We start from the raw sequence: 57,411 nt of genomic DNA, 5'->3' as shown, positions 1-57,411 counted from the left end.
GGCTCCGGGCATGGTGCAGGAATTGCAGGCAGTTCAGCCATCATGCCTCCTCCGCCGCCGCGGACAGCAATTCGCAAGCCCGAGCGGTGAGCCGCCGCGCACTTTCTGCATTGTCGCAGATGCAAAGAACCGCATCACCGGAGCCATCTTCCGCACGCACAAAAACACGGGCCTCGCCCGGGGTCAGAAGCAAGATCTCTTTGCCAGGCGGGCAGACGCCGGGATTGGCAGATGCAGCATCCAGCAGAAGGAAACCGCGGCAGGCCTGCTGGCAGAGTTCATCGAGATATTCCTGGGGGTGGCTGGCCGCGCTGCTGCTGCGCAGCACAATGCTGGCCTGCAGATCACCGAAAGCTGCCAGGCGGCAGCCGGCGTCACTGAGGCGCAAGGCATCAAGCTGGCTGGACAGTGTCATGCGGCGATCACTCCCCGGCAGGCTGGACAACGGGACGGCTCCGCCCCGGCCGCCCGCTGCGTTTACCCGTTGTCACCCGGCGCGGCAGCACTTGCGGGCCTGCCTGCCCGCGAGATGCCGCCTCTTGAGGCTTGTCCTGCTCTGCGCGTATGCGCTTGCCGTCGAAATCCAAAACCTCGCCGGTCAGCGGCGTGCTCTGCCGGGATGGCGACGGCGGGTCCGCCTTTTCTTGCAGCGCGGCGGCTGTCCCGCCGGACTGCCCCCAGTTCAAAAGCATGTCGACCAGATACTCGATAAAGCTGTCCGCGCCGCTGGATTTCCAGGCTTCCCGGTCTTCGCCTGCTGACAGCGCCTGGCTGAGCGACAGCGGGAAGATAGCGGCAAAGGCTTCTCCCGCTTCCTTTTTCACACGGCGCAGGACACGTTCCTGGTCGCGGGCATTCCTGAGCTTATCGAAATGTGTGACCAAAAGAGTGCCCGGACCGCTGAGACTGGGGGAGATTTCCTCCCACACGGCGGCTTCGGATTGACGCCAGGCCTGGGTGGCATGGGTGCACCAAATCACGCTGTCCACCTCCGGCAGCAGGGACTGCCAGACGCCGGCGGGCATGTTGGGATCGGAGATGCCGGGCATATCGATAAGATCGCATAGCTCCAGAGCTTCTGCCGGGAGGGTCAGCCGGATCAAAGCGGTGGTTTCCATCGCCACATTGGCAAGATCGCTGACCGGAACCGGGGTTTCGCTGCCATCTGCGCCGGTGATGCAGGCGCCCTCCGGCCCATGCGAAATCCAGACCGGCGGCAGCCGGGTGGCGGTGACACGGGTGGGTAGCGGCTGGCGCCCCACCAGAAGATTTGTCAGCGTGCTTTTACCAGCGCTGAATTCCCCCATCAGTGCCAGACGGGGTTTGCGCTGCGGCTCCGCAGCCGGTGAGACGGGCATAAGCATGGCGGTTTCCTGGGTCATTCGGCAAAGCTCCTGAGCGTATCGAGGGCGGCATCGGCCTGGGCCTGGCCACTGCCGTCAGCGAACAGAGCCTGTATGCCGCTGCGGTTGTGGCCTGCGATTTCCATAAGAATATCGCGCTGGTCGTCGAAGAAGGCCTGCAGCCGGGCCAGAACGGCCGTGCTGGCATCTGCGGTCTGGACGAATTTGAGCTGGGCCATGAAATCTTCTGTCTCGCCTTCGATCAGGCTGCGGAAGCGGTTTGCAAACGCCTTGTAACCGCGCGTGCGGCGCCACCAGGCGGCCCACCAGCTGTCGTTGAAGTCCAACGCAATGGACTGGGCCAAGGCTACGGGGGAGGCAGGCTGCGGCACTTCGGGAACCGAAAGCTGAATGCCCTCAACCGCCTGTCCGAAACCATCGAAAAGCAGCTCCGCCACGTCCTGCACCGCGGCCTCGTAACGTTTTTGCGCGGCGGTCTGCAGACGGCTGGCCATCACCGAATAGGCAGACCGCAACAGCATACGCAGCCCCGCGGGATCGTATTCCCAGTGGCCGTCTTCACCCCATTTTTCCAGATGCTCGATCAATGCATGGGTCGCGCGGCCCGTGAATGTGTCATGCGCCCGGTCGGCGCGGTCACGGAAGGCCTCCAGAACTTGCCCGACCTCTGCTTCCAATGCATCCGTATGGCGCTGGCACAGGGTCTCGAAAGCAGCGCGGGTGTCATCGAAATTGACCTGGGCACCATCCCCAGTCCCCTGCACCAGGATCGCATTTGCAGCCTGCTGGCCAGTGGCCGCAGTGACCGCCGAGCTGGCGACACGGGTGAGCAGCGGTGCGCCCAGATCACCGGCAATGCGTTCGCTGATCACCCGGTTCAGAGCGGGGATGCCCGACAGCTCCCAAACCATGTTCTGGGCCGAGGCCTGAGCCTGGGATGCATTGACCGAAGCCTCCGCCCATTTTAGGAGTGCAGCCGAACTGGCCTGGTCCATTTGCTCAAGCCCGCCCGTTAGAACTTTGTTTGCCCAGTAGGCGCTGCCAAAGATGAGCGCCGCCTCCTGAGGCCCGTGATGGGTTTCCAGCGTCTGGCGGATGCTGGCTTCGATCTCTGGTATCTGCGCGGCGGGATCCGTCAGCTCGTCAATGCGGTTGACGAATATCACAACCTCGCGCGACTTGAGATTAGAGATCATCCGGATCAGCCCCATGTCGACCGAAGTCAGCGCCTGGCCCGCTGACAGAACCACCACGCAAAGGCGGCTGTCGCGGATCGCCTGGATGGTGATCTGCTCGCGCATCATGAAAGTGTCGTTGACGCCCGGCGTGTCGCGCAGGCACAGGCGGTGCGGCACGGTCTGGCAATTCAAATACAGGTCGGCGGCGCGGGTGATATCGGCGAAGCGGCCCTGCTCGTCCGTTCCGCCCGGCGGAGCATCGTCAAAGTCGTCACCCAGGCAAATGTAACGTTCGATCAGGTTCTTGTCGAAATAGCCGTAGTCATGTTTCTGCCCCATCAAAAGCTCGAACTTGCGGCCCAGCCGCTGCCGGGAACGTTCGCGCATCTCCTCAATTTGGGCGCGGATCTTCTGCAGCTCACTACCGGCGCCGGCGCGTCCCGCCATTTCACCGATGCGGCCGCCCTTGGTGGTCAGCCGGTCCCATTCTGCCTCAGTCATAAACTGGAAGCTTGCCTTGTTTCCGGTGCGGTTTTCACCCGGCTCCAGATGCAGCGAGGTGACAACAGAGGTCCAAGGATTGACATCGGAGGGCAAAAGGTCAGCCCAGCCCGCCATCGCATTGACCAGCGAGGTTTTGCCGGATTTCACCTGCCCCAGCAGGGTGACGCTGGGCTCAAATGCATCAAGCTCGCCCTGCAACCGGGCAAGGTTGCGCTGGACCCGCTCGCCAGAAACTTCCGAAAGAGTCCCCAGTGCAGTCTCCAGCCGCCGAACTTTCCGGGCAAAGTCAGACAGCGGCTCCATCCCGGCGCTCAAATTTGTTGGGCGCGCTGTGGCACGGATGTCGGTGGCACTCTCGATTTGGGTTTCCATATTCATGGCGGAGCCTGCTGTGTTCTGCTTTGACGTTTGTTCTGTTCTGCGCGGCGGAAAAGCTCAGGGGCCGCGGGCGATGCCGTCCGGATCAGCCGGGGGATCGCTGGTAAGCTCCTTTTTCAACTGCAGCAGGAGGGTCACCGCGTCGACTGCAGCATCTTCGCCCTGTTCCAGCTGGCACAGCATCAGCAATTCCTCTCCGTCTTCTGCGGCCTCGCGTGCGGCGGCCACTGCATCGCTGGCGGGCATGGCATCGAGCGACGTTGACAAGGCCCGGATCATCTCCATGCATTGGGCCAGCACCGGGCCTGCCTCAGGTCCGCCTGCAGCCTCGGCCTGGGCCAGCATGTCCTCGGCCCCGCTTTGCAGCTGATCAAGCGCCGCAGCCAGGCTGGCAGCAGAGGGATTGGGCGGCGCGGCGGGTGCAACCTGCGGCGGCTGCGAACCCGCTTCGGAAATACCGCAGCCAAACTGGCGGATCAGAAGTTCGGCCTGATCGACGTCCGATGCGCGGCCCAGTTCGATCTGGCGCCTCACGTCATCTGCCAGCTGTTTACCGCCGCTGGAGCGCCAAAGCTCTTCTGCCGGGGCAGCGGCAGACTGGGCTGTCAGCCCTTGGATCGCAGCCACCGGGTAAACACCCAGAAATTCCTCTGCAGCAACGGGCTCCAAAGTCTCGATCAATGCGCCTAGGGTCCCGCGCATGAATAATCGGTCGGCCATGGTGAGGACCAGAAAACTGTGATCCTTGGTGGTATCGGGAACCTCCGCCCAAAGCGACTGCTCGGTGCCGGTGAACTCTTCGGTGCACCACAGGAAGATGTCCGCTGCCGCAGACGCCTGCCGCAGCAGTTGCTGCTGGCGGGGCTGCGGGCCGGCCAGCGGCAGCTCGCGGTAACTGTGCCAGCGCAGGCGCGCGTCTGGCAGCGTCTGGCGCACCCGCAGGCACCCTTCGGGAACATCGAGCTCGGCAAGCACACCCGGCTGCGGCCGGCACGCGCCGGAAGCGGTCTCAAAGGTCACGCATTCCTGGCTGCCGTGGCAGATATCAATCAGCAGGCCGCCGCCGTTGCGCCCGAGTACCACCCGGCCCAGCAGCATGTCGATCAGGGCGGATTTACCGGTTCCGGGAGCACCGGTTACGGCAACCTGCACGGGCTGGCGCAGCCGCTGCAGCAGCTGGCTGCCCCAGCCGGAAAACTCCGGTGGCAGCTGGCCGGTGCTCAGCGTCTGCTCAAGCTGGCCTGCCAGCGGATTTATGTCTCTCTGAGGAAGGCTCAAACCGATGCATCCGTTTTGCTGCGGCGCCCGTCCGGCGTGGAACGCCAGGTCGCGGATGCCAGGAGGGTGATGACACGGCGCCCCGTGCGCGGGCGGGCCGGTGCGGGCGCCTGTTCAGTGGGCCGCGGCTGCGGTGATGCAGTTTCGCCCGCCTGGTCCGGCGCAGGAAATGCCGCCTGCGGATCGAAGGGTTTGATTACGCAGATAGCGGCGTTGTCCTGCTCAGGGGCGTTCAGCACCTGCAGCTGCTGCATCAGCGCGGCGCCGATACGGGCGCTGGAGCTGAAGCATTCCTCGGACAGAATACCGGCAATTTCCTCTTCCTCCAGGAATTGCAGCCCGTCACTGGCTGCCAGCACGATATCGCCATCCTGAAGCCGCACCGGCGTGCTGCGGCAGTCGATGCGGGGGATATCCGCGCCAGTCAGAACCGAGGTGACACAGTGGCGGTCCGGGTGGCTGGCGGCCTCGGCCGGGTCCATACGGCCCTGGGCCACCAGCCTGTCGATTTCGGCTGCCATTGAATGGTCCGCATTAAGCCGGATCAGCGCGCCGTCGCGAAACAGGTAGAGCGGTGAATCGCCCACTGAAATCCAATACAGCCGGTCGCTGAACAGCACCGGGGCCAGCAAGGTAGCCCCCATACCGTGGGCCTGGGGCTGGCGGCTGGCGTATTCGCTCAGGCAGGCATTGGCGCCATTGGCCGCCTGCTGCAGCACCGCGGTAATATCCTGTTCCAGCGCGTGCGGATCATCGGCGCGCAGCTTCAGTTCACTGAACACCTCCGTGACTACGATCTTGGCAGCAACGTCGCCTGCAGCATGGCCGCCCATGCCATCCGCCAGCACTGCAAACCCGGTGCCAGTGCCGGTCAGAAAATCGGCCGCCACCGCATCCTCCTGACGCTCGCGTCGGCCCTTGCTGATGGCCGTCGCGGTATCAAATTCGAACTCAGCGGTACACAGCATGAGAGCCATCACCGTGCTGCGGCTGATCCCAGCCGAAATCGGCGCCGCACAGCGGCACGAAGCGCAGCGTTGTTTCACCGATGCGGATCAGATCGCCCGCCGCCAAGGTTTCCGTGCTGAGCACCGGGCGGTCATTGCGGCGCACCAGGTTCGCTTTGCCGCCGTGACCGATGTAGAAGGCTTTCTGTTCCGGATCATAGGCAATGGCAGCATGGTTGTCGCGGGAGATGCTATTGTCACCGAAGTCCAGCCGCACGGTCTGGCCTTCGCCGCGGCCAATGACGGTAACGCCGCTGAACAGCGTGAATGCAGCGCCGCGGCCCGGCCCCTTAACGATGGCAAGCCAGCCCACCGGGAACTGGGTATAGCCGGGCGCGCCGGCCTCTGCACTGCGGGTGAACGGATCGCTGCCGGCTGCCTGCGCAGGGCTAAAGCCCAGCAGGCGGGTCTTGACCCGGCCGGCACGGCTGGCGCCGCGGCCCATCGAAGGGGCCGGCACGTCGATCGGCGCAGCAGGTGCTGATTGAGGGCCGGGATCAGCGCGGGAAACACAGTGCCGGGTCTCGTCCATTGGCGGCAGAGCCGCGTCTGGCTCGTCCTCGGGTTCAAATGCCATCTCAGGGTCCGCCTGGACCTGCGGTTCTGGCCGTGGCGTGTAGCTGGATGCAGAGTCCGCTGGATCTGTTAAAGCTGCGGTGGGAAGCACAACTTCTGAAGCGGATTCCAGACCGGGCCGCGCGGCTGCATTGCGTTTGAAAATCCGGTAGCTTTCTGCAGCGTCCGCGCCGCCGCTGCTGTCTTGCGCGCCGCTGAAACCTTGCTCCTCCTCATCCGCACCGGACCAGTCTTCTACCAAACCCGCAGACCCCGTTTCGGGATTACCAGCAGGCAATTCCAACGCACCGGCGGGCGGCGCATCATCTTCCGCCTGGGCTTCAAGGGAGTGCTCCTGCTCGCGGGCAAAGAAGGCAGCAATCGCGTCTTCCTCCGGCGCGGCGCTTTCTGTCCAGATGTTGCCGGTGTCCTGAATTTCAGCCTCTGCAGTGCCGCCGTCATCGCTCCGGAGATCCTCAGGTTGAGCGCTTGCTCTTGCCGCTGGGCCATGGGCGTTTGGGCCACTGCCGCCGGCAGGCTCCGGGTCCGTCTCCAGCAAAAAGCCGCGATCAAGGCTCAATGGTGCCCGGTCCGTGTCCGCCCGGCTCTCAGCCCCAGGGGGGCGGGCAGGAAAACTGTCCTGAGCCGGCGGCTCGACCGGCGCTGCAGACAGCGGGTCAATGCCATCCAGGCGGACGCGCTCCCGCTTTTCACCGATGATATCCTTGATGAATTTCATGCCCATTCCCTTCAGTTCTTAGCCGTGAGCGGAGCGCTGCGCTGGCGCCCGAAAATCTTACGCAACCGGCTGGCGATACCCGGCTTTTTCCGGCGCAGCTCCCTGATCGGTTCAGCCAGGGGCGGCGCAGAGATTGGCAGCGGAGCGGCCGGTTGTTCCGCGGCGGGGGTATTCTTCTTGCGCCGCGACAGCGCGTCCTCTTCTTCCAGCCAGGTCTCAAGATCGCTGACTGGTTCGCCAAAAATGTTGACCAGTTGGCACTGCGGTTTGACCTGAGGCGGCTCTGCAAAAGCCTCCGCCTGCCGGGCCGAGCGCGGAAGCCCTGGCGTCAGGCTGCCGTTTGTCGCAGCGACGAGATCGGCAATGACTGCGTCCAGCCCGCAGGCCTCCGCTGGCTCGACCGGCTGACGCTTGACTGCTTCAGCGGGCAGCGGCACGTCATCGCACTCCGCCAGCATGTCTTGCCATTCCTGTGCAGATTGAAACCGCTCTGCAGGCAGTACCGACATTGCGTGGTCGACTGTTGCAAGCAACGCAGGATCCAATTTCCACGGGCCGCCCAACAGAGGGCAGCAGGGGTCGGGATCACCTGCCATGACGGCCGTCATGCGCTGCTGACTGCCGGGCGGCGTCCGGCCGGTGATCAGATAATAAAAGGTGGCACCTAGGGCATAGATGTCGCAGGCCGGACGCTGTGGCAATTCCGGCCGGTACAGTTCCTGTGCAGAGTAGCCGTCCTTGACAGCCAGCAGCACCGGCAAAGCCGTATCATCGCTGGGTGTGCTGCCGCAGGCGGCTCCGAAGTCGATCAAAGTTAGGACGCCGTCCTTGCCAAGCAAGAGATTGTCCGGTGAAATATCGCGGTGCAGTATCCCCTGCTTGTGAAGGCAGCGCAGCGCCTCCAATGCCTGATCGAGCACCCGCCGCAGAACCGGACCGGTCAATCGGCCGGGCTGCTCTTCCCGCACGGTCAGCAAGTCCAGGCCGTCAACAAATTCCATCGCGATATAGGCCGTCTGGTTCTCCTTGAAGACCTGATGCACCTCTACAATGGAAGTGTGCCTGGCACGGGCCAGCAGGTGGGCCTCGCGCAGGAAGGTGCGCAGCACATTGCGGCAGGACTTGGCATGTTCCGGCGCGCTAGGCTCAACGCTGGTGCCGCTGCGACGGCAGATGCCTGCGGGAAAACACTCCTTGATCACCACCCGGCGTTCGAGGCTGTCGCGGGCCAGATACGTGATCCCGAAGCCGCCGCTGATCAGCGGCCGCTCAATCTGGTACTGTCCCTGAAGCAGCTTGAAGCCGCAGGGCAGTTCGCAGGTGTCGGCCTGATCGGCGGCTAGTGTGTCGTGAGGCACTGCGTCATTTCCCCATGGCAGCTGGAACCCCAACCGGCAGCATCCGGATGGACCTCAACGCTGGAACCGGAATGCGGAGTGTTTGCGGCAGCTTTCAGGCAATTAAGGCAATCGCGCCGCAATTCCGCCGCAATCGCCCGCAAGGGCCAGCAATCATTGGGTTAAGCCAGGCCTAACTACTTGCCTTGAAGTTAGTTAAACTGCGGCGCTAGTTGGAAAATCCCCTCTAATCGGTGCAGTTCCGCGGACGTTGAGCAGATCGCTCCCCCTGCCATCCGGGACCGGCATGAACAGTAAGTGAGTCCCCCGCTTCAGCATCCAGTATTTGCTCCGTATCCGGCACAGGGTTAGGGTCGGGCATGGCCCCTCTTTCTTCTGTCCGGTTGCGCCTGCTGGTCATGGCCCTGCTGCCGCTGATCGTGCTGATGCCTTTTTTGCTGCTCCTCGGCATGACACGCTGGAGCGCGGACTATGACGCGCTGCTGATCGCCAATGTGGAAAGCGACCTGCGCATTGCCGAGCAATACCTCGAAGAGCTGATGACCGGGACCAAACGCGATCTGTCCGGCATTTCAGGCTCAGTGGAATTCAAAGAGGTGCTGCAAGGCACCACGGCTGAGCGGGAGGAGTATTTCACACTGAAACAGGGGCATCTCGGCCTGGATTTCCTGTATTTCCTGCCGCAAAGCGATGCCGGCAACGCTGCCGGGCAGTGGCCGGTGATCAAGGCAGCAATGAACGGAACCGGCGGCACCGCAATTGACATCATGGCCCCCAAGGATCTGAACACGCTATCGCCAGGCCTGGCGCTGCGGGCCAGGTTCGATCTGATCGAAACCGCCGCAGCCGTGCCAACCAGCCGCACGGTCGAGGACCGGGGCATGGTCGTTCACAGCGCCAGTCCGGTCCTGGCTGACGGGCACAGCGGGGTGCTGGTCGGAGGGATCTTGCTGAACCGCAATCTGCAGTTCATCGACACGATAAACACACTGGTCTATCTGAACGCCGTAACCGGCGGCGAGCGCCAGGGCACCGCGACCCTGTTCCTGGAAGATGTGCGCGTCTCTACAAATGTGCGCCTGTTCGAAGACGTGCGCGCCCTTGGCACCCGGGTTTCAGCAGCGGTACGCAACCGGGTTCTGGGCCAAGGGGAAACCTGGCTGGACCGCGCCTTTGTCGTCAATGATTGGTATATTTCGGGGTATCTGCCATTGACCGACAGTTTCGGCAAACGGGTCGGCATGCTTTACGTCGGCTTTCTGGAAGCTCCCTTCAACGCGGCCAAGCGTGCCGCCTACCTGTGGATGATTGCAGCCTTTGCGGGGGTTCTGCTGCTGTCGGGCCCGCTGTTCCTCTGGCTCGCCAAGGGTATTTTTGCCCCGCTGGAACGCATGAACAAAACCATGCGGCTGGTCGAACAGGGCGATCTCTCGGCCCGCAACGGCGATACAGGTGCAAAAGGGGAAATCGGCGCGGTCGCAGCACATCTGGACAGCCTGCTGAACCAGGTTCAGGACCGCGACCAGAAGCTGCGGGCCTATGCTGACGGGCTGAACCAGATGGTTGACCAGCGCACTGCCGAACTGCGCAAGGCCAATGCCAAGCTGGAAGAGACCTTCAAACAGCTGGTGATGTCGGAAAAGCTCGCGTCCATCGGCGAAATCACTGCCGGCGTTGCCCATGAAATCAACAATCCTGTGGCTGTAATCCAAGGCAATGTAGACGTGATCCGGGAAACACTTGGCCCGGATGCCGAACATGTGCGAACCGAGCTCGCGCTGATTGACCAGCAAGTGATGCGGATTGATGCGATTGTCGGCAAACTGCTGCAATTCGCCCGGCCCAGTGAGTTCTCCGGCTATGACGAAACGCTGCTGCTGGGCCCGCTGGTCGAAGACAGCCTGGTGCTGGTGGATCACCTCCTGTCCAAACGCGCCATTAGGCTGGTTAAGGAATTCGCTGAAGTTGCCCCCGTGCGCATTGACCCCGGCGAAATGCAGCAGGTGGTGATCAACCTGATTGTCAACGCAACCCAGGCCATGGGGGACAGCGGCACCCTGACTTTGCGTCTTACCCCTGGCAGCAACGAGGGGCGCGCAGGAGTTTGCTTGGCGGTCCGTGACAGCGGACCGGGGATCCCGGCTGACAAGCTGTCTTCTGTTTTTGACCCGTTTTTCACCACCAAACAGGCCGAGGGCACCGGGCTAGGCCTGTCGATCAGCCAAACCCTGGTTCAACGGGCCGGGGGGCTGATTTTGGCCCGCAATCCCGAGGTCGGCGGTGCCGAATTCACCGTATGGCTGCCAGAGGCTGAAGGCTGATCCGTCACATTCCCCAAGATGCGCATTTTCGGTCGATGGTCTTGCGGGAAACGCCCAGGCGCCGGGCCGCTTCGGCACGGTTGCCATCGCATCGGTCCAGGACGTGCAGGATGTGGCGCTGCATCACCAGCTCCAGGCTTTCCATTGCTTCGGCCCCTGTCACCCGTCCGCTGCCTGCGAACTCCTCAGGAAATTCGCCAAGGATCAGCGACCGTTCGATCAGGTTGCGCAGTTCGCGCACATTGCCGGGCCAGTCGTACCGGCGCAGGTTCAAAAGCGTTTCTTCATCCAGCATCAGAGCAGGCATTCCCAATGCCCGGGACAGATGCGTCATGAAAAAGGCGGCCAATTCGACGATATCCTCCGATCGCTCGCTCAGGGGCGGCATGGTGATATTCACCACGTTGATCCGATGAAAGAGGTCCGCGCGAAACCGCCCCTCTGCCACAGCCTGGAACAAATCTGCATTGGTGGCGAAACAGAAGCGCAGATTCAGCGGAATGTCCCGCTCCGCCCCGACCGGGCGGATGCGCTGATCCTCCAGCACCCGCAACAGCGCTGCCTGCAGCGGCTCGGGCATTTGCGCCACCTCATCCAGAAACAGCGTGCCGCCGTCAGCCAGCAAAAACAGGCCCGCCCGGCGCTGCTCCTCCGCCTCGACGATGCCGAACAGTTCGTGTGTGATCCGCTCTGGCGCAATTGCGGCACAGTTTACCGCCACAAATGGTTTCTCCGCACGGTCCGAAAGCTGGTGCAGCGTTCGCGCGGCGATCTCCTTGCCGGTGCCGCTGGGACCAGTGAATAGCACAGGCGTCGGCATTGGCGCCAGCTTGTGCAGCATCGCCCTGACCTCAGCCAGCGCTGCAGACTGGCCCAACAAGGTGCCGGGCCCGCCCTCGGAAAACAGCTCGTGGCGCAACAGAGTATTGTCGCGGCGCAGGTTCTTACGGTCCAAAGTACGAGAGACTGCGTTCAAGATCTGATTGGCGCGGAACGGCTTCAGCACGAAATCGCTGACCCCCGCGCGCAGAGCCTGAATTGCGGTTTCCAAATCAGCATAGGCCGTGATTAGGATGGTATCCGCAAACAGCCCTTTCCGGCGCTGTTCCGCCACCCATTCCAGGCCCGTCTTGCCCGGCATGATGTTGTCCAGTATCACCAAGTCGAAATGCGCCTTGTCCAGCTGCTCCGACCCTTCGGCCGGGGAACCCGCCTGCACCACCCGCTTGCAGCGCGGCGCCAGGATCTTGGTCAGGAAGTTGCGCATTCCCGGCTCATCGTCGACCACTAGGATCGAAGCCCCTGCCAGGCTGCTGCCATAGTCGTCCGCCACCTGTCCCCCGCTCAGTTCAGCCGCACCGCAGCACCAGATTGCCGTTCTGCTGCAGAGAAACCAGAACTCTTCAGAACAAGGCTTGCTGCAATGGAAATAACAATCATTGCCGCGAATCCGGCCAGCATCGCTTTCATTGGCTTTCTCCTCCGGTCGCCTGTTTCAAAAAATCAATCAAGTCGGCCCGGTCGCCTGCGCCTGCGATCACCTGCATCGGCATCTTGGACCCCGGTATGAAGCGATCCGGCCCCTCAGCAAACAGCGCATCTATGGTATTATCATTCCAGACAATTTCCGATCCGTCCAGCGTGGGCGAGTAGCTGTAGCCCGGCAATGTTCCTGCCTTGCGGCCAAAAACCCGGTGCAGGCTTGGTCCAGCCTTGCGCGTGGGGTCTGCGGTCAGCGCGTGGCAGATAGAGCATTTCCGCATGAACTGACGTTCGCCGTTCGGCATTGCTGACACATCACGCAGAAAGCCTCGCTGCTGCCCCATTGCCGGTTCGAACGTGTCCAGCAGGTCCACCGGCCAGCCAAATGCAACATCATCCAGACCGCCCGCCCAGACCATGCGGCCGTCTGCCGAGAACGCCAAGGCCCAGACCGGCCCCTGCCTTGTGGCATGAAAGTCGCGGGTGATGCGCCACTCTTCCGTGTCCAGCACCATGATGTACCCCTGCCCGTCCCCGACCGCCAGCTGCCGTGTGCCAGCATGATATGCCAGCGCCAGAATGGGCCGCCGGTCGAGGGTGAAATCGGCAATCAGAGAGCCGGTCTCCGGATCAATCACGCGGGTGCTGCCATCCACAGCGCCATAGGCCAGCCAGCCAGCCCCGGCCACAATGCAGTTGATCCCGAAACCGTGCCTGACCAATGGCAACCGCGCCTGGTCAGGCTGGCTCAGATCATAGCGCAGCAAGCCGCCGGAGGTGGTCGCCGCAAACAGTGCCGATCCGGCAAAGGCCAGATCGTTCACACCGGCCCCCGGGCTGGCCAGGCGCAGCGGTTCTGCGCCATCCAGCGGCCACAGGATGACAGAGCCGTCCCAGCTGCCTGTCGCAACCCGGCGGCCACCCGGTTCTGCTGCAACGGTCGCCACCTTGCCCTGATGCCGGCCCAGCAATTGAGGACCTTCCGAACGCCATAAGTAGACACTGAAATCATCGCCGCCGGTAACCAGCCCGGCAGGTGTGAACGCCAATGCGGTCACAGCTGCACCATGTTCCTCAAGCCAGCGCGGCACACGGTCGTGCCACAGGGCAGCAGAGTTGTCAAAACTCGCCGTTGCAACCTGCCCTGAACCCGACACGGCAATAGCCATGACTGGTCCCCCATGCCCTTTGAGCGTGGTAAACTCCTGCGCCGCCGCAGGCAGCGGCAGCGCCGCCAGAAGCAATGCCGCGGCCCAGCGCCTCATTCGGCCGGCGCCGCCTCCGAAGGCGCTGCTTTCTGTTTTGCCAGCTCCTCCTTGAGCCAGATGGCGTGGTGCTGATGTGCCCAGGCTTCATCCACCTCACCCGTGCCCATGGCGTCAAAGGCGCCCTCCATTCCGATTGAGCCGATGTAGATATGGGCAAGAATGATCGCCATCAGGACAAAACCAACAATGGCGTGCCAAACCTGGGCAAGCTGCATTTCCTGATGCGGTGCCAGTACCTCCGGCAGCGGATCCAGCCCGATCAGGCCCGGCGCGCCAATGCCGTTCAGCACGGCAAATGTCTTAGCAAAAAGCGGCAATTCGAAGGGGAACAGCAATGACAGGCCGGACACCGCGATCGAGCCACCCAGCAGGATCACTGCCCAGAAGATTACCTTTTGCCCGGCGTTGAATTTCCTGGCTGGCGGGTGCGCATTGCCGATGATGCCGCCAAACTGGCGCAGCCAGACAAGATCCGTGCGGTTCGGGAGGTTATGCGCGACCCACATCACAAAGACCATCACCAGCCCCAAGATGAAGGCCCAGGCCACGTTGTTGTGCAGCCATTTCGAAGCCATCAGAAGCGAGGCATTCAGATCTTTTCCAAGATAGGGCGCCACAAAAACCCGGCCGAACAGAACCAGCAGACCGGTTAGGGCCAGCACGATGAACGAACCTGCAAGCAGCCAATGGGCAAAGCGCTCAATCGCCTTGAACCGGGTCACGGTGCGCCCGGACGGTGCCGCGTCCAGAGCAATCCGTCCGCGCAGCAGATAAAATAGTGCGAGCGCACCACACACGCCCAGCAACAGCCAGCCGCCATACTGGCGCAGCGGCCCGTCCCGGAAAGTCAGCCAGGCCATACCGCCATCCTGAACCAGGACTGCTGCTGGCGCTCCGCCCGCAGACACCGTGACATCCGCAGAATTGAACCGCAAAGCCCGCCACAATTCCGGATCCGACGCCCCGCCCAAAGTGCCAAGCTGCGCCGCAAGTGCGGCCGCCGACCCCGGATCGCCAGTGTCTTCGCGACGGAAGGAGTCGTCTACCTTTTCCCCGCGCTGACGGGCCAGAATGTCCTCCAGCGTTTGCGCCCCGCCGGTCGCTGAACGGTCCGGGGCCTCTGCCCGGGATACGTCAGGCAGGCTGCCCAGCAACAACAGCGATAAGACAAGTACGAGTGCCATGCGCAGCATGTACCACCCTCCTTGAGTTCATTTCTCCAAGGAAAGGACAGGCCAGCCCGATTGCGGACCGCCCCATCCATGCCAATCCGGGGAGGGGCAGAGCGCCCTCCCAGGCAGGTTCAGCCGCCCTTCTGGTCGTAGGCGGTGCCCCAGCCCCAGGCACCGGAACCGAAACCGCGCGCTACTACGCGCTCGCGGTAGATCGCTGAGACCACATCGCCGTCACCCGCTAACAGGGCCTTGGTCGAGCACATCTCAGCACAAATCGGCAGTTTGCCTTCGGCAATCCGGTTGCGGCCGTATTTGGAGAACTCCGCATTGGAGTGCGTCTCCTCCGGTCCGCCGGCGCAGAAGGTGCATTTGTCCATCTTGCCGCGCGACCCGAAATTGCCCGCCTGCGGGTACTGCGGCGCTCCGAACGGACACGCATAGAAGCAATAACCGCAGCCAATACACAGATCCTTTGAGTGCAGGACGACGCCTTCTTCGTTTTGATAGAAGCAATCGACCGGACAAACCGCCATGCAGGGAGCATCTGAACAATGCATGCAGGCAACCGAAATGGACCGTTCGCCCGGCTTGCCGTCATTGATCGTCACCACCCGGCGGCGGTTGATGCCCCAAGGCACTTCATGCTCGTTCTTACATGCGGTGACACAGGCGTTGCATTCAATGCAGCGTTCGGCGTCACACAGGAACTTAGCTCTCGCCATTTTCTGATCTCCTTATGCTGCCGAGATTTTGCAGAGAGTACATTTCGACTCCTGCATCTGGGTGACAGAGTCATAGCCATAGGTCTGTGCCGTATTTGAGCTTTCGCCCAGCACATAAGGGTCGGCCCCGTCGGGATATTTGTCCCTGAGGTCCGCCCCCTGGAAATGACCGCCGAAGTGGAACGGCATGAAGGCAACGCCCTCGCCGACCCGTTCGGTCACCATTGCCATCACCTTAACCTTGCCGCCCTCAGGGCCTTCGACCCAGACCTGCGCCCCGTCGCGCACCCCAAGGTTATTGGCATCTCTCGGGTGGATCTCCACGAACATGTCCTGCTGCAGCTCAGCCAGCCAGGGGTTCGACCGGCTTTCCTCACCGCCGCCCTCGTATTCGACCAGGCGCCCCGACGTCAGGATCATCGGGTAATCCTTGCTGAAGTCGTTCTTCTGGATCGAAGCATACATGGTCGGCAGACGGTAGGCATGCCGGTCCTCGTAGGTCGGATAGTCCTCCACCAGATCGCGCCGGTTGGTATAGAGCGGCTCGCGATGCAGCGGAATCGGGTCCGGGAAGGTCCAGACCACAGTGCGGGCCTTGGCGTTGCCGAAGGGGGCGCATTCATGCTTGATCGCCACCCGCTGGATACCGCCGGACAGGTCGGTCTTCCAGTTGGTCTTCGGACCGGCAACAGCGTCAATCGCGCCGCGCTCTTCTTCCGTCAGGTCGCTGTCCCAGCCTAGGTCCATCAGCATCTGCATGGTGAATTCCGGGTAGCCATCCTGGATGTCGGAATTTGCCGAATAGACACCATCGGCCAGCAGGCTCTCCCCGTCGCGCTCCACCCCGAACCGGGCCCGGAAGGTCAGGCCGCCCTCGCTGACGGGTTTGGACATGTCATAGAGGTTCGGCGTGCCCGGATGGTTCATCTCCGGTGTTCCCCAGCTGGGCCAGGGCAGACCGTAGTAATCGCCATCCGCCGGTCCGCCCACCGCCTGCAGCGTGGTGCGGTCGAAAGTGTGCTGATTGGCCATATGCATCTTCAGCCTTTCCGGGCTTTGACCGGTATAGCCAATGGTCCACATACCGCGGTTAATCTCGCGCAGCGTGTCTTCGACATCCGGGGTCACCCCGTCTTCTTCCAGTTTGATATTGCGGAAGAAGCGGTCATGCCAGCCGAACTTCTTGGCAAACAGGCCAATGATCTCATGGTCGGTTTTGCATTCGAACAGCGGATCAACCACCTTCTCGCGCCATTGCAGCGACCGGTTCGAGGCCGTGACAGAGCCGCGGGTTTCGAACTGCGTCGCGGCAGGCAGCAGATAGACCCCGTCGGTGCGGTCATGCAGCACGGCGGAGACGGTCGGATAGGGATCAACCACGACCAGCATATCCAGCTTCTCCATCGCCGTCTTCATTTCCGGCCCGCGGGTCTGCGAGTTCGGTGCGTGCCCCCACAGAACCATGGCGCGCACCTTGTCCGGGTTGTCCATATTCGCCGGGTCTTCCAGCACACCGTCAATCCAGCGGCTGACCGGGATGCCGCTCAGGTTCTGCAGCGCTTTCTCGGTGCCATCGGCGCCGGTGGTGGTCGCAAACTGCCCCGCCAGCCATTCCGGGTCCTCGCCCCAGACCCGTGCCCAATGCGCCCAGGCGCCCTTGGACAGGCCATAATAGCCTGGCAGGGTGTGGGACAGCACGCCCAGATCCGTGGCCCCCTGCACATTGTCATGGCCGCGGAAGATATTGGTGCCGCCGCCGGATGTGCCCATGTTGCCCAGTGCCAGCTGCAGCACGCAGTAAGCCCGGGTGTTGTTGTTGCCGTTGGTGTGCTGGGTTCCGCCCATGCACCAGATCACCGTGCCGGGACGGTTATTGGCCATGGTCCGCGCAACGCGCTTCAGCTGGCTGCCCGGTGTGCCGGTCACACGTTCGACCTCTTCCGGGGTCCATTTAGCGACCTCTTCGCGGATCTGATCCATCCCCCAGACACGGGTGCGGATGAATTCCTTGTCTTCCCAGCCGTTTTCAAAGATGTGCCACAGTATACCCCAGATCAGCGCTACATCAGTGCCGGGCCGGAAGCGCACATATTCATCAGCATGGGCGGCCGTGCGGGTAAAGCGCGGGTCGCAGACGATCAGCGGCGCATTGTTCTGCTCTTTCGCGCGCAGCACATGCAGCAGCGACACGGGATGCGCCTCTGCCGGGTTGCCGCCAATGATGAAGATGGCCTTGGAGTTGTGGATGTCGTTGTAGGAATTCGTCATCGCGCCATAGCCCCAGGTGTTGGCAACACCTGCAACCGTGGTCGAATGGCAAATCCGCGCCTGGTGATCCACGTTGTTCGTGCCCCAGTAGGCGGCAAACTTGCGGAACAGATAAGCCTGTTCGTTGCTGTGCTTGGCCGATCCCAGCCAATAGACACTGTCAGGCCCGCTTTCCTCGCGGATCTTCATCATGCCGCCGCCGATTTCGTCGATCGCCTGCTCCCAGCTGATGCGTTTCCACTCACCGCCCTCTTTCTTCATCGGGTACTTCAGCCGGCGCTCGCCATGAGCGTGCTCGCGCACTGAAGCCCCCTTGGCGCAATGGGCGCCGAGGTTGAAAGGGCTGTCCCAGCCGGGCTCCTGTCCGACCCAGACACCATCAGACACCTCGGCAACAACCGTGCAGCCGACGGAACAATGGGTGCAAACAGATTTTTTCAGCTCCACCGTTCCGGTTGCCGCTGTGGCCGCACTGGCCTGCTGCACTGTACCGCCGGTGGCCGCGATTGCGGTGAGCCCGCCAATCGCCAGACCCGACCCGCGCAGGAATGCGCGGCGGTCAACCGAAGCATTTGCGGCTTCAGACAGGATACTTGTCCGCTGGGGGCGTCGCGCAACCCCGTTGGTCTTTTTCCTAAGCATGTTTTTCTCTCCCTTGCCTGCGGGAACCCCGCTTGCTTGGTAACTGCGGAATGTGCCTTTGGCGGTCGGGCGTCACGCAACCAGTTGCCACAAGGCGGAATAGCGTGTCCGGGTCAGAACCGGGCGGTCTCGAGGTAAGCGCGGGTATGCGCGGTGTCCTGCATCTTTTCGGACGTCAGGTCCGGCTCTGCCGCTTCTGCTTCCTTGCCGCCGGCTGCAACGGCCACCGCCGTTGCGGGTGCTGCAGTGCCGGCCAGTTTCAGAAACTCCCGGCGCGATGCCTTGGTTTCCTTGCTCATCCTTTCCTCCTCCTTGCTGCTTCTGTTCCGTTCCAACGGTTGCCCGCCAATTGTCCGCGCGGCGCATGCCGCCGCTGCGGCTTCAGGCCCCGCTCAGGCGGAAACCTTCGGTCTCGATCTCCATGAACACCCGGCCGACAGCGCCGACCCCAGCATAAAGAACCGAATTCTTGGCCGCCTCGAGGTCTGCAAAAAAGTGCGGTGCCCAAGGTGCGATGTGCCGGTTGAAGAAGATCTTTTGCTCTTCAAGCGGAACAGGCAGCCCAAACCGCCCCGCGATCTGCGCCGCCATCATTTCCATCAAGCTGGCAATGTTGTCTTCAGGCTCAAACACGTTCTCTGCCCGTGCCAACCCGCGTGCCGTCATATCCTGACGCAGCACCGCCAGCGGTTTTTCGTTCAGAAAACCAGTCAGGTAGTAGGAGGCATAGGGCAGCAGTTCCCCCCGTCCCAGCCCGATGAAAAGCTTATTGAATTCGCCTTCTGCTGCCTTCGGCTTGGTTAGCCGAGCCAGTTTCGCCAGCGTCGCAATCGCCTGCCCCAGCTCGGTTTCGTCGCCGCTGAGGCCGGCAGTCTGATCCAGCAGCATCTGGTTCGGCGGCCCGGATAGCATCAGGCCGAGATAGTTGTACAAATCTGCCCTCAGGCGGTCTTCTTCGGCAATTCTGGCGTCCACTGCTGCGCTCATCCTGTCCTCTGATCGTCAAAGGTGAAAATCATCCGCCGCGGCCCAGGGCCGACGCCACAAACCGCGTCCTGCTCTACCGGTTGCATGTCTGCCGGCTGCTCAGCGGCCTGACAAAGGGGGGCACCGGCCGCAACGTCCTCTGGTTCACCCAGTTCCGGACCGGCGGCTGCAGCCTCAGCTTTCTCTTCCGCAGGTGCTGCCGGTTCCGCTGCTGCGCCGGGCTGTTCAGCTTCCGCCTGACGCTGCAGTTCCTCGACATGGGCAAACATGCCCTTGCCGACCTGATAAGCGCTCTGCATGTTTTCGAGAATTGTAGCTGCGTCGGTGAAATCCTCACCATAGTCGACCAGCCCGTCCAGATTGGCGAGCACCGGATTGACCCGCCACAAGTGCCGCAGAGCGCGGTTTTTCAGCCGGGCCGGCACCGCCTCAGCTAGGAACTGACGGAAGTCTTCTCCCGAGTTCAGCGTCTCCGGTTCCGGCAGGCCAAGCTCCTCAAGCAGCTCCGCATCGCTCTTGTCCGCCTGCCGTGCCTCCCGCTCTGCTGCCGCCTCCAAAGCGCGAAGCCGTTCCCCGGCCCGGGTTTCAGCAGCAACGGCAGCACGCCGGCGGGACCAGGCATCCATCATTGCAGCCTCCGCTTCAGCAGCGAGGGCGAGCGGTAGACGTCGGCTATCTGAACAATGCGGGGATCGCCGATCCCATCTTCCGCCAGATCAACCCGTTTCCTGTCGCGGCGGCGCTTTACAAAGGCTTCTTCCTGATAGAACTCTTCGACAAATTCCCGCACCCAGGCCAAAAGCGCCGGCGGCATCGGAACCTTCTCGACAATCTCCTCGCCGCTGTCGGTGTAATCCTGTGCCTCATAGGGCGAAGCAGTGACCAGCAGCATGTCCAGAGGCGCATCCCCAGCCTGCTGCCGCATCACAACATAGACACTCGGCAACCGCGCGTTCAGCCCGTGGTGATAGGCCTCTGCCTCAGCCCCGTGCAGTTCCAGCGTCAGTGTCGCGGCATGATACTCCACCGCGTCATTCTCACGGCGCATTTCATGCCAGTGGGCCGGAGCCGCCCCGGGCAGAACCGCAATCGCGCGCCAGCACCATGGCACCCAGCGGGTTACGCCTCGGGTTTTGCGCAGTACGATGCCAAGCGGCATAGTCCGGTACATCTTCGGATTGTGAATCAACCGGTTTTCCTCCCCAATTTCCAGACTGCGCCACCTCCCTGCCACCGGCAAAGCGCGGAATTGCGTGCCTTCGCATTCCGGGCTGTTTCCGGTCAATTTGGGCAGCCCCCCATAAGCCCGTTCACCGCGCCGGACGTTTTGTCCATATCGACAAAAAGACTCAGGAAAAATGAGCGGCCCAGGACACCCGAATCACACACCCCAAACTTGGCCTGATTCGGAGCCGCTGCGCCGCGTCCCGCCTCACAAAACCGGTTGTGGCAGATTTCGAATCGCGTCTAAATCGAGAGAGACATCAGGGAAAACGAGGCCGCAAAACACCTAGACGGCCCACGGGGAAAACATGGTCAAATCACTGATAACATGTGATTGTTTAGGCACTCAACAAGTTGACGCACAGGGCTTGGCGGACGCGACCGGGCTATCAGTTCCAACGCCCTGCACCGCACTTTGCACCCGCCAGATTGACCGTGCTACGGCAGCTTTGGACTCAGGCGATGCAATTATTTGCTGCACTCAGGAAAGCCGGATTTTCGAGGCTCTTGCCGCAGAGCTGAACGCCCCTCCTCCGGTGCTTCTGGACCTGCGTGACCGCGCCGGATGGAGTGCGGACAAGGCCTCGAAACTGCCCAAAATGTCCGCCCTCGCCGCTGAGGCCCTACTGCCTGCCGCTGCCCCCAGAACACGCGATGTCACCTCAGACGGCCTGTGCCTGATTCTGGGCCCTGCAGAGGCAGCACTGCAAGCGGCCGAACAGTTGCAGCAAACGCTTGGCGTCACCGTCCTGCTGGACAGCGCCCCGGACTTGCCTCCGTCGCGCGGCTTTGACGTGGTGCTGGGCCGTCTGTCGCGGGCCTCTGGCGCCTTGGGTCAATTCCAAGTCCGCATTGACGCCTTGCAAGTGATGGAGCCCGGAGGCCGCGGTGCCTGGAGCTGGAGCGCGGCCCAGGACGGCGGCCAGTCGGACTGTGACATCATCCTGGACTTGCGCGGCGGGGCGCCGCTGTTCTCCGCACCGGAAAAGCGCGAGGGCTACTTGCGCGCCGACCCTGCACACCCGCCGACTGTCGCTGCCGCTGTGCTGGCCGCCTCGCAGATGGTTGGCACCTTTGAAAAACCGCTCTACGTGCGGGCGGAACCTCTGCTGTGCGCCCACAGCAGGGCAGAACAGAAAGGCTGCACGCGCTGCCTGGACCTCTGTCCAACTGGCGCCATCACCCCGGCCGGCGATCACGTGTCCATAGATCCAATGATCTGCGCCGGCTGCGGTGCCTGTTCTGCAGTCTGCCCGTCCGCTGCCATCAGCTATGACGCACCGCCAGTGGATCTGACGATGCTTCGGGTTCAGACCCTGGCCAAGGCCTTTCTTGACGCCGGCGGCGTGGCACCCCGGTTGCTGATCAGCGATGCCCGCGGAGCAGAGTTGATCCGCCTTTCCGCCCGGTTCGGCCGCGGCCTGCCTGCAGATGTGATTCCGATGGAACTGCCGGCCCTCAACCTGTTCGGACATGCCGAGATGCTGGCTGCGCTGGCAGGTGGCTTTGCCCGCGTCTGCCTGCTGCAAGGCCCCGGGACTGATCCGCACGCGCTGCAAGAGCAGGCGGCGCTGGCCCAGGCGCTCAGCAGCAGCGAAGCCGTGAAGATACTGGACCTTTCTGACCCGGACGCTTTGGAAGCCGCCCTTTATGACAACGCGCCGCCCCCCTCATGCGCCGCACCGGTCCGCCCGCTTGGCACCCGCCGCCAAATCACCCGGCAAGCCGCCAGGGCCCTGAACCCGGATGCCCGCGTGCTGCCCTTGCCCAAGGGAGCTCCATATGGTGCGGTCGCGGTTGAAACCGGCAACTGCACGCTTTGTCTTTCGTGCGTTTCGCTGTGCCCGTCCGGCGCGCTCAGCGATAACCCGGATGCACCGCAGCTGCGGTTCCAAGAGGACGCCTGCCTGCAATGCGGTCTTTGTTCGCGAATTTGCCCGGAGAACGCGATAACACTCGTGCCACAGCTGGACCTCACCCCCGCGGCGCTTTCGCAAAAGGTCCTGAATGAGGAGGAGCCGTTTGCCTGTGTCGTATGCGGGGCTCTATTCGGGGTGAAATCCACCATTGAACGCATTACCGACAGACTTTCAGCCCACAGTATGTACCAGGATCCCGGTGCGCTGCGGATGATTCAGATGTGCGACGATTGCCGGGTGAATGCGCAATTCCACAGCGAAAACAACCCCTTCGGCGGAGGAGAACGCCCGCGCCCCCGCACCACCGAAGACTACCTTAGCAAACGCCGTGATCATTGATGCTGCAGCGGCGCCCCCAGATCTGCCGGTGTCAGCGCAGCGGCATAAGCAAGCAGTGCCTCCACTTCTGCCAAAGTCAGACTGACAGGGTGGACAGGCGGTGGACGGTCTTGCGGAAAGGGGGCGGTAACATCTTTGATTTCCGTAAAGGCCGGATGCGGGTTGAGCGCATAAAAGGCGGAAAACCGTTCCTCCCAGTCGCTGAGGCTGCGCAGCACTTGAAAGCTGGGGGTGGATCCGATGCCGGCAATCCCGGCCCCTTCTGCTACCACATGGCAGCGGCCGCATTGTGCCTCTGCCACTTGCCGCCCCAGCACAGCATCGCCTTCCACGCCAGCCGGTTCCGGCTGTCTGGCCGCTTGCAGCGGTGCTGTGAACACAGCCCACCCCTTTGGCGCGAAGCCCAGAACCGTCCGCCGGCCGACCTCGGAACGCAGCCACGCAGCCAGTTTGCCGGCTCCAGCATGTACAGGGCGCCGCAGCTGCAAGTGCCAAACCGCACCAGCCCCCTCGAACAACGCCTCCCCCTCCGGCCCCAGAGCCAGGTCGGCGTCTGCAAGGTCCGTCAGCTTCACCTTGACCTGAGTTTTCAGCGAAAACCGCGGCAGGATATGGCGCAACAGGCCGCTCTCCGCCAGCGCCGCAGGCGCGTGCAGCCGCACCAGCCGCCCCTCGTCGGCGAAAACAGGATGGGGCAGCAGCCAGAATATGACAACCAGATATCCCGCACGCATAATAGGATCAGCCTAGGCGCGGCCCTGCAGGCCCGTCAACGGCAGGAAGGAAACAAAAGATGAGCAGAGAGGCCGTTCTTACGGTTTTAAAAACCATTGCCGATCCGGTGCAGGGCGGTGATATCGTTACCAGCGGCGCCATGAGGGCGCTGAACGTTGACGGCTCCACCGTACGTTTCGTGCTGGAAATCGCCCCCGAGCATGCCTCTCAGTTTGAGGCCGTGCGCAGCGAGGCAGAAGCGCGGCTGCAAGAGCTGGAGGGCATCGGCAAGGTGTCCATTGTGCTGACCGGCCATTCCTCCAAGGCACCGCCTGACTTGAAACCCAAAGCCGCGGTGCAACCACAAGGACCGCAGGCCATTCCTGGCGTCCAGCGCATCCTCGCCGTCGCGTCCGGTAAAGGCGGAGTTGGCAAATCCACCGTCTCTGCCAACCTCGCCTGCGCGCTGGCAACCCGCGGCCGCCGCACCGGTCTGCTGGATGCGGATGTTTATGGCCCCTCACAGCCGCGTATGCTGGGTGTCTCAGGACGGCCGTCCTCTCCCGATGGCAAGACAATCCTGCCGCTGCGCAATCACGGTGTCACGATGATGTCCATCGGCCTCATGACCAATGAGGACCAGGCCGTTGTCTGGCGCGGCCCGATGCTGATGGGCGCGCTGCAGCAAATGATGATGCAGGTACAATGGGGCGCATTGGACGTCCTGATAGTGGACCTGCCGCCCGGAACAGGCGACGTGCAGATGACCCTGGCGCAAAAAGCCCGTGTCGACGGGGCGATCGTCGTATCCACCCCGCAGGACATTGCTCTGCTGGACGCACGCAAGGGGATAGACATGTTCCGGCAGCTCCACGTCCCAATCGCCGGCATGATTGAAAACATGTCCACGCACATCTGCTCCAACTGCGGGCATGAAGAGCATGTGTTCGGCTACGGCGGCGTCGCGGCAGAGGCAAAAAAGCTCGGCGTGCCCCTGCTTGCGGAAGTGCCTCTGGACATGCAAATCCGCCTTGCTGCCGATGGCGGGGCACCGGTCACCGTCTCCAATCCCGATGGGCCCCAGGCCCAGGCCTTTCACAGCATTGCGCAGACGCTGATCGGGCAGGGCATGGCATGACCCGGTTGCGCTTCCCACCCCTCATGGACGGTGAACCCTGCACCGACAGCCCTTTTGCCATCGCCTGCCGCCGCGCTGTACTGGGCTGCGACGCTGGTTTGGTCTGCTACAGATTGGCCCCCCCCGTGCTGGAGGCGGCAATTGTGTTTGCACCGGATGTGCCGCTTCAGCAGGCGATGGCAATGATGCCGCTGTGCGGTGTCAGCTTTCAAAATGCCCTTGGCGCTCTCGGCCCCCCAGAACTTGCCGTGCATCTGGCCTGGAATGGCGCCATTTCCATAAATGGAGCCACCTGCGGCACCCTGCGCGCAGCAAGCGCTGCGGCAGATCCGATGCAAGTCCCCGATTGGCTGGTAATCAGCCTTTCCTTGCCGCTTTGGCCATCAGAAACCCCTGGCGCCACGCCGGACCAGACCTCCCTTTACGCCGAAGGCTGCGCTGATGTGCAGCCCGCCAACCTGATCGAGGCCTGGGCCCGCCACACCCTCAACTGGATCACTCGCTGGGAAGACGAAGGCCCCCGGCCGCTCCATTCGGAATGGCGGGGGCTGGTTCAAGACCTTGGCAAGACTGTAACGCAAGACACATACAGCGGCACGTTTACCGGCGTGGACGAGGACTTCGGCATGCTTCTGCGCAACGGCCCTGATACCCGCCGGATCCCGCTCACAACCCTTTTGGAGCAGCCATGAAACTCGCCCGCGCGATTCATTTCGACGAGTCCGACACCCGTGTCTACAATAGCCCTGCCCGTACCGGCGAATGGTGCCTGCCGGGCGGGTTCGAGTTCTCCGACTGGTCGGAGGCAGACCTCAACGGCAAGGCGCGCCAGGCATTTGCCAACGGCTGGCTCGGCCTGGAAACCGGTGGCCGGGTGACATTTGTTGCTGTCACCGACATCACGCCATCGGAAATGGAAGGCCTAAAGACCCTGCTGGCACAGCATTTCGTGACCTACTACGGCGCGCCGACGCTGGAGGCTGCCTTGCCTATCGCCGCAGAAGAGCTTGCCCAGATGGCCGACCTTTGCGGCGAGCATGCCCCAAACACTCTTTTGACCGTTACCCGTGAGCTTACGGAATCGGGCGTACGCGAATCCTACCGGTTCATTACTCCGGAGGACGCAGATCTGACCCAGTTTGCGGTACACAGCAGCCCCTGATCAGGCAGGTCAATGTTTGGTAGCGGACTTGAAATCCGGCCACCGGCATAAGCTGCGATTGCAGTCTTCAGATCTTCGACGAAAAGGAGATCAATAAAGCCGAAACCAAGCAGCACGTGCTCGGTTTCAAGCTGAAGGCCGCGCTTTAGGTGCTGAAGGAGGAGGAGACCGGTGCTGTGCCGGCGGGCCGGTTCCGGGTGCACCCGGCGATGATCCACCAATGAAAAAATGTGCTCCTCAAGGTTGCCTCCGGCGTATTCGAACGCGGCAGCCGGAAAAAAACCGAGACCGACGAGGAGCAGGTGAAGGAGCTTCACGCCAAGATCGGGAGGCTGGCAGTGGCCGGCTCTTTTTGGAAAGAAAGCTGATGCCTTGAGGCGGGAAGTGAGGCGCGGCATGGGTGAGCCCGGTTTTCCAAAAGCCCAGCACCAACAAACCGACGAAAGAGCACAAGACCAATCCCGACCTGCTGAAGAGGCTGAGGGCGGACCGCCCCAACCAAGTCTGCTGCCCTGACATCACTTGCCTGCCCGTGCGGCGCAGGTTCCTATATCAATCAAACCGGTCAGCAAATGCGGCGAGTAGCTAAAACTATCCCTGCCCCTGTCCAAAGAATGGGGAGTTGTTTAGATCGTGAAAGTTACTCGTCAGTTCCGCTGAACAGAAACTTCCTGATACGGGCATAGCCATAGCCAATGTGGATACGCTGAATGTACCCCACTGCCTGGATATCCTTCTCGACCAAGGCGTTTTCAAGATCCACAAGCTCGGCAACCAGGGCATCCGCCACTTCCGCACCTGCGCAGTCGACAACCCTGTGCCAGGTGCTGGCCGCTTGGTAGTAGGCCTGGGTCCAGAAAGAACGCAGGACCGAATTGCCAATCAGATCGCTGATCAGCGTGTTTAGCTGATCGTTCACGATGACATACTGGCGGGAGTCCACTTGCCCGCCAAGCTGATGAGCCTGCTCTAAAAGGTCGCGGGCGCGTTCCAGATGGCTGTCTTCGATCTCAGCAGGTGCGGTTGCGCCAATCAGCGAAGCCAGATTCAGACGCATATCGTAGACATGGGCAATCTTTTCCGGTGGCAGCTCCATTACGACGTTTCCGACACCGTTGATCGTTTCCACCAGGCCCAAGTGATTGATCCGGCTGATCGCATCGCGCACAGGCGTGCGGCTCACCCCGAATTCTTCGGCCAGTTCCGCCTCCTTCAGCCGGTCTCCTGGTGTGTACTCCAGAAAGCAGATCCGCTTCAGGATCAAACGCTGAATGTCCTCAACACCCGGCTTGCGGTCTCCCCAGCCCGGCGGTGTCAGCGGTGCGGCCTCTGCAGACAAGTGAGCTTCCTTTCCCGGACGGCGACGGTTTCAGAAGTCATATCAAGGCGTTTGATAGCACAGAAGAGCCAATTTCAGTGTTCCCGGAGCAGCCGGCCATATCCTTCGATCTGGTCCGGGACGCCGGCAAGGCGCAGCACATGCCACATCATTGCCTGGTTGGAGCAGATCACTGGCTTGCACAGCAGCTGTTCCAGCCGATCCACGATCTCCAGCGACCGCAGCGCACCGCAGCTGATGAACAGCGCATCGCTGTCCGGCGTGTCAGCCTGTTGGGCAAAATCAGCCAAGTACTCCGGGCTGACTCGGATCATGTCGCTGTCCTTCTCCAGCTGCAGCCCTTCTATCCGGACGATCTGGAAACCCGCGTTTTCAAGATATTGAACCTCCTGCTTGTTGATTTCGTCCAGGTAGGGCGTGGCCACAGCAACGCGCTTTGCGTTGATCACCCGCAAGGCCGCGATCACGGCAGAAATCAAGCTGGTTGCCCTGGCAGCCGGGGCGCCTTTGTTCAGTTCGGCGGTAACACGCTCTTCGCCGATGACCAGGCTGCCTGAGGTGCAGCCATAGCAGACCACATTCAGGCTTCCGTCCGGCAGCAGGGTCGAAGCGGCGCGAGCCAGATCGCCCGCATGGCGGCTGAGGCTGTCCACAGTAATGCTATCGCCAATCCAGGCACGGGTAAAATGCACCCCTACGCCCTCCGGGCAAAGCCGGAACATGTCGCTTTCGATTGTCTGCTCCGTGGCAAGCAGAACGAAGCCGATTTTTGCCCGACGGTGACGCCCTTCATCAAACATCTTTTCTCATCCTTTCGCACCGGTGCATGCAGCCCCTCTATTAAAGGTCGCAATTCTGGCAAAAAATCAAGTGTTGACGCATTAGCTGTATACAGCTTAGCAAATTACGCGTCCGAACTATCGATTCGGACCGCGACTGGAACACTGATAGGGAGGAAACCTTCGTGGGGATCGCAACATTGATAAAGGCGGGCGCCGCTGCTGCTGGCGTGCTGGCTGCAACGCTGCCTGCAGCGCAAGCGGAAGACATTATTCTGGGCCATGTGATGGACACCCAGCACATCTTTCACCACGTCTCCGAACGCTTCTCGGCGCGGCTGGACGAGCTGTCCGGCGGTGAGTTGACCGTTGACTACCATCCGGGCGGCGATCTGGGCGACTGGACCTCGATCGTCGAGCAGGTGTCGCAGGGCGCGGTGCAGATGACCATGTCCTGGAACCACTCGGAACTGGACCCGCGCTGGGATGTCTCGGTTCTGGGCTATGTCGCCAGCGACTGGGAAACCGGGCGCGAGATCTATGGCCCGGGCTCTGTGATGAACGGGGTCTATGACGGCATCATGAACGACCTTGGCATGGTTCTCTTGGGCACCATTCCCACGGATTTCACCGGCTTCGTGGTGCGCAAGGGTGTCGAGGTGCCGACCAGCTTCCCGGAGGAGGCCGCGGGCTTCAAGATGCGGGTGCCCGGCATGCCGATGGCCATCGAGCGCTACAAGGCCACCGGCTTTGCGCCCGTCCCGATGGCCTTCAGTGAGGTGCATACAGCCCTGCAGACCGGCGCCATCGACGGCCGTGCCTATTCGCCGCCTTCCGAAGTGCTGCTGTTCAAGGATGTGGTCAGCGCCTATGTCTTCACCCGCGAGAACTTCGAACACACTTTCTGGACCGCCAACAAACGCTGGTTCGACAGCCTGAGCGCAGAGCAGCAGGGCTGGATCCGCACCGCCGCCGATGAGGCGGTGGCCTGGGCCTGGGAAAACGCAGAGGCCGAAAGCCCCAAGTGGTTTGCCCAGATGAAAGAGGCCGGCATCGAGGTTGTCGAGCTGACGCCCGCGCAGCTGGAGGCCTACCGCCAGCAGGTCACAGCGGTGGAATATCCCTACATGGAACAGATCATCGGCGCCGAAGTGATGGGCCAGATCAAGGCTGCCGCAGGCGGTAACTGATCCATCCCCTCTGCGCCCGCTTCTCCCGCGGGCGCAGACCCATTTCATGCACTGACCAGGGAGGAGAGCGCATGACCAAAGAGCTTCTGCATACGGACAGTCTGGACAACGTCCTGACCCCGGAGCCGATCATGCCGGCCGGCAGTGATCCGTCAGCGCCAGTCTACCGCGGGCTTGGCGGGCTTTATGCCATCGAAGACAGGCTGGCCCTCTTAATGCGGGTGGTGCTGTTCGCCGCCATGATCGCGCTGGGGCTCCTGATGGCAGCGCAGGTTTTCATGCGCTACGTGATCGCCTCGCCCTTTCTGGGGATCGAGGAGCTGGCGCCGATGCTGGCCCTGTGGATCTACTTCATCGGCATGGCCTATTGCACCCGCGAGCGCGACCATATCGAGGGCGGCGTGCTGACCTTGCTGACGCAGAACCGCAAGACCCTGCTGTCGGTGCGCCTGTTCGGGACCCTGTGCTGCCTGGTGACGGTTGTGGTCTTTGCCTGGTTCGCCTGGGATTTCGCGGCCTACAACCTCTCCCTGAACCGCAAGAGCACCTATATGCGGCTGCCCAAATACATCTGGGATTTCAGCATGGTGAGCGGTTTTGCCCTGATGATCCTCTACCTGGCCTTGCAAGCCTTTCTAGAAGCGCGCGCGCTCGTGACCGGCAAAGGCGGAGACTGACCCAATGACCGTATTCCTCATCGCCTTCCTGGCCATCATCCTTTTGCTGCTGATCGAGGTTCCGGTTGGCTTTGCCTTTGGCACCGGCGCCTTGGCCTATGGGCTGATGTCCGGCACCAATATCTCCTTCCACGCCGGTTTCGGCTATTCCCAGGTCAGCGCTTTCTCGCTGCTGGCAATCCCGCTGTTCATCCTGTCGGGCACGCTGATGGGCGCCTCGGGCATTTCCGAGCGGCTCTTGAACTTCGTGAACAGCTTTGTCGGCCGCACCAAGGGCGGGCTTGGCGCCGTCACCGTCATCACTTGCGCGCTGTTCGGCGCGATCTCCGGCAGCGCCTCGGCCGCCATTGCCGCCATCGGCAAGATCATGGTGCCGCGGATGATCAAGGAAGGCTATCCGCCCGGCCATGCCACTGCGCTGGTCGCGGTCTCCTCGGTGCTGGCGCTGATGATCCCGCCCTCGATCCCGATGATCGTCTTTGCCATTGCGATCCGGGAATCCGTCGCCAAATGCTTTCTCGCCACCATGGGGCCGGGCGTGCTGCTGGCGCTGATCTACTGCGCGCTGAACTTCTTTTTCCTGCGCAACAATACAACCATCACCACCGCCCCCAAGCTGCCGCTGCGTGAAACTCTGGCCGAGGCTGCAAATACAGGCAAGAAAGCCAGCCTGGCCATCATCATGCCGGTGATCGTGCTGGGCGGCATCTACAGCGGCATCGCCACCCCGACTGAGGCAGGCGCCGTGGCGCTGGTCTACACCCTGATCGTGGGCATTGCGATCTACCGCTCGCTGCCGATGCAGATGCTGTTCAACTCCACGGTTGAAGCGGCGCGGCTGACCGGTGCGATCCTGATGGTGCTGTTCTTCCTCTTCGTGATGAGCCGCGGCATGGTGCTGGCCAAGGTGCCAACACAGTTCGCCGACCTGCTGCTGACGATCTCCGACAACAAGATCGTTATCCTCTTGCTGATCAACCTGCTGCTCCTGATCATGGGCATGATCATCGACGATGTCTCGGGCGGTGTGCTGGCTGCGATCATCCTGCTGCCGGTCACTCAGAAGATTGGCCTGGACCCGATCCACTTTGCCGCCATCGTCGGCACCAACCTTGGGCTCGGCAACATCTCCCCGCCCTGCGCGCCGCTCCTTTACATGGCCGGCGGTGTCACCCGCCAGCCGCTGTCGGTCTATGTCGGCCCGACCATGAAGTTCCTGCTGCTGGGACACCTGCCAATGGTCCTGATCGTGACCTTCGTGCCGCCCGTGGCCCTGTTCCTGCCGGGCCTGCTGGACTGATCCTTTAACGCTCAACACCTCAATAAGAAGGAAAACACCTCATGCTGGAAGAAGCCAAGACACGCACGCTCGACCTGCAGGACCGCATGCGCCAGGCCGGTATCGAGAAGGCTGTCTTCACCGACGAAAGCTCGATCGCCTATCTGGCCGGGTTCTGGGGCTATCTGGGGATCGAGTTCGGCCGCCCCTCGATGCTGGTGGTCGACGCCAATGAAGCGCCGATTGTCATCACCCCGCTGATGGAATCCGAAATGGTCGCGGAAATGACCTGGGTCGAGGACGTGTGCACCTGGGAAGACATCGGCCAGCGCAGCTGGGGCCGCGCCCTGGCGGGCGCTCTGGGCGATAACCCCAACGAGATCTGGATCGAACGCGGCACCATTCCTGCCATCGTGCGCAATCATCTGGACGACACCTATCCCGGCGTGCCCCTGCGGGACATCTCGCCGGTGCTCGGCGCCATGCGCACCATCAAGACGCCGTTTGAAATCGGCGTCATGAAGGAAGCGGGCCAGATTGCCGGCGCCATGATGGCCGCGGCCCATGACAGCCTGCGCGAAGGCGCGCGCGAGTATGAGAGCGCGCTGGCGGTGATCGAGGCAGGCTCGCGCAAGGCGGCCACCTTCCTGACCGCCAAGGGCTGGGACCGGTTCGTTTCGCCGATGATCCACAACCTGCAAATCCTGCAAAGCGGCACCGAGACCTCGATGGTGCACCGCCGCGCCAACGTGCGGGCCTACGAGAAATTCGACCCGGTCTATTTCTGCTTCTGCAATATGGCGCAGTTCAAGCAGTACAAGCTGGGCTTTGACCGCATGTTCCACATTGGCGATGTGAACGACCAGGCCCGCGACGTGCAGGAGGCCGCCATCGAAGCCCAGCAGGCCGCCATTGCCGTGATGCGCCCCGGCGTCCTGGCCGAGGACGTGGCCGCTGCCGCCAACGAGGTCTACCGCGCCCGCGGCTATGAGACCGGCTACCGCACCGGCCGCTCAATCGGCGTTGCATACCTGGAGGCGCCCGAGCTGAAGGAAGGCGACAAGACCGTGCTGCAACCTGGCATGACCTTTGCGGTGGATGGCGGCATTTCGGTTGATGGTGTGACCGCGGGCCGGATCGGGGATTCCGTGGTGGTGACCGAAACCGGCACCGACTACATCACCAGCTACCCCCGCGAAATCCTGCTGAGCAAGGGCTGAGCCATGGCCGCCAGCCTGAATATCGCTATAGCCCAAAGCCCTGCGGACCTGGCCGGTCCGCAGGCGCGGCTGGCCTGGCTGCGGGGCTGCCTGTCCCGGCTGGACGGGCAGCAAACGGATCTGCTGATCCTGCCAGAGCTGTTCCTGACCGGCTACAACATCGGCAGCCGGGTGTCCGAATGGGCCGAACCCGTTGACGGGCCCTCCGCAAAAGTGATCGCAGACCTCGCCCGCAGCCATCAGGTGGCCATTCACTATGGCTTTGCCGAACAGAAGGACGGGCGCCTTTTCAACTCCGCCTCCTGCATCGGCAAGGATGGGGCTCTCCTGGCAACCCACCGCAAGCTGCTGCTGCCGCCAGGATTTGAAGGCGATCACTTCAGCCCGGGCAGCAGCTACACGCTGTTTGACCTGGAGGGGTTAAAGGCCGCCACGCTGATCTGCTACGACGCCGAGTTTCCCGAAACCTTCCGTGCAGTTGCCCAGGCCGGTGCCGAAATTGTGCTGGTGCCCACAGCTCTGGGTTCTCAATGGGGCATGGTAGCCAACACCATCATCCCGGCCCGGGCTTTCGAGAACGGCATCTATGTCTGCTACGCGAATTCCTGCGGTCGCGAAAACGGCATGGATTTCTTCGGCGGCAGCTGTGCCATCGCCCCCAACGGGCAGGAACTGGCCAGAGCGGGCGACGGGGAAGAGCTGCTGTGCGTACAGACTGAAAGGGATGCAGTTTCCGCAGCCCAGGCCCGCCTGCCGTATCTCCAGGATCGTGTGAAACTGCGCCTTTTCTAGCTGACCTGCGCCGCGCACAGGCTCCAGACTGCATGTGGGCTAAGCCTCTAGGTCTCCCCCATTATTGTGTGGAGTCCGCCTAACCAAAGGACGGATTTATGAAGGCGAGACTCACCGATGAGCAGATCATTCGGAAGATCAAGGAGCAAGAGGCCGGGTAAAACGCTCCAGAGGTGCGGCGGGAGCCGGGTAAAACCTCCTTGGGCTCGAAGTATGCCTTGAAGATGCGTGCAATCAACAGCGAAAGTCTGCTTCCCGCCCACCCTTATATCGACACCTCATCTCGCCCTTGTGAGATCCTCGTCAGCCTCGCATCATCTTCCGGTTCCCATTTCTGACGCAGACCGCGCACATAATCCGCGTCCTGCTTCAGCTTTTGCCGCTCCTTGGCGAGGACGCGTTTCACGGTCCGGGCCACCAATTGAGCAATGCGCGTGACCATCCGCATTGCCGGGCGGATTTCATTCAGCGTTTCATCCCGCGCAGCCGAAGGCATGGAAGAGGCGAAGGAGGCGCTGCGGTCTCTGGTGGAGCGGATCGTGCTGACGCCAGCGGCGGAGGGTGGTGGCCTGGATCTTACCTTGGCAGGGGATCTGGCGGGGTTGTTGGGCCGTAAGCGTTGCATTTGGCCCCCTCGTTGCCCCCTAAACCTTATGATGCGCTGAATGGTATTCAGGCCCCCGGTATTTAGCAGGAGGTCGGAATGGCGGAATACGAGGTCTGGGGTTTCACAATTCGCAAGTCAGCTTCTGGAAAGAACATCTGGCCCAACGAATTGAAATGGGAACGCCCGACAGAAAGTGTCCCTGCGGATGCGGAGGCTCGATACGCGGATATGACCTCAACGAAACACTCGAGGTGATCCCGGCGCGTTATTACGTGGCTGGACTAGCCAAATCAGGCAAGAGATCGATTATTTACACATTTACAGCTAGTCAGCTTCTAGGTGCCGATAGCATTGGCAGGTCACTACGCTCAGCGGGGGCGGGCTTCAGTTTGGAAACCGCCATATTGGCGCGTAGCGCCAATATACGTGGGGAAGGCGTGGCCGATAGACCTCAAATAGGGGGCTTGATGCAACGCTTACGTTGGGCCTAGCCACGGGCAACAAGGGCGCGAACACGAGGAAGGCCCCGGATGGGTTATCCGAAGCCTTTGATATTTATGAGGAAATTGTGCTGGTTGCGGGAGCAGGATTTGGACACTGTTTCATTCAAGCCCGATAACTTACGACTGCGTCGCCAACCGCCATCCGTTGCAAGCGTAGTCTAGTTTTCTCGTACGTCCGCTGTGCGCAGGAAGCTGCCGCTGCAAAGTTGCGAACCGTCTTCGCCCTTCGAAACCTGACCGGCCCTTTGCAAACATTGCAGAGAGCATCAATTTTTGCGGTGCGGCTTTCACAAAGCTGACATTGGTTTCGCCGAAGTTCCTTGGCAACTTGGCCGACGTCAGGTTGGCGTGACGCACGCGCGTGTTTCTGTAAATGCAGAATACCCGCCCTGCCTCGAACACCAACTGTCGAAGGCAATCGTTGAAGCACGAGGCGCAGTTCACAGCCTTCCCCGGCGCCGCCAAAAGTTACATCTTATAGCTTTGCAGGCCTCAACTTCTGTTGAAATTGAACTCATTGGCGTAGTGGCACGCGACAAAGTGGTCCTGATCGATCTCCCGCCATTCCGGCAGCTCCGCACTGCAACGTTCCCTGGCAAACGGGCACCGGGTATGGAAGCGGCAACCGGAGGGCGCCGCCAGCGGGTTCGGGATTTCCCCTTGCAACCGGATTGGCTCGAAGCCGGCATCAGGGTCGGCTGTAGGGATCGCACTGAGCAGCGCATGGGTATAGGGATGCCTGGGCGAGAAGAAGAGCTTCTCGGTCGGTGCATACTCCACGAACTTGCCGACATACAGCACCGCTACCCGGTGCGACATCTGCGCGACAACACTCAGGTCGTGAGCGATGAACAGGAAGGACACGCCCATTTCCTCCTGCAGATCCTTCAGCAGATTGATGATTTCCGCCTGGATGGACACGTCCAGCGCCGAGACGCTTTCGTCGCAGACCACGAACTTGGGCTTGGAAACAAGCGCCCGCGCGATGCAAATCCGCTGCCTCTGGCCACCGGAAAACGCATGGGGAAAGCGGCGCAAGTGCTCCAGGCTCAGCTTACAGCGGAGCGCAATCTCGCGCACCCGTGCGTCGATCTTGTCGCGGTCTTTGTATCTGCCGGAGGCCACCAGCGGCTCGGCAATGATGTCGCGCACCGTCATCCGCGGGTTCAGCGAGGAATAAGGATCCTGGAACACCAGGCTCATTTCCGGGCGGAAGGCCCGCAACAGGTCGCCTGCCAGATTATGGACCTTGATGCCCCCGCCGCTTTCACCGAACGCCATGTTCATCTTGGAGCGCACCTTGCGCAGTTCGGCCTCCGAGGCATGGGCCAGGTCGATGTCGCCTTTTTTCTTGCGGTGAAAGATCACCTCGCCATCGGTTGGGTCTATTGCGCGCAGGATTGCCCGGCCCACGGTGGTCTTGCCGGAACCGGACTCCCCAACCAGACCGACGGTTTCGCCCCGCTTGATGCCAAAGCTGACCCCGTCCACCGCTCTAAGCATCTGCACTTCGGTCTTGAACAGCTTGCGGGTCTTGATCGGGAAATGCACGGACAGGTCTTTGACCTCGATCAGCGTGTCCTTGTGGTTGCTCATGCTGCGCTCCGGTCCTTGTTGGTGTGCAGCCAGCAGCGCACCGCGCGGCCGGGGGGTGTTGAAATTTCCGGCGGCTCCTGCGCATCACAGGTACCCGCGATGGCCTGGGCGCAGCGGGTATGGAACGGGCAGCCCCCCGGGCGCGCCGTGGGACTGGGAATGTCTCCCTGCACCGGTTTCAGGCGGTCGTGCAGATGATCCAAGCTGGGAATCGCGTCCAGCAGCCCTTGGGTATAGGGGTGCTGCGGGTTGCGGATCACCTCCTTGGCAGGGCCGCGCTCAACGATTGTGCCCAGATACATCACCGCCACGTCATCGGCGATCTGTGCAATCACGCCAAGGTCATGGGTAATGAAGATCATTCCCATACCCAACTCGCGCTGCAGATCCCGCATCAGATCCAGTACCTGCGCCTGGATGGTCACATCCAGCGCCGTAGTCGGCTCATCTGCGATCAGCAGTGCCGGGCCGGCCGAGAGAGTCAGGGCGATCATCGCTCGCTGACGCATCCCGCCCGACAGCTCATGCGGGTACTGATCCACCCGTGCCGCAGCATTGGAAATGCCGACCTTGTTCAGCATCTCGATGGCGTATTCCCGCGCTTCGCGCTTTTTCAGCCCGCGGTGCAGCATGATGGCTTCCATCATCTGGTTGCCGATCGTATAGACCGGCGAGAAGCTGGCCATCGGCTCCTGAAAGATCATCCCGATCTCGCCGCCCCGGATGCGCCGCAGCTCCCTGCTGCCGTGTTTCAAGTTGCCCAAGGCAACTTCCTGCCCGCTCTTGTCGGTGTAGATCATTTTGCTGGCCGCCCCGAGCCGGGCGGTTCCCGGCAGCAGCTGCATCAGCGCCTTGGTGGAAATCGACTTACCCGATCCGGACTCCCCGACGAGCCCCAGCGTCCGGCCAGCCTCCACCGAGAAGGTGACGCCCTGAACCGGGGTAACCAGCCCCTCGTCGGTGCGGAAGGAAATCGACAGGTTTTCGACACTCAGCATCTTGGCCATCTCAATTTGCCTCCGCATAAGGGTCTGCAGCGTCGCGCAGTCCGTCACCAATCACGGTGAACGCCAAAACCGCCACCACGACAAATAGCGCAGGGATGAACAGCCACGGGGTCTGCTCAATCGCGCGCACGGACTGCGCCTGCTGCAGCAGCACGCCCCAAGAGACCGACGGCGGCCGCAGGCCCAGGCCGACAAACGACAGCGCGGTTTCCGACAGGATCATGTAGGGGAAGGAAATCACCAGATCGACGATGATGAAACTGGTGAAGCTCGGCAGCATGTGCTGGGCGATGATCCGGCCCGGCCGAGCCCCCGCAAGCCGCGCCGCGACCACATAGTCCTCATTGCGGATCGATAGCAGCTGCGAACGGATGCGCCGCGCCAGCGTTGGCCAGCCAAACAGGCCCAGGATCAGGGTCATGGCAAAATAGACCTGCGTGGTCGACCATTCCTTGGGCATCGCCGCCGCCAGCCCCATGTACAGCGGGATGATCGGTACTACCCGGATCACCTCAGTCACCCGCTGGATCACATTGTCAGTCAAGCCGCCGAAGTAGCCAGCCACGCCGCCGATGATCAGTGCCAGCACAAAGGAGATCAGCACCCCCAGCACGCCGATCGACAGCGATGTCCGTGTGGCATAGATCGTGCGGCTGAACACATCGCGGCCCAGATCATCGGTGCCCCAGAAGTGGATTTTCTGATCGGTGTCCGGGTTCAGCCCCACCAGATGGCGATCGATTGGAATGAAGCCCAAAAGCTGGACCGTCTCGCCCTTCACAAAGAACTGCATATAGTGGCGCACCTCCGGGTCCGGCATTGAGATCGCGCGCAGTGTCACCGGGTCCCGTTCGGTTTTGGTGCCGTTTATGAAGGGGACGAATGAACAGCCGCCCTCATCGCAAAACTTCGGAACTTGCGGCGCGCCCTCAATATACTGCGTGTTCCGCGTCACCGGCCCGTAGGGTGCAACAAACTCGGCAAAAATCCCGGCCAGTGCCATCACACTCAGCAGGGCGGCAGCGATCATCGCCGCGCGGTGGCGGCGGAAGCGCCACCAGATCAGCGTCCACTGAGAAGCGGAATAGTATTTCAGCTGGGCCTCATGCGCGCGGACCTCGGCTGCCGTCAGATCAGCTGTCTGTTGGGTTGCATCGCTCATCGGTCAGGCCCCCAGTTTGATGCGCGGATCCAGCCACGCCAGCAGCAGATCGGAGATAAAGTTCATGAACACGATGGCAAAGGTCAGCAGCAGCAGGATCGCGCCGGCCACATTCATGTCCAGGTCGAGATAAGCCCTCAGCAAGAGCTCCCCCAGCTCGGTCAGCCCAAGCACCACCGCCACAATCGGCAGCTCCGAGAAGATGCGGTTCACGTCAAAACCGATGGTGGAAACCACTGGATTGATCGCCAGACGGGCCGGGTATTTGATAAGCAGCTTCATCTCCGGCACGCCGCGTGCCCGCGCTGCAGTAACGGACAGCTTGTTCAGCTCATCCGACATCGTCGCCCTCACGGTCTGGATCTGGTAGGCCACAGCCGACCACGCCAGCACCACCGCCGGCAACCACAGATGTTTTGCCATGTCCCAGGCCTTAGCCATCGACCACGGCGCATCGCGGTATTCATCCGAGAACAGCCCGCCAATATCGGCCCCGAACCAGCGGTTGGCGAAATAGAGCATCACCAGCGCCAGCAGGAAATTCGGCAGCGCCAGCCCAAGGTAGGAAAACACCGTCAGGCCATAATCCACCGCAGAGCCGCGGCGCACCGCGGCGTAGATGCCAATCGGAATCGACACCAGATAGGTCAACAGCAGCGTGGCAAACAGGATGCCAGCCGTCAGCCAGACCTTGTCGCCGATCACCTTGGTGACCGAGGTTTCAAAGGCAAAGGCCTGGCCGAAATCACCGCGCAGCACGATGCCGCCAATCCAGTCGAAATAGCGCAGTATCATCGGCTTATCCAAACCCAGGTCGCGCCGGATTGCTTCGATGTCCGCCTCGGTCACATTCACCCCGGTGCCGGAATACTTGCGGAACGCATAGCGGTCCGCATAGTCGCCGGGCGGTATTTCCATGATCAGGAAGACCATCACCGATACCAGCAGCATCGTGATGACCATTCCCGCAAATCGTTCCAGAGTGAATCTGAGCAAAGCGGTATCTCCCAAGTCAGCCCGCAAGAGGGCTGATGCCGGAGCGCAGGCCAGCTGCGCCCCGGCGTGTTGTCAGGCCAGGGTCTGGATTACTGCTCCAGCCACCACTGCGCGGGGCGATAGGGGTAGGTCCAGTAGAAGTCGTAGGTCTTGGACTTGATCGGCTTCACGTTCTGCAGATCGTTGCGGTGCAGGAACGGGGCCACGATGTCGCCGACGGTGCCGATTTTCAGCATGTTGTCAGTGTGGATCTTGACGATCTCAGCGCCCAGCTTGTTGCTGGCATCGGTGCCCATTTCCACCTGAATGAACTGCTCGGAAAGGTCCCACAGTTTCTGGATATCCGCCGGCGGCTCGATGCCTTCGGATCCGCCGCTGGTCTTCCATGCTGCCCAGCCGAAACCGGTGCCCGGGTTGAAGAAATCACCAAACGGTGGCACGAAAACGGTCACGTCCTGGCTGATGGTGGGACCTGCGTTGCCGTCGTATTTCCAGACAGTCAGATCCAGGTCGTTGTTGTTGCCCGAGGCGCGGTACTCGTCCGAGGTCACCTCTTTCAGGTCGACCCGCACGCCTACTGCGGACCAGTAGTCGCGGACCAGTTCCTGCATCTTCACTGGCGCGCCCTGGGACGAGTAGACTAGGCGCACGACCAGCGGCTTGCCGTCCGGGCGTTCCAGGGTGCCGTCGCCGTCGCTGTCTTTCAGGCCCATCTCGGCCAGCAGCGCCCTGGCGGCTTCCGGATCATAGCCGATGTCGCGGTTCAGCACGTCGTCCGAAACAAAGGAAACGGTCTTCGGCTCTGCGGGCACACCCTGCATCGGTTTGCCTTGCCCCAGGTACACAATCTCGTTGATCTCGTTGCGGTTCATCGCCAGCGACATCGCGCGGTTGAAGCGGGTATCCGAGAAGATCTCGCGCAGAACCTCGTCCTGATGGGTCCGGTTGAAGGAGTAGAAGACATTTTCGCCAAAGGTCGGGGCGAAGTTGATGGTATAGCCGCCCTTGCCTTCGTTCTCTTTCAGCAGGGGGAAGTCTTCCAGGAACACCGCCTGCTGTTTCCAGACCACTTCGCCGTTCATGATCTTGAGGTTCTGAACCTCTTTGTCACCCACATAAGTTTCAACGATCTCGTTGATATAGGGCAACTGGTTGCCGGCAGTGTCGAGCTGGTGAAAATAAGGGTTCGCCACCAGCTTGCGGCCTTCGGCGGTTTCCTCGACCACGATGTAGCTTTCCAGGGTCGGAACCACGGCGCGGCCGATCTTGGCGGCTTTGTCAGCGTCTTTCAGCAGCGGGCTGGGCACATCTTTCCAGTCCGAACCGCCGTAGTAGAAGTCGACAGCAGCGGCGGCGTTTTCAAAGCCGTGTTGCTGCGCCAGCGCTTCGGCGTTCTCGTTGTGCTTGGGCATGAACTGGCCCAGAAAGTGCTTGGGCTGGAAGGGCTGGCCATAGTCCACGGCAAAGCGGTTCAGAATGCCTGGGGTCGGCACCGGGAAGGTGAACTTGACGGTAGTGGCATCCAGCGCTTCCACGGCTGCCTTTTCACCGGCAAACAGCCAGCGGTCCGGGGTTTTGTCATAGATGTCGGCGTTGTAGATAACGTCTTCCATCCAGAAAACAACGTCCTCCGCAGTGAAGGCTTCGCCATCCGACCACTTGTGGCCCTCACGCAGGGTGATGGTCAGCTGGGTGTAATCCTCGTTCCAGGACCAGCCTTTGGCAATGTTCGGCACAACGGTCTGCAGATCGTCGGCGTAGCGGACAAAGTTCACATGGCGCACCGACAGCAGGTCGGAGGTTCCGGATTCAGTGCCCTTGGACAGGCCGGTGATGGCGCCGCCGTACTGGCCGATGGTGTCATAAGGCATCACCACCAGCGGCTCGGCCGGCAAGCGCTCAGCTACAGCTGCCAATTCGCCATTACCCAGGATGCGGGCGTTCAGATCGGCAATCGCCGGGTTCTGTGCAAACGCCAGCTCACAGGACGCAGCCGCCTGCAGTTCCGCCAGCTCCAGCTGCTGCGGGAAAGCGGGGGTCAGGCCCATCGGATCAGCAACGGTCGCGGCAGGGCAGTTTGCCAGCACAGGCGTGCCCATGGCAGCCAGCGCGGTGAAGGAAAGAAGAGAGGTACGGAGTTTCATGGCCATCCCAGCGTTTGATGTGACGCAGGGAGCGGTAGAGGCTCAAGTTAACAAATTTATGATGAATCTAACGAAATAGAAAAAAGCTATGCGTTGGGCGATGACACCAAGGCGTCATAATTGCGCAGCCCATCAGCGATCCGGAAGAAGCGGTCCACTGCTGCGGTTCCGCGCATGGCCGGAAGGCAGGCCAGGAAATGATGTGCGGTCAGGTTCTTGTCCTTGATCGGCACGAAACTGACGCCGGGCTCGCCCTCACATTCCTGCGCAAAGGCCACACCAATTCCGGCACCTGAATTCACAAGCGTGCGGATCGACCCCCAGGACCCGAGGCCCAGGATTGTCGTCAGGGGTACTTGGGCCAGCCTTGCAGCCCCCTCGAAAATCTGGCGGGTGGACGACGATGGTTCCCGTTGGATCAGTTTCAGCTCCGCTGCATCGTCCCAAGTCGCCGCATCGGCTTTGACCAGCGGGTGTGCATCCGGCACCACCAGCCCGATCTGCGTTTCCGCAATCTTTATCCCCTCCAGGTCCTGGGGAAGCTCCTTTGCAGTGATAAACCCCACATCGAATTCACCCGCATAAAGCAACGGCAACAAATCATGAGATGCCAAGGCACGGGCAGTAACATCGACACCCGGGTGAGCCCGGACAAACTCCGCAATCGGCGGCATCGCAATCTGATACGTTGAATACCCGATCTGAAACTTGCCGGTCAGCAAGTCCTGCCCGGAGCTGAGCTGGCTTGCAATGGAGTTGCCCAAAGCGATAAGCGCCCGGATGTCGGCCCTCACCTCATCCAGTGTCGAGGTCGGTGAAATCGTTGTGCCCGCCCGGTCAAGCAGGCGGCACTGATACTGCTGCTCCAGAGAATAAACGAGATTGGAAACTGTCGGCTGCGACACGCCAAGCTCTTTGGCAGCCAGTGTGAAGCTGCCAAGCCTGGCCACAGCTTCCAGGGCCTGCAGCTGCTTGAAGCTGATCTTTGCTTTCATGCCTGTCTCCACATGCCGTATGGCTTTCCTAGCAACAAAGGCAAACGCAATCCAAGTGGCACGCGACCCGCAACGGCCGGGTTCGCCGGTCTGCTCAATTCAGCTTTTAGTTTCTCCCCGCCCCTGCAATGCCGCCCTGCCAGGCCAAGGCCTCCGGCTTTGCACACCGCAGTTACCCCGTCACCAGATCTTCAGCGGTTGCGAGGCCGCATGTGAAGGTGAACGTGGACCCTTTCCCGAGCTCGGACTGGACCTCAATACCGCCCCCCATCAGATGCGCGAGACGGGAAGCGATCGCCAGACCCAGCCCGGTGCCGCCGAAATCCCGGGAAGCGGTACTGTTAACTTGGGAAAACGCAGTGAAGATTTTCTCGAGACTATCTTCGGGAATGCCCGCCCCGGTGTCTGTCACGGCGATCCGCAGCTTCGCCATGCCGCCAGCAGCCCGGCCGGTGACACTGACGGTTACCGATCCAGCCTCGGTGAATTTCAACGCATTGCCGACAAGGTTCACAATGATCTGCCGGATCCGCCCTTCATCTCCCTGAACATCCTTCGGCGCCTCGGTATCGTACTCCAGCCGCAGCGCAACCCGGCTTTCCGCCGGATTGGGGGCCAGCATACGGACCACCCCGCTCAGAAGCTCCTCCAGGTCAAGCGGAGCAGTCCGCAGCTCCAGCTTCCCGGCCTCTACCTTGGAGAAATCGAGTATCCCGTTGATGATGTCCAGCAGGGCTTCGCCGGATTCAGAGATCGTCCTGGCATACAGCGCCTGCTCCTCGTCCAGGCTGGTTTCCTCCAGCAGCGAGGCCATGCCTAGCACCGCGTTCATCGGGGTCCTGATTTCATGGCTCATTGTCGCAAGAAACTCGGACTTCGCCTTGTTGCCCGCTTCCGCCGCTTGTGTCCTTTCCTTTACCTTTTGCTCCAGCGAGTTTGCCAGCTCTTTGAGCTCGGCATTGCTATGATCCAAGTGGTTCAGAACGTCGGTGAAAGCATCTGCCAAGCGGCCGACTTCATCGTGGCCGCACTCAGGGATTTTCCGCATGGCGCTGCCCAGACGGATACTGGTGGCAAAGTCCGTCAGCCGCTTGATCGGCCGGGTTATCCAGCTCGCCATGATAACAGCTGCTATTGAGGCAAGTCCGGCACAGACACCGGCCAATAGCAGGGTCAGCCGGATGTGCTTCATCCATTCGGCATCAAGACGCGCGGTGGAAAATTCCAGCACCACATACCCCAGCCGCCGGTCTGCCGTCGCCTGTACCGGGCCGGCAACTTGGATCACGCCGTCCTGCAGCCGGGTGACCCATTCAGCGCGTTCCCTGGCCTGCCGCAGATAGGGTTCGTTGAACTCCTTGCCCCGCAGCGGGTTTTCATCGGTTCCATCGGTCAGAACACGCGTGCCCGCATCCAGGATCATCACTCGCAAGGCACCCTCTCCGGCCAGAACTGAGCCCACTTGCTGGCGCATCAGTTTGACATTCAGCTCATACAGCGGTTCCAGAACCGCTTCGCCCAGGGTCTTTGCCAGCACCGTTGCATGGCGTTCGAACGCAGCAACAGAAGCCCGGTGGGCCAAGGTTATCGAAATGGCCGAAACCGCCCCAGCAACCGCAAAGACGATCAGAACCGTGTAGACCACCAGTTTTGTCCTGAGGCCCGACATACGCAACTCAATTGCCGCCAATCAGGGCTGTCACCGCCTCTTCAAATTCTTCCAGCATGTCCAGCGTTTGATCCGGTATGGCATCGAATTTCGTGGTTCTTTCAAAATTTTCCAGAATCCAGCGGCCTTCATCGTTCTGATCCATGCTGATCAGCACGGCCTGCACCGCCGCGGTGAACTCATCGGATGTCCCAGGAGACAAACTGACCACATGCCGCGGGATATTTTCCGTTTGGACAAGGACGTCGAGGCTCCCGATATCATCTCCGGCGCGTTTTTTCAGCCCGTTCAGCGACATGGCGCCAGCATCAACCAGCCCGCGCAGCACCCATTCGATGGTGTTTTCGTCATCCCCGGAAAACACATAGCCCGTGGCCTCCGCAGGCCGCGCCGCCCGCGGGCCGCTCATCGCGGCGAGCTGAACACCTTGCGTTGCAATCGTGTGGCGCGGCAGGATGTAGCCGCTGGAGGAGAAGGCCTCTTCAAAGGCGATGACCCTGCCCTTTAGATCTTCCAGCGACTGGATGCCGCTGTCCCGGCGGACAAAGACGACAGACCGGTATTCGGCGACACCCTTTTTCCATCTTCGCGCCACCAAACGGCTGCCGCACTTTGCCCTGACCGCGAGCGAGACAAGCGGGCTGTCTACAAAGACATCGACCTCGCCGCTGCGCAGCATTTCTGCCATATGCGCAATGTTCCGGGCAATTCTGACTTCTCCTGCTGTGATACCTTCATCCTGCAGTTGCGCTGCAAGATATTCGGCAAAAGGCAGGAAAACCCGGGCTTCCTTGACAGGCTCGTCGCTGATCGTGCCAATGACCAGGTTGCGAGCTGCCGCAACATGACCAAACAGCAGGCTGAGACAAAAGCAGGTTAATGAAACTGCATTCTTGAAGCTCACAGGGCTATTCCTCTCTTTTTCTGCAGACAGTGCGGAGCAAGGAACTGAATTTCGCAAACTGCACAGCCAGGAAGGCAAAAAATCTCAATTTGCCTCATGGGGACACCCAAGCACAGAGGTTACATTGCACAGGCAAAGCATTCCTTAATTTTTTCCCACTGGCGGATTTTTCAGCTGCGCTGACCGGAAAACCACGCCATCCGGTCAGCCCGCGGGCCCGTCAGAGGTAGCTGGGAAGACTGCGCCCTGACCGCTCCAGCAGCCAGCGGGCAACCCGCTTGGCTATGGGCCGGGCATTCTCCAGTTGCTGAGTGGCAAAGCCGTGCATCTTGCCTGGCAAGTATTTTCCCGTGAAAGCCTCGACCAATGCGCCCTTCTGCAAGTCCTCTGAGATGAATGGTTTGGCCGCAAGCGAAACTCCGGCCCCGGCGCGGGCCAGCCGTATCGCGGCAGCCAGGGAATTGACCTCGACAACCCTTCCGTCGAGCGGGCCGGCTATTCCTGTTGCTGCACACCACTGGGGCCAGGCCACACGCGGGCCGGCACATTCAATCAGCACACACTTCCCCCATTTGCCGCCATGCTGTTCCAGATAGGCCGGGGTGCAAACTGCCGTCACAGTTTCCTGCACCAAGGGCACGAAGCTCGCGGCATCTCCCGACCCGTATCCGATCACCAGATCATCCTTGTCAAAGCGCGTGTGATTGGCCTGGTAGTCAATGGTCAGCGTCAGCTCCAGATCCGGGATGTCCCGCATCATGTCCGGTATCAGCGGGGTCAGGCAGAACTCGACAAAGGCCGGGGAATAGCACGCGATGGAAACGTTGTTGCGGGTTTGCCGGGAGAACATCCTGGACGTTGTCTGGGAGAGCGCTTCCAGCGCCTCCTGCACATGCGGATGGTAGGCATAACCTTCATCGGTCAGCACCACATGCCGCCCCCGCCGTTCAAACAGGCTCGCGCTCAACGCCTTTTCCAGTTTTTGAATCTGCAGCGACACCGACCCTTGGGAAAGCCCGAGTTCCAGGGCCGCCTTGGTGAAGTTCAGATGTCTCGCCGCGGCATCAAAGGCCGAAAGCCAGCCCAGATTGAGATTCGAGCTGTGCCGCATCCCGCTGTCCTATTAGTTTTTTGTGGCATGACGATGAGAATACGGGTGGTTAAGCACAGAATTGCAGGGGCTGCCCGTGAAACTTTTGTAAAGATTCCGCCCCCGCGGCCCCGGCCTTCTTCTCCAACACCTTGAAAACAAGGCATCGCGGCAAATCCGGGGTAGCTCCGGCGGATCACGCCTTCCCCGGCGTCACAAATCTTTCACCCAATTTGGCAATTCCGGCGGCAGGCAATCACGCCACCACTCATTCCAGCGGGCCTCGCCCAAGGTAGACCCATGAAAAAGTCGCTTTTGCTTTCTGCTGCCATCGCTCTGGCCAGCACCGCCGCCACCGCCGAAACCCTGCGCATCCCACACGAACTGGGCTTTGGGGGGGCGGAGTCGATGGACCCGATCTCTCCGCAGCGGTTCTATGAAGCCATCCAGAACGTCTATTCCCGCCTGGTCCGCCAGGGCGAAGACGGCCGCCCCTCGCCGGATCTGGCACTGGAATGGTCAGCCACTCCGGATGCCAAGGAATGGACCTTCAAGCTGCGCCCGGACGTGACCTTCCACAACGGCAATGCCTTCACCGCCGAGGACGTCGCCTTCTCGCTGATGCGCACCCAGTCCGAGACCATCGACAGCCCCACCAAGGGCGTGATGGGCATCATCGACCATGTCGAGGCCGTTGACCCGCTGACCGTCAAAGTCGTGCTCAAGGACAGCCATGCGGACTTCCCGCTGCTGACCATGGACTACCGGATCAAGATGCTGGACGCGGAAACCTGCGGCGGCGACCTGGATGCGCTGTGCGAAAGCGGCAATGGCACCGGCCCGTTTGAGCTGACCGGTCTGGACGCCCTGGGCACCACCACCATGAAGCGGTTCGAGAACTACTACGGCAGCAAGGCCGGCGTGGAAAACCTGGAGCTGATTGCCATCGCCGACCAGGACGCGCGCGTTGCTGCCCTGCAGGCCGGCCAGATCGATCTGGTCTACTCGGTTTCTGCCGAGCAGGTGCCGCTGTTTGCAAACAACCCGAACTTCACCGTCCAGTCGGTGCCGTCGGGCCGCTGGGTCGGCCTGGTGATGAACACCCAGGAAGCACCGTTCAACGACCCGCACGTCCGCAAGGCGATCCGCATGTCCGCCGACCGCGATGCCCTGGGCAAGCTGGTTTACGGCAAGGGCGGCTACATTGTTTCCTGCGACCACCCGGTCTGGACCGGCGACCAGTACCGCAAGGAGATCGATTGCAGCCGCGACGTGGACGGCGCCAAGGCGCTGCTGGCAGAGGCCGGTTACGCAGACGGTCTGAAGGTTGAGCTGTTCGTTTCCGACATCTCGGAAGGTGCAGTGAAGATGGCAGAGGTTCTGCAGAACCAGGCCAAGGACGCAGGCATCGAGATCGAACTGGTTCCGGCCCCGGCAGACGGTTACTGGGGTGACGTCTGGATGAAAGAAGCCTTCTTTGCCACCGGCTGGTCGCAGCGCCCGGCGGACCAGATCCTCAATGAGGCCTACCGCTCCGGCGCCGCCTGGAACGAGACCGCCTGGAACTCGGCTGACTTTGACGCCAAGCTGGACGCGGCCCGCTCCGAACTGGATTTCGGCAAGCGCAAGGAGCTGTACGGAGAGTTGCAGGAAGAGCTGTGGGAAACCGGCGGCTCCTTCATTCCGGTTCACCTGAACATCACCCGCGTCCTGTCTTCCAAAATTGGCGGCCTGCCGCCGGTCGAGGGCTTCTCGATCCGCTATGAAGACGTGACCAAGAACGGGTCCGGCTCCTGATCCATAACCCAAGGGGCATCTCCCCCCTTTCAACTGGCGCAGCCTGCCCCTCAAAAAAACAGGCCGCGCCTCATTCTTTCCTGCAAAGGGCCAGCCCATGCCATCCCTGATCCTGCGCCGCTTCGGCTTTGCGGCCTTCACCATCGGTTTTGTCTCAATAGTCATGTTTGCTGCGGTCGAGGCGCTGCCCGGCAATGTCTGCACCTCCTTCTTGCAGCGGTTTGCCCAGGGTCCGCGGCTTGAGCGCTGCATCGAGCAGCAGGGACTGGAGCGCCCCGCAATGGTGCGCTACGGCGACTGGGTGGCGGGTGCCGTGCAAGGCGACTTCGGTTACTCCTTGAAAAAGCGCAAACCGATCAATGAGCTGATCTGGGAACGCTTCCGCAACACCGCTCTACTGGGCGGGTTGGCGGCGCTGCTGGCGATACCCTTTGCTATTTTTCTCGGCATCGCCGCGGGCGTCAGGCGGGACAGGCCGCTGGACCTTTCCTTATCAGGGGCGGCGATGCTGGCGATGACGATCCCCGAGTTCGTGACCGCCACCGCGCTGATCTATGTCTTTGCCATCGTGCTGCAGTGGTTCCCCGCGGTCACAATCGTCTCACCCGGTGCGGGATTTATGCAAATGCTGCCCAATATCGTTCTACCGGTGCTGGTGCTGAGCGCGGTTCTGGTCGCCCACATCATGCGGATGATGCGCGCCTCGGTGATTGACGTGATGGCCTCGGATTATGTGCAGATGGCGCGGCTTAAGGGCGTGCCGGAGCGCCAGATCATCTGGAAACACGTGGTGCCGAACGCAATGATCCCAGCGCTCAACGTGATCGCGCTTACCGTCGCCTGGCTGCTAGCTGGTGTGGTCGTGGTCGAAAAAGTCTTCAACTACCCCGGGCTTGGAACGCTGATGATCCAGGCGATCTTTGACCGCGACTTGCCGCTGGTGCAGGCAATCGCGCTAATCTTCTCGGTGATCTATGTGGGCGTGAACCTGGCCGCGGACCTCGCCGCGCTTGCCCTGGACCCACGCTTGCGCAGGAAAGGGCACTGACATGCTGAAACTGCTTGCAACAATTGCGTCGAAACCCTCCGGCGCGCTTGGCCTTGGCCTTACTCTGTTCCATCTGGCACTGGCGCTGCTGGCGCCCTGGATCGCGCCGTTCGACCCAACCGCGCAGAACGCCGACACCATCCTGCTGGCGCCCAATGCCAGCCACCTCATGGGCACCGACACACTGGGCCGCGATGTCTTCTCGCGCGTGGTCTACGGCGGGCGGCTGGCGATTGCCGTCACGTTCACCGCCGCCGTGATTGCCACGCTCTGGGGCGGCTTTGCCGGTATCTTCTTTGGCACCGTCGGCGGGCGGGTGGATGAATACTCCATGCGCGTTGTCGATGCTTTCCTTTCGATGCCCTGGCTGCTGTTCCTCTTGCTGATCATCTCGATCGGCGGCGCCGGGCCGCTGACGATTATCCCGACGCTGGGCTTCTTCTACGGCGTTGCCGTTCTGCGTGTGGTGCGCGGTGCCGCGATGCAGGTGGCCGCCCGCGACTTTGTCACCGCCGCCAAGGCCCGGGGCGAAGCACTGTGGCCGATCCTGTCGCGCGAGATGTTCCCCAACCTCTCCGACATCCTGCTTGTCGAGGGCGCAATGCGCTGGAGCTGGATGCTGCTGGCCTTCTCCTCGCTATCGTTCCTGGGCTTCGGGGCCACCCCGCCGACACCCGACTGGGGCCTGATGGTGGCGCAGGAGCGCGGGCTGCTCAGCACCGCCCCCTGGGGTGTGTTCTGGCCCTGCCTGGCGCTGAGCTCGCTGATTATTGGGATCAACCTACTGGCGGACGCCGTGGGTAAGGCCCTGGGCCTGGACCGCGCAACCGCTGTTGCCGTGTGAGGGATTAGTTATGACCGAACCTTTGATCAAGATCGAAGACCTGTCTTTGGGTTTCACTGCCAAGGACGGGCGCCAAGCGCCGATCCTGCGCGGCCTGTCGCTGGAACTTGCCCCGGGCGAGACCCTGGGCATCGTCGGCGAGAGTGGTTCTGGCAAATCCACCGTCGCGCTAGCAATGATGGGCTACCTAAAATCCGGCCTGACAGTATTCCGCGGCCGCGCGATCTTTGACGGCAACGACATGTTTGCATTGCCGGAGAAGCAGCGGACACGCCTGCGCGGCTCCTCCATCGCGCTGATCCCGCAGAACGCGGGCCAGGCGCTGACGCCGACCCTGAAGATCGGCCGCCAGATCGATGAGGCGTTGCAGCTGCACACCGCGCTGAGTGCCGGGGAGCGCAGTATTAAGGTGCTGGAACTGTTGAACCGCGTGCGCCTGCCCAGCCCCGAGGATATCGCCGAACGCTACCCGCATGAGCTGTCGGGCGGACAGCAGCAGCGTGCTGCCGTGGCGATGGCGCTGGCAGGCAACGCCAAGGCCCTGCTGCTGGATGAGCCGACCACCGGCCTGGATGTGACCACCCAGGCGCATATCCTGGTATTCCTGCGCTCCCTCGCCAAGGAGCTGGGCGTGGCGATGATCTATGTCAGCCATGACCTCGGCGTGATCGCCCGTGTCGCCGACCGGGTGGCGGTGATGTATGCCGGCATGTTGGTTGAGGAAGGCCCGACCCGCGATGTGCTGCGGGAGCCGAACCACCCCTATACACGCGGCCTGCTGGCCTCGATCCCGCGGTTGGGGGAACCGGGCATTCCGCCCTCGATGCCGGGTGTGCCGCCTGCGGTGGGCTCAGATCTGACGGCCTGCGCCTTTGCGGACCGCTGCCCGCAGGTGCGCTCGCTCTGCAAGGACGGCATCCCGGCGCTGGAGCGCCGCGGCAACTGCCGGGTGCGCTGCCCCTACGCCGGCGAACATGCGCCGGAACACCTCAGCACCCGCCGTGTGCCGCAAGTGCAGCATGCCCGCGCGCTGGAACTGCAGGACGTGGCGGTCAGCTATCGCAAGCCCGGCTTACTGGATCGATGGCTGAAGAAACCGGAGCCCGCCCCCACCGTGGACCGCGCCGGATTTGTGCTCAAGAAGGGCGAGACGCTGGGGCTGGTCGGCGAATCCGGCTCCGGCAAATCCACCATCCTGCGCGCCATCGCAGGCCTCGCAGGCACCCGCAAGGGCGGCATCACGCTGGGCGATGGCGAAAGCCTGAATGCGCCGGTTGCGGGCCGCGACCGCGAGACCCTTCGCCGAGTGCAGATGATCTTCCAGAACGCAGACGCTTCGCTGAACCCGCGACAGAGCATCGGAGAAATTCTGATGGCGCCGCTGAAACTATACTTCGGCCTCAAGGGGGCAGAGGCGCAGGCGCGGGCCGAAGAGCTCTTGGAAGCGGTGCGCTTGCCTGCGCGCTACATGTCGCGCTTTCCTAGACAGTTGTCAGGCGGCGAAAAGCAGCGGGTGGGCGTTGCCCGCGCCTTTGCCGCCAATCCGGAAGTCACCCTGTGCGACGAGGTGACCAGCGCGCTGGATGTGTCAGTGCAGGCGGCAGCGCTGGCGCTACTTACGCGGCTGCAAAGGGAGAACGGCTGCTCTTATATCTTCGTCAGCCACGATCTGGCGGTGGTGCGCGCGGTGTCGGACCGGGTAGCGGTGCTTTACCAGGGCAGAATCTGCGAGATCGGCCCGGCGGAGCAGGTCTATGCCCCGCCCTATCACCCCTATACCCAAACCCTGATGGGCGCGGTGCTGGAACCGGACCCGGATGCCGCTCCTGTTCTGCTGGCCAATGACATGAGCGAGAAGGCCCCGCCCGCAACCGGCTGCCCGTTCCAAGGCCGTTGCACAAAACGGATTGGTCCGGTTTGCGATACCAGGACGCCGCTGCCGCAGGTCCTCGGCGCAGGTCATGTGATCCATTGCCACATACCGGCGCAGCATTTGCAGGAAGCCGGTGAATGCCTGGAGGCGGAGCTTGCCTGACCAGAACTGTCAAAAGCCCAATTCACAAGCGTCATGGTTCTGATAACTTGACGCTTTAAGCAGTCCAGCAAGCAGTTCAGCTGGAGTGTGCCAAATGAAATACCGCACGATCTTTCTGTCGGATATTCATCTTGGCACGCCGGGCTGCCAGGCAGAGCTGCTGCTGGATTTCCTGAACACCTATGAAGCCGAGAGCTACTACCTGGTCGGCGACATCATCGACGCCTGGCGGATCAAGCGCAAAGGCTTCCTGTGGCCGCAGGCCCATAACGATGTGGTGCAGGCGCTGCTGGCCAAGGCGCACGACGGCGCCAGCATCTACCTGATCCCGGGCAACCACGACGAATTCCTGCGCTCCTACCTGGGCACCCATTTCGGCGGTATCGAGGTGCTGAGCACGGCCGATTTCACCGCAAGCGACGGCAAGCGCTACCTAGTGACCCATGGTGACCAGTTTGACTCGGTCGTGATGCACGCCAAATGGCTCGCCCATTTGGGGGACCGGGCCTATGATTTCATGCTGTGGCTGAACACCCGGCTGAACCGCGCGCGCAGTCTGTGGGGCGGCCAGTACTGGTCGCTGTCCAAATGGGCCAAGCAGCAGGTCAAGCAAGCGGTCAACTTCATCAGCGAATACGAAAAGGTGCTGACGGCAGAGGCCCGGCGCGGCGGCTATGACGGGGTGATCTGCGGCCATATCCACAGCGCCGCGGTCCGCGACATGAACGGCATCACCTATGTCAATACCGGCGACTGGGTGGAGAGCTGCACGGCGGTCGTGGAATTGAACAGCGGCCGGCTGGCCCTGATCGACTGGGAACGCTCCGCCCGCGAAGCCCGCCACCGTGTCCGCACGCGGCGTGCCCGTACCCGCCAGAAACAACTCGAAAACGTATGACTAAGGCAATAAGCGATGAATAGCACAGCCCAGGCGCAGCTGGACGCTGCCGTTCTGCAGCAAGGCGATGCCGCAACTGGCCGGCTGGAACGCCTGTTTTCCCGTCTGTTTCTGGGGCTGGTCTACCCGCAGATCTGGGAGGATCCGGTGGTGGACATGGAGGCGCTGGAAATCGCGCCGGGCGACAACCTGGTCTGCATCGCATCGGGCAGCTGCAATGTGCTGTCCTATTTGACCGCGGGACCGGCCTCAGTGACCGCCGTCGACCTGTCACCCGCTCATGTAGCGCTGGGGCGGCTGAAGCTGGCCGCAGTGCAAACCCTGCCGGACTACGCCGCTTTCTACCAGTTCTTCGGCCATGCAGGCATGGCCGGAAATGCGGAACTGTATGACCGTTATGTCCGGTCCAGCCTGGACGGCAGCACCCGAGCTTTCTGGGACAGCAGGCAGCCATTCCACCGCCGGATCTCGTTGTTCAGAAAAGGTTTCTACCGCTACGGCCTGCTGGGTCGGTTTCTGGGGGCGGTGCATCTGATTGCCCGGCTGGGGCGGGTGGATTTCGCACCACTACTGGCAGCCCGCAGCCTAGCGGAGCAAACAGCATTTTTCGATACCCGCATCGCCCCGCTGTTCGACATGTGGCTGGTGCGCAAACTGGCGGGTTTCCGGGCTTCGCTGTTCGGCTTGGGTATCCCGCCCGCACAATACGACAAGCTGGCATCGGACGGCAACGGAGACGTGCTGCCGGTACTGCGCGAGCGGGTCCGCAAGCTAATGTGCGATTTCCCGATCCGCGACAATTACTTCGCTTGGCAGGCGTTTGCCCGCTGCTATGATCCGGCGCCGGACGGCTCCCTGCCGCCCTATCTTCAGCAGCGGCACTTCGCGACGCTGCAGGTCAATGCAAGCCGAGCGCGGATCGTGAACCGCTCGCTGACCGATCTGCTGGCTGGCGAAGCGGATGAATCAAAACACGGCTATGTGCTGCTGGATGCGCAAGACTGGATGAACGACGAGCAGTTGAACGCTCTTTGGCGGGAGATCTCCCGCACCGCAGCCCCCGGCGCGCGGGTGATCTTCCGCACCGGCGGCACCTGTGACATCCTACCGGGGCGAGTGCGCCCGGAGTTTCTCGCCCGCTGGGCATACGACACCGAAATGTCCGCCCACGGCACCGTGCAGGACCGCTCTGCCATCTACGGTGCCTTCCATCTTTACCGTTTTCAAGGTTAAGACCGATGCTTGACAAAGCCTCCACTAACCACGCCGTGCTGATGGACCAGACCTACCGGCACCAGCGGCTAATCTATGACCTGACACGCAAGTACTACCTATTCGGGCGTGACCGGCTGATTGCCGGGCTCACCCCCCAAGAAGGCTCGCACGTGCTGGAAGTTGCCTGCGGCACCGGCCGCAACCTGAAACTGGCATCACGCAAATACCCGCACTCCGCCTTCTACGGCCTGGATATCTCCACTGAAATGCTAACTTCGGCCCGGCACAAAACCGGTGACTATGTGCAGCTTGCCCAGGCCGACGCCTGCAGATTTGATGGTGCCCGGCTTTTCCGGCGCAGCAAATTCGACCGGATCTTCATCTCTTACGGACTCTCGATGATCCCGGACTGGCAGGCCGCCCTGCGCATGTCCTGCGCGCATCTGGCCCCCGGCGGCCAGCTTCATGTTTTGGATTTTTCGGATCAGGCCGGCTGGCCGCGCTGGTTCGGGCAGGGCCTGAACCGTTGGCTGGCCAATTTTCATGTCACCCCCCGGCTAGACCTCAGCAGCGTTCTCGAAACAGTCGCTGCGGAAACCGGGGGACAGGCGCACTGCAGCCAACTGTACCGGGGCTATTCGCAATACGGCATAGTGCATATGCCAGGCTAATTTGGAGGAGTAATGCGCATCAAGTCAAACGATGACAGATTATCCTAAGAATGTCCGGTTTTTTTGAAGGAGTAAGACGGTAAATCGTTTTGCTGCGAATGCCCGCATTCCGCCCTACCAGCATGCGAACCAGCCGTGGATATGCGGCAGGCCGGAGGTCTGCTTCGGACTGTGACTGGCTTGCTGCGCCAGCGAAGGACCGTACCCAGAGCAATGACGGCTGAAGGCTCATAGCTGGCCTCGGGTGCAACGCAGCATCAGGGCAATAGAAACAACTTCCACCGGCGAGAACGGCCCTGAGCGGATGGAGTGGGTGGCTCCTGCTCCACCGGCGTCGCAATGCGCCATACTGCAGTTATCAACGACTGCTAGGAAAGGAGCCACCCAATGACAGTAAAAACAGTTGGACTGGATCTGGCCAAGGACGTGTTCCAGGTTCACGGGATTTCCGCCGCCGGCCGCAAGATTTTCAACAAAAAGATCAAGCGCGCGAAACTGCTCGCGTTTTTCGAGGCTCTTCCGCGCTGTGTTGTGGGCATGGAAGCCTGCGGGTCCGCCCATTACTGGGGCCGGGAGCTCAGAAGGCTGGGCCATGATGTCCGCCTGATGCCGGCGGCCTATGTCAAACCATACGTAAAGCGCGGCAAGACAGACGCCGCTGATGCCGAGGCGATCTGCGAAGCTGTCCGCCGGCCGACAATGCGCTTCGTCGAAGTGAAATCCGAAGACCAGCAGGCAATCCTGGCACTGCACCGCACCCGGGATCTCGCGGTCCGGCAGCGCACGCAGCTGGCGAATATGATCCGCAGCCTTCTGCGCGAATTCGGCCATGTGCTGCGGAGCGGGATTGAGGCTGTGATCGCCTTTGCCAAGCGCCACCTTGCAGGGGAACGGCCCGGCATGCCCGATCTGGCAAGCGGCATTCTGGGCACGGTCTGCTACCAGTTCCTTGGAGTCCACGAGCGCGTTGAAGGCTTTTCAAAGATGATTGAAAAGCATGCGCTGCTGGATGCCGGCGCCCGGCGCCTGATGCGTATGCCCGGCATCGGCCCGATCACTGCCTCCGCCATCGTGGCGACCATCGGTGACGCGAAGCAATTCAGGACCGGCCGCGATCTTGCAGCCTGGCTGGGCCTGACCCCGCTCAACAAGTCCAGCGGCGGCAAAGAGAAGCTCGGCAAAATCACCAAGAAGGGTGATAGATACATCCGCAAGCTTCTGATCACCGGCATGACGTCCCGCGCGCTGATGGGCAGGAAGCACCCAGAGCGCATCGATATATGGAGCGCCAGGATTCTTGCAGGGAAACCGTTCCGGCTGGCGACAGTCGCGATGGCCAACAAAAGCGCCCGGGTCATCTGGGCAATACTGACAAAACGACAGGAATACCGGCAACCGGCCGCTTGACCGGACCGGCCTGCCCAGAGATGCAAGACGCTTGATGTGATGATGCGGACTTAAGTCAACCAAAAGCCAGGACACTCCGAGAATGTCTCCGTCCTCCGAGGTCGTTTAGCCGATAGGAACCTTGCTTGCGGAACTCATCAAGGCCAGCAGACCTCAACACTGGCTGCGTAAACAGGCCGAACACACGACGGTACTGACAGACCGCCGCGATCACTGCAGAAAACGCTTGCAATGCAGGCGCCACCCACACAGGACACTCGTCACCATCCAGCCGCCGCATTGCAGCGGTCGCCAGAGCGGCTATTGGCAACCGGGTGCAGCATTTTACCCCAAGCAATGCCTCCGCGGAAAGTTGCTGCCGTTCGCCACACATGCAGCCTGGCCGCCCCCATAGGACCGCTTTTACGTAAAACCGGGTTACCAGGTAAGAGGGCTGTGGTGTGGGATGGGAATGCGGTTGCTGAACTTAACAGCACTATTTACTAATGTATGATTGTCGACAATCATACATAATTATGCTAAAACACCTGTGCCGCAGCAAGGGCGGCAGCCGCAGGGCAATCACAATTGCGGTCCTAAGAGGAGGAAATCATGAAGGAAAAACTGAGTTTGCGCGCGAATCTCAAGGGCCGTATGACGGCGGCGGCACTGGCGGCCAGCCTGGCTGTTCCCGGCGCCGCGGTAGCTGCGGAAACGTTTCTGACCATCGGCACCGCCGGGGTAACCGGCATCTATTACGCGGTTGGCGGAGGCATCTGCCGGCTGGTCAACAAGGGCCGCAAGGAGCATGGCATCCGCTGCTCGGTCGAAAGCACTGGCGGCTCTGTCTACAACCTGAAAACCATCCGCGCGGGCGAGCTGGAAATGGGCACTGTGCAGTCCGACTGGCAGTTCCACGCCTACCACGGCTCCAGCGTGTTCGAGGAAGCAGGCCCGCACAAGGAGCTGCGCTCGGTTTTCTCCCTGCATCCCGACACGGTCATCATCGCCGCCCGCACCGACACCGGCATCCAGAAATTGGATGACCTGAAGGGTAAAACCGTGAACTTGGGCAATCCTGGCTCAGGCACCCGCGCCACAGCGGACGTTCTGGTCGACGCGCTTGGCTGGAGCCACAGCGATTTCGGTCTGGTCACCGAGCTGAAGTCAGCCGAACAGTCGGCAGCCCTCTGCGACGGTAATATCGACGCGTTCCTGATGGTTGCCGGCAACCCGGTAGCCAACGTCCTAGAGGCTGCAACTACCTGCGACATAAATATCATTCCGGTTGTCGGCGATGCGGTGGATGAGCTGGTGGCCAGCAAACCCTTCCTCGGTCATGTGACCATTCCGGGCGGGCTGTACCGCGGCGTTGAAGAAGGTGTGCCATCCTATGGCCTGTCCGCCACCTTCGTGACCTCTGCGGAAATCGACGACGAAGTAATCTATCAGATGGTGAAGGCGGTCTTTGACAACTTCGACACGTTCAAGGCCATGCATCCCTCCTTTGCCAATCTGGACAAAGAACTGATGGTCTCTCAGGGCCTCACTGCTCCGCTGCATCCAGGTGCCGAGCGTTATTACCGCGAGGCGGGCCTGATCCAGTAATGCTCCGGTTCCGGGCCATGCAGGCCCGGGACGCGTATCTCCCCTGTACTGGAATGCCTGTCTGCAGGCGGGCATTCATTTTTCCCATATCCCAGCGAGTGATGAAACCAATGTCCGACGCGATCCTAAGCCATTCCACTCACGATGCCGAAGAGGATGCCCGCAACAGGGACATCAAGATCTATGTGAACGGTGAAATCGTCCATCGTGACGAGGCCAAAGTCTCGGTCTACGATTT

The 57,411-nt window shown here is 61.6% G+C and carries 52 protein-coding genes (2 of these 52 running past the window's edge); 21 read left to right on the top strand and 31 right to left on the bottom strand.

The features are described from left to right. The 8 genes in view from ACXAEK_RS06470 to ACXAEK_RS06435 are tightly spaced (at most 57 nt apart) and all read right to left on the bottom strand, a layout consistent with a single transcriptional unit that may run on beyond the window. On the bottom strand, positions 1-41 hold the start of the coding sequence (locus ACXAEK_RS06470) for a hypothetical protein (protein ID WP_475040618.1). It extends 754 nt beyond the left edge of the window; only the first 41 of its 795 coding nucleotides appear in the window; its start codon is at positions 39-41; its stop codon lies beyond the left edge, outside the window. Next, positions 41-415 (bottom strand): hypothetical protein, encoded by a 375-nt coding sequence (locus ACXAEK_RS06465; RefSeq protein WP_475040616.1) that lies wholly within the window; start codon positions 413-415, stop codon positions 41-43. The genes ACXAEK_RS06470 and ACXAEK_RS06465 overlap by 1 nt, the downstream gene beginning before the upstream one ends. A gap of 7 nt (positions 416-422) precedes the next feature. Beyond that, a complete protein-coding gene (locus ACXAEK_RS06460) occupies positions 423-1,382 on the bottom strand; it encodes a dynamin family protein (RefSeq protein ID WP_475040614.1) in 960 nt (319 codons plus the stop codon). Continuing rightward, a complete protein-coding gene (locus tag ACXAEK_RS06455; RefSeq protein ID WP_475040613.1) occupies positions 1,379-3,424 on the bottom strand; it encodes a dynamin family protein in 2,046 nt (681 codons plus the stop codon). Before ACXAEK_RS06455 ends, ACXAEK_RS06460 begins: the two co-directional genes overlap by 4 nt. Before the next feature lie 57 nt (positions 3,425-3,481). Then, positions 3,482-4,702 (bottom strand): hypothetical protein, encoded by a 1,221-nt coding sequence (locus tag ACXAEK_RS06450; RefSeq protein WP_475040611.1) that lies wholly within the window; start codon positions 4,700-4,702, stop codon positions 3,482-3,484. Beyond that, on the bottom strand, positions 4,699-5,670 hold the full coding sequence (locus ACXAEK_RS06445) for a PP2C family protein-serine/threonine phosphatase (protein WP_475040610.1): 972 nt from the start codon (positions 5,668-5,670) through the stop codon (positions 4,699-4,701). Before ACXAEK_RS06445 ends, ACXAEK_RS06450 begins: the two co-directional genes overlap by 4 nt. Beyond that, complete coding sequence (locus ACXAEK_RS06440; protein ID WP_475040608.1) at positions 5,654-7,003, bottom strand: FHA domain-containing protein; 1,350 nt, start codon at positions 7,001-7,003, stop codon at positions 5,654-5,656. The genes ACXAEK_RS06445 and ACXAEK_RS06440 overlap by 17 nt, the downstream gene beginning before the upstream one ends. 11 nt (positions 7,004-7,014) lie before the next feature. Continuing rightward, complete coding sequence (locus ACXAEK_RS06435) at positions 7,015-8,361, bottom strand: serine/threonine protein kinase (RefSeq protein WP_475040606.1); 1,347 nt, start codon at positions 8,359-8,361, stop codon at positions 7,015-7,017. 359 nt (positions 8,362-8,720) lie between these two features. Here ACXAEK_RS06435 and ACXAEK_RS06430 point away from each other — a divergent pair, with 359 nt between their 5' ends. Continuing rightward, entirely contained in the window at positions 8,721-10,682 is a 1,962-nt protein-coding gene (locus tag ACXAEK_RS06430) for a sensor histidine kinase (RefSeq protein ID WP_475040604.1), read from the top strand. 4 nt (positions 10,683-10,686) lie between these two features. Here ACXAEK_RS06430 and ACXAEK_RS06425 read toward each other — a convergent pair whose 3' ends face one another. From ACXAEK_RS06425 to ACXAEK_RS06380, 10 genes are all read right to left on the bottom strand, one after another. Beyond that, the gene (locus tag ACXAEK_RS06425) at positions 10,687-12,015 is read right to left on the bottom strand and encodes a sigma-54-dependent transcriptional regulator (RefSeq protein ID WP_475040602.1); all 1,329 of its coding nucleotides are present in this window, start codon (positions 12,013-12,015) and stop codon (positions 10,687-10,689) included. 11 nt (positions 12,016-12,026) lie between these two features. Beyond that, on the bottom strand, positions 12,027-12,152 hold the full coding sequence (locus ACXAEK_RS06420; RefSeq protein ID WP_475040600.1) for a hypothetical protein: 126 nt from the start codon (positions 12,150-12,152) through the stop codon (positions 12,027-12,029). Next, a complete protein-coding gene (locus tag ACXAEK_RS06415; RefSeq protein WP_475040599.1) occupies positions 12,149-13,429 on the bottom strand; it encodes a c-type cytochrome in 1,281 nt (426 codons plus the stop codon). The genes ACXAEK_RS06420 and ACXAEK_RS06415 overlap by 4 nt, the downstream gene beginning before the upstream one ends. Beyond that, positions 13,426-14,625 carry a formate dehydrogenase subunit gamma gene (locus ACXAEK_RS06410; protein WP_475040598.1) on the bottom strand — a complete coding sequence of 400 codons (1,200 nt, stop codon included), beginning with the start codon at positions 14,623-14,625 and terminating at the stop codon, positions 13,426-13,428. Before ACXAEK_RS06410 ends, ACXAEK_RS06415 begins: the two co-directional genes overlap by 4 nt. A gap of 110 nt (positions 14,626-14,735) precedes the next feature. Continuing rightward, complete coding sequence (fdh3B, locus tag ACXAEK_RS06405; RefSeq protein ID WP_255105806.1) at positions 14,736-15,329, bottom strand: formate dehydrogenase FDH3 subunit beta; 594 nt, start codon at positions 15,327-15,329, stop codon at positions 14,736-14,738. Between the two features lie 12 nt (positions 15,330-15,341). Next, a complete protein-coding gene (locus ACXAEK_RS06400; protein WP_475040596.1) occupies positions 15,342-18,239 on the bottom strand; it encodes a formate dehydrogenase subunit alpha in 2,898 nt (965 codons plus the stop codon). Between the two features lie 113 nt (positions 18,240-18,352). Beyond that, entirely contained in the window at positions 18,353-18,538 is a 186-nt protein-coding gene (locus ACXAEK_RS06395) for a twin-arginine translocation pathway signal protein (protein WP_475040594.1), read from the bottom strand. An 82-nt stretch (positions 18,539-18,620) separates the two neighbouring features. Further along, positions 18,621-19,226 carry a TorD/DmsD family molecular chaperone gene (locus tag ACXAEK_RS06390; RefSeq protein WP_475040593.1) on the bottom strand — a complete coding sequence of 202 codons (606 nt, stop codon included), beginning with the start codon at positions 19,224-19,226 and terminating at the stop codon, positions 18,621-18,623. Then, positions 19,223-19,855, bottom strand: a complete 633-nt coding sequence (locus ACXAEK_RS06385; protein WP_475040591.1) for a DUF3306 domain-containing protein — start codon at positions 19,853-19,855, stop codon at positions 19,223-19,225. The genes ACXAEK_RS06390 and ACXAEK_RS06385 overlap by 4 nt, the downstream gene beginning before the upstream one ends. After that, complete coding sequence (locus tag ACXAEK_RS06380; protein WP_475045204.1) at positions 19,852-20,385, bottom strand: DUF3305 domain-containing protein; 534 nt, start codon at positions 20,383-20,385, stop codon at positions 19,852-19,854. The genes ACXAEK_RS06385 and ACXAEK_RS06380 overlap by 4 nt, the downstream gene beginning before the upstream one ends. A gap of 373 nt (positions 20,386-20,758) precedes the next feature. Between ACXAEK_RS06380 and ACXAEK_RS06375 the strand changes: the two genes are divergently transcribed. After that, the gene (locus tag ACXAEK_RS06375) at positions 20,759-22,708 is read left to right on the top strand and encodes a 4Fe-4S binding protein (protein ID WP_475040590.1); all 1,950 of its coding nucleotides are present in this window, start codon (positions 20,759-20,761) and stop codon (positions 22,706-22,708) included. Here ACXAEK_RS06375 and ACXAEK_RS06370 read toward each other — a convergent pair. Then, a complete protein-coding gene (locus ACXAEK_RS06370) occupies positions 22,702-23,442 on the bottom strand; it encodes a hypothetical protein (RefSeq protein WP_475040589.1) in 741 nt (246 codons plus the stop codon). The two genes, ACXAEK_RS06375 and ACXAEK_RS06370, sit on opposite strands and share 7 nt — an antisense overlap. A gap of 59 nt (positions 23,443-23,501) precedes the next feature. On the opposite strand from ACXAEK_RS06370, the gene ACXAEK_RS06365 reads away from it, so the two are divergent. The 4 genes from ACXAEK_RS06365 to ACXAEK_RS06350 all read left to right on the top strand — a co-directional run bounded on the left by ACXAEK_RS06365 (position 23,502) and on the right by ACXAEK_RS06350 (position 26,090). After that, positions 23,502-24,560: an Mrp/NBP35 family ATP-binding protein gene (locus ACXAEK_RS06365; protein WP_475040588.1), complete on the top strand. Its 1,059-nt coding sequence runs from the start codon at positions 23,502-23,504 to the stop codon at positions 24,558-24,560. Further along, a complete protein-coding gene (locus tag ACXAEK_RS06360; protein ID WP_475040586.1) occupies positions 24,557-25,252 on the top strand; it encodes a biotin/lipoate--protein ligase family protein in 696 nt (231 codons plus the stop codon). Before ACXAEK_RS06365 ends, ACXAEK_RS06360 begins: the two co-directional genes overlap by 4 nt. After that, on the top strand, positions 25,249-25,722 hold the full coding sequence (locus ACXAEK_RS06355; protein ID WP_475040584.1) for a DUF6505 family protein: 474 nt from the start codon (positions 25,249-25,251) through the stop codon (positions 25,720-25,722). Before ACXAEK_RS06360 ends, ACXAEK_RS06355 begins: the two co-directional genes overlap by 4 nt. 230 nt (positions 25,723-25,952) lie before the next feature. Continuing rightward, entirely contained in the window at positions 25,953-26,090 is a 138-nt protein-coding gene (locus ACXAEK_RS06350) for a hypothetical protein (protein WP_475040582.1), read from the top strand. Between the two features lie 272 nt (positions 26,091-26,362). Here ACXAEK_RS06350 and ACXAEK_RS06345 read toward each other — a convergent pair whose 3' ends face one another. Both ACXAEK_RS06345 and ACXAEK_RS06340 read right to left on the bottom strand, forming a co-directional pair. Continuing rightward, entirely contained in the window at positions 26,363-27,061 is a 699-nt protein-coding gene (locus tag ACXAEK_RS06345) for a GntR family transcriptional regulator (RefSeq protein ID WP_475040580.1), read from the bottom strand. A 74-nt stretch (positions 27,062-27,135) separates the two neighbouring features. Next, positions 27,136-27,861, bottom strand: coding sequence for a maleate cis-trans isomerase family protein (locus tag ACXAEK_RS06340; protein ID WP_475040578.1), 726 nt, complete (start codon positions 27,859-27,861; stop codon positions 27,136-27,138). Positions 27,862-28,025: 164 nt separating this feature from the next. Here ACXAEK_RS06340 and dctP point away from each other — a divergent pair, with 164 nt between their 5' ends. From dctP to ACXAEK_RS06315, 5 genes are all read left to right on the top strand, one after another. Next, entirely contained in the window at positions 28,026-29,030 is a 1,005-nt protein-coding gene (gene dctP, locus ACXAEK_RS06335; RefSeq protein WP_475040576.1) for a TRAP transporter substrate-binding protein DctP, read from the top strand. Between the two features lie 71 nt (positions 29,031-29,101). Continuing rightward, positions 29,102-29,707 (top strand): TRAP transporter small permease, encoded by a 606-nt coding sequence (locus ACXAEK_RS06330; RefSeq protein ID WP_475040574.1) that lies wholly within the window; start codon positions 29,102-29,104, stop codon positions 29,705-29,707. Between the two features lie 4 nt (positions 29,708-29,711). After that, positions 29,712-31,007 carry a TRAP transporter large permease gene (locus tag ACXAEK_RS06325; RefSeq protein ID WP_475040572.1) on the top strand — a complete coding sequence of 432 codons (1,296 nt, stop codon included), beginning with the start codon at positions 29,712-29,714 and terminating at the stop codon, positions 31,005-31,007. A gap of 41 nt (positions 31,008-31,048) precedes the next feature. Next, positions 31,049-32,206, top strand: coding sequence for a M24 family metallopeptidase (locus ACXAEK_RS06320; RefSeq protein WP_475040571.1), 1,158 nt, complete (start codon positions 31,049-31,051; stop codon positions 32,204-32,206). A gap of 3 nt (positions 32,207-32,209) precedes the next feature. Then, positions 32,210-32,998 (top strand): carbon-nitrogen hydrolase family protein, encoded by a 789-nt coding sequence (locus ACXAEK_RS06315; protein ID WP_475040569.1) that lies wholly within the window; start codon positions 32,210-32,212, stop codon positions 32,996-32,998. 265 nt (positions 32,999-33,263) lie between these two features. Here ACXAEK_RS06315 and ACXAEK_RS06310 read toward each other — a convergent pair whose 3' ends face one another. The 10 genes from ACXAEK_RS06310 to ACXAEK_RS06265 form a co-directional block, all read right to left on the bottom strand. Next, positions 33,264-33,623 carry a hypothetical protein gene (locus ACXAEK_RS06310; RefSeq protein ID WP_475040568.1) on the bottom strand — a complete coding sequence of 120 codons (360 nt, stop codon included), beginning with the start codon at positions 33,621-33,623 and terminating at the stop codon, positions 33,264-33,266. A gap of 977 nt (positions 33,624-34,600) precedes the next feature. After that, positions 34,601-35,704, bottom strand: a complete 1,104-nt coding sequence (locus tag ACXAEK_RS06305; protein WP_475040566.1) for an ABC transporter ATP-binding protein — start codon at positions 35,702-35,704, stop codon at positions 34,601-34,603. Further along, positions 35,701-36,711: an ABC transporter ATP-binding protein gene (locus ACXAEK_RS06300; protein ID WP_475040564.1), complete on the bottom strand. Its 1,011-nt coding sequence runs from the start codon at positions 36,709-36,711 to the stop codon at positions 35,701-35,703. Before ACXAEK_RS06300 ends, ACXAEK_RS06305 begins: the two co-directional genes overlap by 4 nt. Position 36,712: 1 nt before the next feature. After that, on the bottom strand, positions 36,713-37,873 hold the full coding sequence (locus tag ACXAEK_RS06295; RefSeq protein ID WP_475040562.1) for an ABC transporter permease: 1,161 nt from the start codon (positions 37,871-37,873) through the stop codon (positions 36,713-36,715). 3 nt (positions 37,874-37,876) lie between these two features. Further along, positions 37,877-38,869, bottom strand: a complete 993-nt coding sequence (locus ACXAEK_RS06290; RefSeq protein WP_475040561.1) for an ABC transporter permease — start codon at positions 38,867-38,869, stop codon at positions 37,877-37,879. 89 nt (positions 38,870-38,958) lie between these two features. Beyond that, the gene (locus ACXAEK_RS06285) at positions 38,959-41,013 is read right to left on the bottom strand and encodes an ABC transporter substrate-binding protein (RefSeq protein ID WP_475040559.1); all 2,055 of its coding nucleotides are present in this window, start codon (positions 41,011-41,013) and stop codon (positions 38,959-38,961) included. An 86-nt stretch (positions 41,014-41,099) separates the two neighbouring features. Further along, positions 41,100-42,008 (bottom strand): LysR substrate-binding domain-containing protein, encoded by a 909-nt coding sequence (locus ACXAEK_RS06280; RefSeq protein ID WP_475040557.1) that lies wholly within the window; start codon positions 42,006-42,008, stop codon positions 41,100-41,102. Between the two features lie 172 nt (positions 42,009-42,180). After that, on the bottom strand, positions 42,181-43,653 hold the full coding sequence (locus ACXAEK_RS06275) for an ATP-binding protein (RefSeq protein WP_475040555.1): 1,473 nt from the start codon (positions 43,651-43,653) through the stop codon (positions 42,181-42,183). Positions 43,654-43,684: 31 nt separating this feature from the next. Next, positions 43,685-44,659: a phosphate/phosphite/phosphonate ABC transporter substrate-binding protein gene (locus ACXAEK_RS06270; protein ID WP_475040553.1), complete on the bottom strand. Its 975-nt coding sequence runs from the start codon at positions 44,657-44,659 to the stop codon at positions 43,685-43,687. Positions 44,660-44,801: 142 nt separating this feature from the next. Then, positions 44,802-45,692: a LysR family transcriptional regulator gene (locus ACXAEK_RS06265; protein ID WP_475040551.1), complete on the bottom strand. Its 891-nt coding sequence runs from the start codon at positions 45,690-45,692 to the stop codon at positions 44,802-44,804. Between the two features lie 279 nt (positions 45,693-45,971). Between ACXAEK_RS06265 and ACXAEK_RS06260 the strand changes: the two genes are divergently transcribed. From ACXAEK_RS06260 to ACXAEK_RS06215, 10 genes are all read left to right on the top strand, one after another. Beyond that, on the top strand, positions 45,972-47,468 hold the full coding sequence (locus ACXAEK_RS06260; RefSeq protein WP_475040550.1) for an ABC transporter substrate-binding protein: 1,497 nt from the start codon (positions 45,972-45,974) through the stop codon (positions 47,466-47,468). Positions 47,469-47,565: 97 nt separating this feature from the next. Beyond that, positions 47,566-48,516 (top strand): ABC transporter permease, encoded by a 951-nt coding sequence (locus ACXAEK_RS06255; protein WP_475040548.1) that lies wholly within the window; start codon positions 47,566-47,568, stop codon positions 48,514-48,516. A gap of 1 nt (position 48,517) precedes the next feature. Continuing rightward, on the top strand, positions 48,518-49,360 hold the full coding sequence (locus tag ACXAEK_RS06250) for an ABC transporter permease (protein WP_475040546.1): 843 nt from the start codon (positions 48,518-48,520) through the stop codon (positions 49,358-49,360). A gap of 10 nt (positions 49,361-49,370) precedes the next feature. Then, the gene (locus ACXAEK_RS06245) at positions 49,371-51,395 is read left to right on the top strand and encodes a dipeptide ABC transporter ATP-binding protein (protein WP_475040544.1); all 2,025 of its coding nucleotides are present in this window, start codon (positions 49,371-49,373) and stop codon (positions 51,393-51,395) included. Between the two features lie 94 nt (positions 51,396-51,489). Next, on the top strand, positions 51,490-52,293 hold the full coding sequence (locus tag ACXAEK_RS06240) for a UDP-2,3-diacylglucosamine diphosphatase (protein ID WP_475040542.1): 804 nt from the start codon (positions 51,490-51,492) through the stop codon (positions 52,291-52,293). Positions 52,294-52,308: 15 nt separating this feature from the next. Next, positions 52,309-53,526, top strand: coding sequence for a BtaA family protein (locus ACXAEK_RS06235; RefSeq protein WP_475040540.1), 1,218 nt, complete (start codon positions 52,309-52,311; stop codon positions 53,524-53,526). A 5-nt stretch (positions 53,527-53,531) separates the two neighbouring features. Then, positions 53,532-54,179, top strand: a complete 648-nt coding sequence (locus tag ACXAEK_RS06230) for a class I SAM-dependent methyltransferase (protein WP_475040538.1) — start codon at positions 53,532-53,534, stop codon at positions 54,177-54,179. A 387-nt stretch (positions 54,180-54,566) separates the two neighbouring features. Further along, positions 54,567-55,586, top strand: a complete 1,020-nt coding sequence (locus tag ACXAEK_RS06225) for an IS110 family RNA-guided transposase (protein ID WP_475039392.1) — start codon at positions 54,567-54,569, stop codon at positions 55,584-55,586. A 591-nt stretch (positions 55,587-56,177) separates the two neighbouring features. Next, positions 56,178-57,173 (top strand): TAXI family TRAP transporter solute-binding subunit, encoded by a 996-nt coding sequence (locus tag ACXAEK_RS06220; protein WP_475040537.1) that lies wholly within the window; start codon positions 56,178-56,180, stop codon positions 57,171-57,173. Between the two features lie 110 nt (positions 57,174-57,283). After that, positions 57,284-57,411 carry the beginning of an aminotransferase class IV gene (locus ACXAEK_RS06215; RefSeq protein WP_475040535.1) on the top strand. The gene runs 799 nt beyond the window's last position, so 128 of the gene's 927 nt are visible here — the first part of the coding sequence; it begins with the start codon at positions 57,284-57,286; the stop codon falls past the right edge of the window.

The organism is Leisingera sp. ABM4_101, assembly GCF_056158725.1.
Note: the sequence above shows the minus strand (reverse complement) of the source record. Positions and strands in the feature narration are given on the sequence as shown.

Bases quoted from the DNA above. Each gene is read 5' to 3' on its own strand.
- ACXAEK_RS06250 (WP_475040546.1), top strand. From the start codon at position 48,518: ATGCTGAAACTGCTTGCAACAATTGCGTCGAAACCCTCCGGCGCGCTT.
- ACXAEK_RS06305 (WP_475040566.1), bottom strand. From the start codon at position 35,704: ATGAGCAACCACAAGGACACGCTGATCGAGGTCAAAGACCTGTCCGTG.
- ACXAEK_RS06395 (WP_475040594.1), bottom strand. From the start codon at position 18,538: ATGAGCAAGGAAACCAAGGCATCGCGCCGGGAGTTTCTGAAACTGGCC.
- ACXAEK_RS06220 (WP_475040537.1), top strand. From the start codon at position 56,178: ATGAAGGAAAAACTGAGTTTGCGCGCGAATCTCAAGGGCCGTATGACG.
- ACXAEK_RS06455 (WP_475040613.1), bottom strand. From the start codon at position 3,424: ATGAATATGGAAACCCAAATCGAGAGTGCCACCGACATCCGTGCCACA.
- ACXAEK_RS06330 (WP_475040574.1), top strand. From the start codon at position 29,102: ATGACCAAAGAGCTTCTGCATACGGACAGTCTGGACAACGTCCTGACC.
- ACXAEK_RS06420 (WP_475040600.1), bottom strand. From the start codon at position 12,152: ATGAAAGCGATGCTGGCCGGATTCGCGGCAATGATTGTTATTTCCATT.
- ACXAEK_RS06230 (WP_475040538.1), top strand. From the start codon at position 53,532: ATGCTTGACAAAGCCTCCACTAACCACGCCGTGCTGATGGACCAGACC.
- ACXAEK_RS06325 (WP_475040572.1), top strand. From the start codon at position 29,712: ATGACCGTATTCCTCATCGCCTTCCTGGCCATCATCCTTTTGCTGCTG.
- ACXAEK_RS06355 (WP_475040584.1), top strand. From the start codon at position 25,249: ATGAAACTCGCCCGCGCGATTCATTTCGACGAGTCCGACACCCGTGTC.
- ACXAEK_RS06360 (WP_475040586.1), top strand. From the start codon at position 24,557: ATGACCCGGTTGCGCTTCCCACCCCTCATGGACGGTGAACCCTGCACC.
- ACXAEK_RS06340 (WP_475040578.1), bottom strand. From the start codon at position 27,861: ATGTTTGATGAAGGGCGTCACCGTCGGGCAAAAATCGGCTTCGTTCTG.
- ACXAEK_RS06235 (WP_475040540.1), top strand. From the start codon at position 52,309: ATGAATAGCACAGCCCAGGCGCAGCTGGACGCTGCCGTTCTGCAGCAA.
- ACXAEK_RS06375 (WP_475040590.1), top strand. From the start codon at position 20,759: ATGGTCAAATCACTGATAACATGTGATTGTTTAGGCACTCAACAAGTT.
- ACXAEK_RS06260 (WP_475040550.1), top strand. From the start codon at position 45,972: ATGAAAAAGTCGCTTTTGCTTTCTGCTGCCATCGCTCTGGCCAGCACC.
- ACXAEK_RS06225 (WP_475039392.1), top strand. From the start codon at position 54,567: ATGACAGTAAAAACAGTTGGACTGGATCTGGCCAAGGACGTGTTCCAG.
- ACXAEK_RS06380 (WP_475045204.1), bottom strand. From the start codon at position 20,385: ATGCCGCTTGGCATCGTACTGCGCAAAACCCGAGGCGTAACCCGCTGG.
- ACXAEK_RS06370 (WP_475040589.1), bottom strand. From the start codon at position 23,442: ATGCGTGCGGGATATCTGGTTGTCATATTCTGGCTGCTGCCCCATCCT.
- ACXAEK_RS06280 (WP_475040557.1), bottom strand. From the start codon at position 42,008: ATGAAAGCAAAGATCAGCTTCAAGCAGCTGCAGGCCCTGGAAGCTGTG.
- fdh3B (WP_255105806.1), bottom strand. From the start codon at position 15,329: ATGGCGAGAGCTAAGTTCCTGTGTGACGCCGAACGCTGCATTGAATGC.
- ACXAEK_RS06285 (WP_475040559.1), bottom strand. From the start codon at position 41,013: ATGAAACTCCGTACCTCTCTTCTTTCCTTCACCGCGCTGGCTGCCATG.
- ACXAEK_RS06430 (WP_475040604.1), top strand. From the start codon at position 8,721: ATGGCCCCTCTTTCTTCTGTCCGGTTGCGCCTGCTGGTCATGGCCCTG.
- ACXAEK_RS06400 (WP_475040596.1), bottom strand. From the start codon at position 18,239: ATGCTTAGGAAAAAGACCAACGGGGTTGCGCGACGCCCCCAGCGGACA.
- ACXAEK_RS06255 (WP_475040548.1), top strand. From the start codon at position 47,566: ATGCCATCCCTGATCCTGCGCCGCTTCGGCTTTGCGGCCTTCACCATC.
- ACXAEK_RS06415 (WP_475040599.1), bottom strand. From the start codon at position 13,429: ATGAGGCGCTGGGCCGCGGCATTGCTTCTGGCGGCGCTGCCGCTGCCT.
- ACXAEK_RS06390 (WP_475040593.1), bottom strand. From the start codon at position 19,226: ATGAGCGCAGCAGTGGACGCCAGAATTGCCGAAGAAGACCGCCTGAGG.
- ACXAEK_RS06310 (WP_475040568.1), bottom strand. From the start codon at position 33,623: ATGCAACGCTTACGGCCCAACAACCCCGCCAGATCCCCTGCCAAGGTA.
- ACXAEK_RS06445 (WP_475040610.1), bottom strand. From the start codon at position 5,670: ATGCTGTGTACCGCTGAGTTCGAATTTGATACCGCGACGGCCATCAGC.
- ACXAEK_RS06300 (WP_475040564.1), bottom strand. From the start codon at position 36,711: ATGGCCAAGATGCTGAGTGTCGAAAACCTGTCGATTTCCTTCCGCACC.
- ACXAEK_RS06240 (WP_475040542.1), top strand. From the start codon at position 51,490: ATGAAATACCGCACGATCTTTCTGTCGGATATTCATCTTGGCACGCCG.
- ACXAEK_RS06315 (WP_475040569.1), top strand. From the start codon at position 32,210: ATGGCCGCCAGCCTGAATATCGCTATAGCCCAAAGCCCTGCGGACCTG.
- ACXAEK_RS06365 (WP_475040588.1), top strand. From the start codon at position 23,502: ATGAGCAGAGAGGCCGTTCTTACGGTTTTAAAAACCATTGCCGATCCG.
- ACXAEK_RS06385 (WP_475040591.1), bottom strand. From the start codon at position 19,855: ATGATGGATGCCTGGTCCCGCCGGCGTGCTGCCGTTGCTGCTGAAACC.
- ACXAEK_RS06295 (WP_475040562.1), bottom strand. From the start codon at position 37,873: ATGAGCGATGCAACCCAACAGACAGCTGATCTGACGGCAGCCGAGGTC.
- ACXAEK_RS06320 (WP_475040571.1), top strand. From the start codon at position 31,049: ATGCTGGAAGAAGCCAAGACACGCACGCTCGACCTGCAGGACCGCATG.
- ACXAEK_RS06265 (WP_475040551.1), bottom strand. From the start codon at position 45,692: ATGCGGCACAGCTCGAATCTCAATCTGGGCTGGCTTTCGGCCTTTGAT.
- ACXAEK_RS06465 (WP_475040616.1), bottom strand. From the start codon at position 415: ATGACACTGTCCAGCCAGCTTGATGCCTTGCGCCTCAGTGACGCCGGC.
- ACXAEK_RS06410 (WP_475040598.1), bottom strand. From the start codon at position 14,625: ATGCTGCGCATGGCACTCGTACTTGTCTTATCGCTGTTGTTGCTGGGC.
- ACXAEK_RS06460 (WP_475040614.1), bottom strand. From the start codon at position 1,382: ATGACCCAGGAAACCGCCATGCTTATGCCCGTCTCACCGGCTGCGGAG.
- ACXAEK_RS06440 (WP_475040608.1), bottom strand. From the start codon at position 7,003: ATGAAATTCATCAAGGATATCATCGGTGAAAAGCGGGAGCGCGTCCGC.
- ACXAEK_RS06245 (WP_475040544.1), top strand. From the start codon at position 49,371: ATGACCGAACCTTTGATCAAGATCGAAGACCTGTCTTTGGGTTTCACT.